Below are 57,671 nucleotides of genomic sequence, written 5' to 3'. Positions count from 1 at the left end.
CGTCGACGACGACGGCACGACCGGCACCCGCGAGTCGATCGACACCGTCCTCGGCACCGAGGTCGAGGGCACCTGGCGCCTGGACACCCCTTTCCTGGACAACCTCGTCGAGCTCGTCGGCAACATCGACGTCGACACGGACGCCGACGTGCCCGACCCGAAGGCGAAGAAGAAGGGTGAAGCGCCCCTGGTGAAGAAGGGCGAGCAGCAGACCCTCAGCGGCGAGATGGCCGTCGCGTACGCCACCTACCGCGCGCCCGGCGAGGACGAGAGCGCACAGCTGGACCGCTTCGGCCAGGTCATGCAGGGCATCCTGCGCAAGTTCTCGTCCGACCCGCAGGGGGCCACGACCACCGTGGAGTCGCTCGCCCAGGTCCTCGACCCCTCGCTCCGGGAGAAGGACCTCGGCACCTTCCTCGCCAAGCTCGCCGACCGCGCGAAGAGCGGCGACTACAAGACGACGCTGCTGCCGGTGCGGCCGGACGGCACCCTGTCCGAGAAGGCCGGCGGCACGGTGGTCAAGGACGTCCTCGGCGGCGTGGCGAAGAGCCCGGAGAAGGGCGCGGCCCTGCGGGTCGGCGTCAAGAACGCCTCCGGTTCGAAGGACGCGGCCCAGGAGGCCCGGGTCTCCCTGGTCAACGGCGGCTACGCCTTCGTCGACGGCGGCGCGGGCTCCGCGGCCCTTCCCACCTCGCGGATCACCTACGCCGACGAGGCCGACGAGGCACGGGCCACCGAGGTCGCCAAGACCCTCGGCCTGCCGACGAGCGTGGTCCGCAAGGGCGCGACGGCACCCAACGCGGACGTCTCCGTGGTCCTCGGCCAGGACTACACGGCGGGGTGAGGAAGGGGCCAGCGGAGGCGGTGACGTAATCGTCTGGGGCGGGGACGGCGGTCCGTGAGACCCTTGGGGTGTCTTGACCATCTGAAGGAAAGCTCACCAGTGACCGCCACGGACCGCTCCATCGAGCTCATCAACGTCGCCGCCCAGGCGGCTGCCGACAAGCTCGCGCACGACATCATCGCGTACGACGTCAGCGACGTGCTGTCGATCACGGACGCGTTCCTGCTCGCCTCCGCACCCAACGACCGCCAGGTCAAGTCCATCGTCGACGAGATCGAGGAGCAGCTGAACAAGCAGCTCGGCACCAAGCCGGTCCGTCGCGAGGGCGACCGCGACGCCCGCTGGATCCTCCTCGACTACGTCGACATCGTGGTCCACGTCCAGCACAGCGAGGAGCGGGTCTTCTACGCCCTCGAGCGCCTGTGGAAGGACTGCCCCGAGATCGACCTGCCCGAGGAGGCCAAGGCGACCCGCGGCAAGGGCGCCGAGCACGCCGAGCAGCTGGCCACCGAGGAGGCTGACCTGGACGGTGAGCTTCGGTGAGAAACCGCGGCTGCCGGATCATCCTGTGGCGCCACGGCCAGACGGCCTGGAATCTGGAGCGCCGCTTCCAGGGCTCCACGGACATCGAGCTGACCGAGACGGGCGTCGGCCAGGCCCGGCGCGCCGCCCGTCTTCTCGCCTCCCTGAAGCCGGACGCGATCGTCGCCTCCGACCTCAAGCGGGCGGCGGCCACGGCGGCCGAGCTGGCCGCCGTCACCGGCCTCCCCGTCACGTACGAGGAGGGTCTCCGGGAGACGTACGCCGGCCAATGGCAGGGCCTGACGCACGACGAGATCATCGCCCGCTTCGGTGAGCAGTACGCCGCGTGGAAGCGCGGCGAAGCGGTGCGCCGCGGCGGCGGTGAGCTGGAGACCGAGGTCGCCGACCGCGCCGCTCCCGTCGTGCTGCGGCACGCCGAGAAGCTGCCCGACGACGGCACGCTGGTGGTGGTCAGCCACGGCGGCACCATCCGCACCACGATCGGCCGCCTCCTCGGCCTGGACGCCCACCACTGGGAGGGGCTCGGTGGTCTCTCCAACTGCTGCTGGTCGGTCCTCGGCCAGGGCGCGCGCGGCTGGCGCCTGCTGGAGCACAACGCCGGCACGCTGCCGGAGCCGGTGCTCGGCGACGACGACTGAGCGCCCCGGAGCCGCTCCCGGGGGCGGCCGGACCCGGATTTCACATTCCGGCTGGTCGCAGGCTAAAGTTCTTCTTGTTCGCCCGCCGAGCGGGAAGAACGCAAGGGGCTATAGCTCAGTTGGTAGAGCGCCTGCATGGCATGCAGGAGGTCAGGAGTTCAATTCTCCTTAGCTCCACAGTCCCGGAAATCCCGTCCCCATCAGGGGGCGGGATTTTCTTTTGCCGGGGTGCGAGGGGGCGCGTGCGGGGGCGTGCGCCGACCGTCGTGTCCGGACCGGAACGAATGCGTCGCTGACCGGGCCGCTCGGGCCGTGGCAGAATCGGACGGCCGGAAGGGGAACGCAGCCCGACGGGAGGGAGAGCGTGATGCCTGCGAGCATCCTCGGAGAGGTCGACCGCTTCTTCGACGCGGCGGCGACACGAGAACCACGCGCTCTCCGTATGCTCCTCAACTGCCCTTCCTGCGGCTCCGTCCATGTCGCCCAAGTACTCGGCGACAACGGCGGAGTCAGTTATGTCTGCACCGCCTGCGGCCACAGCTGGAGCTGATCAATGGGGGCACACAGGCGGAAATGCGACTGGTGCGACAGTGGCACGCCGATCGTCCGCGACATGGAACCGGTCAACAACGAGTACCAGTACTGGTGCGAGGAATGCGCACGGGCGCTGATCATAAAAGGCGACCCCATCGAGACCTACCGCGAGCTCGAAGGGGAGCCGATCTACGGCCGGTTGCTCGACGAGCACTGCACCCTCAAGCGGTTCTACTCGTTCGCCACCGCCTGACACCGGCCAGCAGAAACGCCCAAGCGGTCACTACGTAGAGGGCGGACAGCGTCATCTGGCCATAGTTCTGGTCGAGTTCGAGCCGTCCCGCCCCATGGGGCACCCACCACAGGGCGTACGAGCAGAAGACCAGGGACGCGGCCCCGGCCACCGTCCACCGGACCCGACCGCCCGGGCGGGCCGCCTCGGCCCCCAGGGTCAGCACCATCGGCACACACCACACCCAGTGGTGCGACCACGACACCGGGCTCACCAGAAGCGCCGTCGCCGCGCAGCAGAGCGCGGCCCGCGCCCGCTCCCCGTGCAGCGCGGCGGCCACCGCGGCGGCGAGACCGAGCGCGCAGGTCACCGCCGCCGACACCGCCCACCAGGCCCCGGGCTCCGCGGTGTGCAGAAGCCGGGCGAGAACGCCCCGCAGGGACTGGTTCGCGGTGTCCTCCGCCAGCCCGACCCGGCCCGCCTCGAAGACCATCCGGGTCCAGAACCGCCACGAGTCGTAGGGCAGGACGGCGGCCGCGAGGAGCGTCGCGGCGGTGAACGAGACGGCGGCCACGCACGCGTGCCGCACGGTGGGCCGCCACACCCCGTGCCGCAGGGCCTCGGCGGCGCCGGTCAGCAGCAGGAACACCGCGAAGAGCGCGGGCGTGAGCTTGATCGCCGCGGCGACGCCGATGCCGAGGCCCGCCCAGCGGTGGCCAGGGTGCCGTGACAGGTCCCACAGGACGAGCACGGCGAGCAGCAGGTTGATCTGTCCGTAGCGCAGCGTCGTCCACACCGGCTCGCACCAGACGGCGAGCGCGGACACCCACAAGGCGCTCTCCACGCGCGCGTGCCGCGCTTCGCCGATGAGCCGCAGGGACAGCGCCACGAAGACGGTCAGCAGGAGAAGGTTCCCCAGCGTCGCGAGGGTGCGCATGTCCGGGGTTTCCAGCAGTGTCAGCGGGGTGAACAGGAGGGCGGCGAACGGCGGGTAGGTCGTCGGGAGATGGGCTTCGGTGGTGCGCAGTGCGTAGAGGTCGCCGCCCTCGCGCACGGTCTCGCCCTCGGCGCGGTAGACCATCAGGTCGATCATCGAGACGTCGGCGGCGCGCTGCGCGCACCAGAAGGCCGTGAAGGAGAGCAGGCAGGCCCCGGCGGCCAGGGGTACGCGGCGGCGGGCGGCGGCGAACGCGATCACGGTCACGGAGGCTGACAGTACCGGCCGAATCGGGCTGTATCGCCCCAGACCGGAAACGATTTGGTGGAGCACGGGGGTAACCGTGTAATGTTTGCGGAGTCGCCGGGGGAACCGGGCGGACACAAGCAAGGGGCTATAGCTCAGTTGGTAGAGCGCCTGCATGGCATGCAGGAGGTCAGGAGTTCAATTCTCCTTAGCTCCACAGGATATGAGCGGGCCACCCGGATCGGGTGGCCCGCTTTTCGCTGTCCCGCATTGCTGCTTACTGTCGGCCGCTGCCGAGTGCCCTGCGGCCCCGGCCCGGTGGCAGCGCGGCGGGCAGCGCGGGGCGGACCACGGACGCCGCCTTCGGGTCCTCCTCGATGCGCAGGGCGAGCGCCGGGCAGCGGCGCACGGCACGGGAGGCACGCGCTTCGGAGTAACGCGGTACGGAGGCCTCCGCAACGGAGGGGAAGCCGTCCGGGCCCAGTTGGATCAGCTCAGGGACGATGTCCGCGCACAGCCCGTGGCCCTGGCACAGGGTCCAGTCCACGGCCAGCCTGCGGCCGCTCGGCGCCTGTGCCGCGGGTGCCTCCGCCTGGAGGGGCAGGACCCCCTCGACGGGACGGCCGCAGCCGCCGCCCAGGACGTGCGCCGCGAGATCGTCCGTGAACGCTGAGATCGTGGACTCCAGGAAGGCCGCCGAGCCGTCCGGATGCTTGCAGGCGCCGCGCCGCTTCACGGCCCGCGTCACCTCGCGCAGCGCTTCGAGGGCGGTCGGGCCGCCGCCCTGGAGGACGTCCGCGAGGCCACGGGCCGCCGCGGGGAGGCCGAGGTAGCAGGGGCCGCACTGCCCGGAGCTCTCCGCGGCCAGCCAGTGCGCGACGCGCAGCGACTCCCCGAGCGGGCAGGTGCCCTCGCCGATCGGCAGGACCGCGCCCGCCCCGAGCGCGCCGCCGCAGGCCTCCAGGGCGGCACGGGAGATGACCGCGTCGTGCGCCGTCACGCCGTCGAGCCACTTGCCGTGGTAGCCGCCCGTCAGGACGCCCTGGGGGAGCGCGGGGGCGCCGGCGAGCTGGAGGACGTAGCGCAGGGGCACTCCGGTGGGGACCTCGACGACCATCGGCCGGGCGACGGCTCCGGAGAGGGTCAGCAGGACCGTGCCGGGCTCCTCGCGCAGCCCGGTGCGGCAGTAGCGGTCGGCGCCGATCCGCGCGGCGACGGCGAGCTGGGCGAAGGTCTCCGCGTTCGACAGCAGCGTGGGCGCGCCGCCCACCCCGTGGTCGGACGTACGCGACTTGCGGCCCGGTGGCAGCGGGGGGCCGCCGTCCGCGGAGCGGACCAGGGCGGAGGACTCCCCGGTGACCATGCGCACCGGGTTGCGCTGCACGCGCGCGCGAAGGGCCGATCCGCGCCGGTTGCCGAGGCCCCGCTCGGCGAGGGCGGTGCGCATCGAGGCCTCGGTGGAGTCGCGCGTCACGCCGATGACGAGGCTGCGGGCGCCGAGCGCCTCGGCGGCGAGCAGGGCGCCGTCCAGAATGAGATGCGGGGCGCGGTTGATCAGGACGGTGTCCTTGCGGCAGGCCGGTTCGTCCTCGCTGCCGTTGACGACCACCACGGGGCGTACCCCTCGGCGTATCGCCGCGTCGGCGACGGCCCGCAGCTTCCGGTCGAACGGAAAGCCCGCGCCGCCCCGGCCGCGCAGCGCGATCTGCTCGGCGAGGCGGGCGAGCGGCTCGCCCGCCATGGGTTCGAGGGGGCCGTGCACCTTCAGGTGCATGGCGAGATCGAGGCGTTCGACCAGGTCGAAGCCCGAGGTGAGCAAGGGGAGCCCGACGACGCGGACTTCGGGGACGTCGGGCAGCGACGCGTTCACGGTTGGCCTCCGGTGGCGGCATTCCAGGGCTCGCCCGAGCTGGGGGCCTGGAAGGGCCGGGGCAGCGGTTCGGTGGCGGGGCCGCTGTCGTACGCGGGGTGGTGGGTGGGGTCGTGGGCCGGTTCGTAGGCGGAGGTGTAGGCGGTGTCGTACGTGGGCGGGGGCGCCACGTAGGGGGCCTCGGCGGGCGGTGGCGGGCAGGGCGTGGGCCAGCGGTCCGTGGGCTCGGCGCGGGGCGGCGGGCCTGTCGGGCGCGGGGGCTGGGGCGGCGTGGGGGTCAGTGCGCGGTAGGCCGCCCAGATGCCGGCGGTCGGTCCGGGGGCGGGGGCGGTGTCTGCCGCCGTACCGGGGAGCGGGGCGGAGGCGGTGTCCCGCGCGCGTGGGCGGTCGCGGCGCGAGGTCCCGGGCTCCGGTTCGAGCAGGGCCAGGACGCGGGCGGCGACCTTCCGCTTGACCGGGGGCGGTGCCGCGCGCAGGGCGACGGCCCCGGCGACCCCGAGCAGGCACAGGGCGTAGAGGGCGATCACCCACGGCTTCGGCGGCCGGCCCGCGTACAGGCCGTGGATCAGCGCCGCGCACCAGGCGGGGTAGGCGAGCATGTGCAGCGCGCGCCACCGGGAGGCGATCCGGGCGGGGGAGGCGAAGGCGCTGCGCAGGGCACCGGTGACGCTCGTGGCGACCATGAGGAGGCCCGCGAGCGAGCCGAGGCCGATGAGCCCCGCGCTGCCGCTCACGCCGAGCCCGAAGGGCACGAGGGCGCCGAGGAGCGACACGTGGTCGAGGGCGATCTTGACGGTGCCGTGCAGCAGCAGGAAGCCGACGGAGGCGACCGCCGTGGCGCGGTGCACGGCCTGGGCGAGCAGCCGCTGGCGCGAGCGCAGGAAGAGGCGGTCGGTGGCGACCAGACCCCAGAGGGCGGCGGCGGTGAGGGAGACCAGGCACAGGACACCGGTGGTGAAGTCCAGGGCGGCCCGGAAGCCGTCGCTGCCCGTGACGACGAGCAGGGGTATCAGGAGCAGAGCTCCGGCGCCGAGCAACCGGCTCTGGCGATGGGGGTGCAGAGGGTTCATGGGGCGGCTCCGAAATGGTTCGGTCCCGCCGCATGCTAAGTCGCTCCATACCGGTGGGTACGGGGTTTGAGTTATTGCGTTGTTATCAAAGTGCCATGCGCTCTTGGTGTTGCCCCGATAGTGGGCGGTACGCGGAGTAACCCTTGGCCAAAGGGGCCAGGGGGCGTCGGCGGGAGCCCGGGAGCCGCGCATGGCGCCCCGCGCACACGCTCGTCGCGGGCCACATGGGCGCTGCGGTACCCTGACGCCATGCGTGCCGTACGCCTTCTGCTTAGCGGGCCGCGCTGATCAGTCCCGACCGCCGGTGAATCGCGGTCGGAATCGGCGCGGCGTCCCCTCCTGTGCGAGGGGCATTTTTGTTTGACCGGGACTGCGACCAGAACGGTCAATTCCGCAGGCAGAGACGATCGATGGAGCTTTGAGGATCATGAGCGAGACGAATTCTGCTGCCGCCTCCGAGGTGGCCGCGCCGCACCGCTATACGGCCGCTCTGGCCGCTGACATCGAGGCACGCTGGCAGGACTTCTGGGACGCCGAGGGCACCTACGAGGCGCCGAACCCGAGCGGCGACATGGAGGCGCGGGACGAGGCCGAGGCCGCGCTGGTCGCCAAGCCCAAGAAGTTCATCATGGACATGTTCCCGTACCCCTCCGGAGCGGGCCTGCACGTCGGCCACCCCCTGGGCTACATCGCCACGGACGTCTTCGCGCGCTTCCAGCGCATGACGGGCCACAACGTCCTGCACACCCTGGGCTTTGACGCCTTCGGCCTGCCCGCCGAGCAGTACGCCGTGCAGACGGGCACCCACCCGCGGGTCTCCACCGAGGCCAACATCGAGAACATGAAGGCCCAGCTGCGCGCTCTGGGTCTGGGCCACGACAAGCGGCGTTCGTTCGCGACGATCGACCCCGAGTACTACAAGTGGACCCAGTGGATCTTCGTCCAGATCTTCAACTCCTGGTACGACGCCGATGCCGGGAAGGCCCGCCCGATCGCCGACCTGGTCGCGCAGTTCGCCAGCGGTGACCGTGCCGTACCGGGCTCCACGCGCGCGTGGAGCGAGCTGAACGCCGCCGAGCGCGCGGACGTCCTGAGCCAGTACCGCCTGGCGTACGCCTCGGACGCGCCGGTCAACTGGTGCCCCGGCCTGGGCACCGTCCTGGCCAACGAGGAGGTCACCGCCGACGGCCGCTCCGAGCGCGGCAACTTCCCCGTCTTCAAGGCCAAGCTGCGCCAGTGGAACATGCGCATCACCGCCTACGCCGACCGGCTGCTGGACGACCTGGACGCGCTGGACTGGCCCGAGGCCATCAAGCTGCAGCAGCGCAACTGGATCGGCCGCTCCGAAGGCGCCCGCGTGAACTTCCCCGTGGGCACCGAAGGTGACGCGATCACCGTCTTCACCACCCGCCAGGACACCCTGTTCGGCGCGACCTACATGGTTCTGGCGCCCGAGCACGAGCTGGTCGACAAGGTCGTCCCCGAGGCCTGGCCCGAGGGCACCCACGAGGTGTGGACCGGCGGCCACGCCACGCCCGCCGAGGCCGTCGCCAAGTACCGCGCCTTCGCCGCGTCGAAGTCCGACGTCGAGCGGCAGGCGGACGCCAAGGAGAAGACCGGCGTCTTCACCGGCGTCTACGCCACCAACCCGGTCAGCGGCGAGCAGGTCCCCGTCTTCATCGCCGACTACGTCCTGATGGGCTACGGCACCGGCGCGATCATGGCCGTCCCGGCGCACGACAGCCGCGACTTCGCCTTCGCGCGCGCCTTCCACCTGCCGATGCGCTGCGTCGTCGAGCCGTCGGACGAGCGCGGCACCGACACCGCCACCTGGGGCGACGCCTTCTCCTCGTACGAAGCGAAGCTGATCAACTCCTCGAACGAGGAGGTCTCCCTGGACGGCCTGGACGTCGCCGACGCCAAGGCCCGCATCACCGGCTGGCTGGCCACGCGCGGCATCGGCGAGGGGACCGTCAACTTCCGCCTGCGCGACTGGCTGTTCAGCCGCCAGCGCTACTGGGGCGAGCCCTTCCCGATCGTCTACGACGAGGACGGCATCGCCCACTCGCTGCCCGAGTCGATGCTGCCCCTGGAGCTGCCGGAGGTCGACGACTACTCCCCGCGCACCTTCGACCCGGACGACGCGAACACCTCTCCGGAGACGCCGCTGTCCCGCAACGAGGACTGGGTCAACGTCACCCTGGACCTGGGCGACGGCCCCAAGAAGTACCGCCGCGAGACCAACACGATGCCCAACTGGGCCGGTTCGTGCTGGTACGAGCTGCGCTACCTGGACCCGCGCAACGACCAGCAGCTGGTCGAGCCCGCCGTCGAGCAGTACTGGATGGGCCCGCGCGAGGGCCAGCCGACGGGCGGCGTCGACCTGTACGTGGGCGGCGCCGAGCACGCGGTGCTGCACCTGCTGTACGCGCGCTTCTGGTCGAAGATCCTGTTCGACCTGGGGCACATCTCGTCCGCCGAGCCGTTCCACAAGCTGTACAACCAGGGCATGATCCAGGCCTACGTCTACCGGGACAGCCGCGGCTTCCCGGTGCCGGCGGCCGAGGTCGAGGAGCGCGACGGGAAGTTCTTCTTCGAGGGCGAGCCGGTCAAGCGCGAGCTGGGCAAGATGGGCAAGTCCCTGAAGAACGCCGTCACGCCGGACGAGATCTGCGACGAGTACGGCGCGGACACCCTGCGCCTGTACGAGATGGCGATGGGCCCCCTGGACGTGTCGCGCCCCTGGGACACCCGCGCGGTCGTCGGCCAGTACCGCCTGTTGCAGCGGCTGTGGCGGCTGATCGTCGACGAGTCGACCGGTGAGGTCACCGTCGCGGACGTCGCCGAGGCCGACATCGACGAGGCCACCCTGCGCGCCCTGCACAAGGCGATCGACGGCGTGCGCCAGGACCTGGACGGTATGCGGTTCAACACCGCCATCGCCAAGATCACCGAGCTGAACAACCACCTGACGAAGGCCGCCGGACCGGTGCCGCGCTCGGTCGCCGAGCGGCTGGTGCTGCTGATCGCGCCGCTGGCCCCGCATGTCGCCGAGGAGCTGTGGCGCAAGCTGGGCCACACCGACTCGGTCGTCCACCAGGACTTCCCGGTCGCCGACCCGGCGTTCGTCGTGGACGAGTCCGTGACCTGCGTCGTGCAGATCAAGGGCAAGGTCAAGGCGCGCCTGGAGGTCTCGCCGGCCATCTCCGACGAGGAGCTGGAGAAGGTCGCCCTGGCCGACGAGAAGGTCGTGGCCGCGCTGGACGGCGCGGGCATCCGCAAGGTGATCGTGCGGGCGCCGAAGCTGGTGAACATCGTTCCGGCGTAGCGGCGCGCGGAGGTGTAGCCGGGTATGGGCGAGGTATAGGGGTCTTCCCTTACGGGCAGGTTGGGGGTTCCGATGGAACCTCCGGCCTGCCTTTTCCGTTTACGGTGGAAGGGACGTCGCTGGAGCGGTCCGGTCCTGACTGGGCTGGGCTGCACTGGCCGGAACTGAACTTGCTGGGCTGGACTGGATAGGAGCGTCATGGAAGCCGTGGGCGCAATCGTGGCGCTGCTCGTCGTGCTGTTCCTGGTGCTGGGGGTGTATGCCACGGTGAAGGTCGTCCGGGCGGCCAAGCGAGGCGTGGACCGCACCATCTCGGAGGCCCGCCGCACGGTGGAGGACACCACCTTGCGAGCGAAGAGCTTCGCCCAGGTCGGCACCGCCGGTGAACTGGCCCAGCTGCGGCTCAAGTTGCGCACGTCGATGCGGAGCACGCAGGACGTCCTCCAGGCCGGTGTCGTCGAGGACGCCTCGCTGAAGGAGAGCCTCGGCCTCTTTGACCGGCTCAGCGCCCATGGGCATGAGCTGGACGATGAGCTGCGGCGTCTGGAGCGGGACCCGGACAAGGCGTCCGTGGCCGAGCGCCTCCCCGAGCTGAAGGAGCGCACGGAGCACATCACCCAGGCGGCGGACTCGCTGCGGTGGGGGGCGCGCGACCGGGCCAGCCGGTTCGCTGGCGACGACCTGGAATCGCTCCGCACGCAGATCGACATGGAGGCGGGAGCCCTGCGGCACTGGACGACGGAACCGCGGCCGGAGCAGGCCCCCGCCGCCTGGCCCGAGCCCGCCGCGGAGCCCGCGAAGGACACCGGCCAGAGCTGGCCGGAGCCGTCCGCGCAGGCCTCCCAGGAGCCCACGCGGCCCGCGATCACGCCGCCCTCGGCGGCCCCCACATATCCGTGGGAGAAGAAGGCCAAGCCCGAGAGCACGACCTGAGCCGCCCCCGTGACGCGGGGAACGTCGCAGGGACGGGGCGAGCGGGGTCAGCGGGGCGAGCCGGGTGATCTGGGTGAACAGGGGCCGGGCTGCCGTCCGGCGGCCCAGACGGGTAATCTCCAGCCCATGTCCCGCCATGTCGCGATCGTCACGGATTCAACGGCCTACCTGCCGCAGCGGACGATGGAGCGGCACGGCATCACCGCGGTGCCCCTGACCGTGGTCCTGGGGGACCAGGCGCTGGAGGAAGGCACCGAGATCTCGGCGCGCTCCCTCGCCCTGGCCCTGCAGAAGCGGAAGTCGGTGACCACGTCCCGGCCCAGCCCAGAGGTCTTCGCCGAGACGTACCGGAAGGTCGCGGAGGCGGGCGCCACGGCGATCGTCTCGCTGCACCTGTCCGCCGAGTTCTCCGGTACGTACGACGCCGCCGTCCTCGCGGCGAAGGACGCGCCGGTGCCGGTGCGGGTGGTGGACACCGGCATGGTCGCGATGGCCCTCGGTTTCTGCGCCCTGGCGGCGGCGGAGGCCTCAGAGGCGGGTGACTCGGCGGAGGAGGTCGTGGCGGCCGCAGAGAAGCGTGCCGCAGGGACGTCCGCGTACTTCTACGTCGACACCCTCGACTATCTGCGCAGGGGCGGCCGCATCGGCGCCGCGCAGGCGCTGTTGGGCTCCGCGCTCGCCGTGAAGCCGCTCCTGAAGCTGGACGGCGGCCGCATCGACATGCTGGAGAAGGTACGGACGGCGTCGAAGGCCATCGCCCGCCTGGAGGAGATCGTCGCCGAGCGGGCGGGCGCGGGCCAGGTGGACATCGCGGTGCATCATCTCGCGGCGCCGGAGCGGGCGGCCGCCCTCGCGGACCGGCTCCGGGACCGGTTGCCCGGCCTTGAGGAGCTGCATGTCAGCGAGGTGGGCGCGGTGATCGGGGCGCATACGGGGCCCGGGCTGCTGGGGGTCGTGGTCTCGCCGCGGTGAGGGGCGGGTTGCCGGAGTCCCGGGGCGGTGGGGCCGGATGTGACTGCCGGGGAATTGCCACGTGCGGGTGACGGAGTTTTCCACAACCGCCGGGTAATCCACGGGAATTGACCAAGATCAACACGATGTCGCGAAGGTGCCTACCGTCGTCGACATGACCTCACTGCGTTCACCATCTCGGACAGTTTCCCCGACGAGTGGCCCCGGTCGCGGCCCCGCTTCGGACGGGCGTGCGCAGCACCGTCACGCTCGGAGACGGGTCCGGCGCGGCCATGCCTCGGCGGAGGCGGTGCGGTTGCGTGCGCGGGCGCGGGCGCGTGCGGAGAATCTCTTCGCCGAGCCGCAGCTGCCGTCGGCTCTGTCGCCGCCGCCGCATCTCATGGGTGCGCCTCAGCATTCGGCTTCTTCTTCGGTGCGGTTGGACGTGGCGGGGCCTGACGCGGGGCTGCTGCCGGGCGGGGGTGGCGCGCGCAGGGCTGCGTCTTTGCCTGGTAGGGCGTGGCGGGAGGGGGCGGATGAGGCCGGGCGGGGAGCCGGGGCGGGGCGAGAGCATGGAATGGAGAGAGGCCGGGCGGAGGACGCAGGGGCAGGGCTGAGGCCCCTGGCGGAGGATGCCGGGGCGGAGGTGAGGCCCTTGGCGGAGGCCGCTGAGGCGGAGTCTGTCGTGGAGGGGAAGGCGCAGGGCGGGCGTGCGCGGCGGGAGCGGATGGGGCTCGCCGTGAGGGAGCGGCTGCCGGTGTGGTTCCAGGCGCGGTGCGGGCTGGAGCGGCGTGGGGTGATCGTGCTCGTCGTGGTCCTCGTTGTCGCCGCCGTCTTCGCGGCGCAGCACTTCTGGACGGGGCGGGCGCGCCCGGTGCAGGCCCCGGACATCGTGCGCGAGGCGGGCGCCGCAGGGGAACACGGTGCGGAGCCGGCGCCTTCGGCGGGTCCTCCGGCAGAGGCGGGGGCGGGGCGCTCCGCGGCAGCCGGCCGGGGCGGGGCGGACGCGGCGGCCGGTCCGGGCGGCAGGATCGTCGTGGACGTCAGCGGGAAGGTCCGCCGGCCCGGTGTCCACAGGCTGCCCGCGGGCTCCCGGGTGGCCGACGCGCTGCGGGCCGCGGGAGGGGCCCGGCCAGGCACCGACATGGGCGGTCTCAATCGCGCGCGGTTCCTGGTGGACGGTGAGCAGGTGGTGGTCGGCGAGCCGGCGCCGCCCCCTGGACCCGGCAGTGCCGGTGCCGTGCCGGGTGCCGGTCCGGCGGGGGCCGCGGGGACGGCTGCCGCGGGCCCGGTCGGGCTGAACACGGCGACCGCCGCGCAGCTCGACGAACTGCCGGGCGTCGGCCCGGTGCTGGCGCAACACATCATCGACTACCGCACCGAGCACGGCGGTTTCCGCTCCGTCGAAGAGCTCCGCGAGGTCAATGGCATCGGGGACCGGCGTTTCGCCGATCTCCAGGATCTCGTACGGCCATGACGTCCGGGTCTCGGACCGAGGCGGCGACGCGTGCGGCGGTCCATGTCGCGTCGGGTCACCGCCTCGGCGCCTCGCACCCCCGACAGGAGGGGCCGGTCGACCTCCGTCTCGTACCGCCCGCGTTGGCGGCGTGGGCGGCGGCCGCGCTGCTGCTGGACGCCCCGCTCAGGTGGGCGGTCGCTGCGGTGGCGGTCTGCGTGGCGGCGGCCGGTGTGCTGCTGGTGATGTGGACGGCTCAGGGGCGGCGGACCGGAACGTCGAGGCGGCGACGTTCGTGGGGGCGACTGGCGGTGGCCGCCTCGCTGCTCTGTGCCGCTGCCTCGGGGGGCTCCGCGGCGTTGCACGGGGCGGATCTGCACCGGGGCCCCGTCCCCGCCCTGGCGCGTGAATACGCCCAGGTGGACGCGGAGTTGGAGGTCACGTCCGATCCCCGGCGCTCCCGGCCCCGCGTCGCGGGCGCGCACACGATGCCGCCCGGCGTCCTGCTGAACGCCGACGTCGTCCGGGTCACGAAGGGGGACGGCGCGGTGACCGTGACGCGGGCCCCGGTCCTGGTCATCGTGCGGGGTGAGACCGCCGACTCCGCGAGGCCCCCGCGCCTCCCGGGCGGCCGAGGTGCCCCAGGGGGCCAAGGCGCCCCGGAACTGGCGCCGTTGGAGCCGGGAGCCGGGGCAGCCGGAGCCGCCCGCTTCCGCCCCAAAGACCCCTGGCTCGTGCTGCTGCCCTCCACGCGGCTGCGGGTGGCCGCGCGGTTGGCGCCGCCGTTGGCGCAGGGGGGCAAGGTCGCGGCGGTGCTCCGGGTCTCGGGGGAGCGGCCGCCGCACGTGGTCGGGCCGCCGTCCGGGGCGCAACGGATCGCCGGGCGGTTGCGGGGCGGGTTGCGGGAGGCCAGCGATGGGCTGTCGGCCGATGCCCGCGCGCTGCTGCCGGGCCTGGTGGTCGGGGACACCTCGCGGGTGCCGGTCGAGCTGGAGCAGGCGTTCCGGGCGACCGACCTGACGCATTTGCTTGCCGTAAGCGGAGCGAACCTCACCATCGTGCTCGTCCTGCTCATCGGGCCGCCGGGCACCGCCCAGCGGGTGGAACGGCGTGGGCTGGCCCCCAGGTTGGGCATCCCGCTGCGCACCACCGCGCTGCTGGGCGGGCTGCTGACCCTCGGCTTCGTCATCGTCTGCCGGCCGGATCCGAGCGTGCTGCGGGCCGCGGCCTGCGGGCTGATCGCGCTCCTCGCCATCGCCACCGGGCGGCGCAGGTCGCTGATTCCGGCGCTCGCCGCGGCCGTGCTGCTGCTCGTCCTGTACGACCCGTGGCTGAGCCGTAGTTACGGCTTCCTGCTCTCCGTCCTCGCCACCGGGGCCCTGCTCACCCTCGCGCCGCGCTGGAGTGCGGCGCTGCGGAGGCGCGGGATGCCACCGCGGCTCGCCGACGCACTGGCCGCGGCTGCTGCCGCACAGGCGGTGTGCGCACCCGTCGTCGCCGTCCTGGCCGCCCGGGTGAGTCTGGTCGCGGTGCCGTGCAACCTCCTGGCGGAGTTCGCCGTGGCGCCCGCCACGGTGCTCGGTTTCGCGGCGCTGGCCTGCGCGCCGGTGGCGATGCCGGTGGCCGAGGCGCTGGCCTGGGGTGCGAGCTGGCCCACGGAGTGGATCGCGGAGATCGCCCGAGCCGGGGCGGCCATGCCTGGCAGTGGGGTCGACTGGCCGGGCGGATGGCGCGGCGGGTTGCTGCTCGCGCTCGTCACGGTGGCGCTCGTCCTGGCGGGCCGCAGGCTCGCGCGGCATCCATGGCTCGCCGCGGCCTGCGTGCTGCTCCTCCTCCTGGTGATCGTCCAACCACCGCCCCTCACCAGGGTGATCGCGGGGTGGCCGCCGCCGGGGTGGCGCATGGTCATGTGTGACGTGGGGCAGGGCGATGCCACGGTGCTGGCGGCGGGCGGCGGCGCGGGTGTGGTCGTCGACGCGGGGCCCGACCCGGTGGCGGTCGACCGTTGTCTTCGTTCGCTCGGGATCACGCGTGTGCCCCTGGTGCTCCTGACCCATTTCCACGCCGACCACGTCGCGGGGCTGCCGGGGGTGCTGCGGGGGAGACAGGTGGGAGGCATCCAGACGACGGGGTTCCAGGAGCCGCCGGAGCAGGCGGAGTTCGTACGGGAGCAGGCGGCGGCCGAGCGGGTTCCGGTGACTCGGGCCGTGGCGGGGGAGCGGCGGCGTGCGGCGGGCCTGGACTGGCAGGTGCTCTGGCCTCCGGCCGCGCCGGCGCCGTCACCCGAGGGGCCGAACGACGCGAGCGTCACGCTGCTCGTGCGGGCCGGAGGGCTGACCCTGCTGCTCCTGGGAGACCTCGAACCACCGGCCCAGCGCGCCCTGCTGCGCACCCCGGCCGCCGCCTCGATCGCCTCCGTGGACGTGCTCAAGGTGGCCCATCACGGCTCGGCCCATCAAGATCCGGAACTGCTGCGCAGGACGGCGCCGAGGCTGGCGTTGATCTCTTGCGGCGCGGAGAACACGTACGGCCACCCCGCGCCCGTCACCGTCGCCGCGCTGCGCGCCGAAGGGGCGCGGGTACTGCGTACGGATGTGGACGGCTCGATCGCGGTGGTGGGCGCGGGGCCGAGATCGTCCCCACGGCTGGAAGCCACCACTCGGCCTCCCTAGGCCCGGCTGCCCAAGGAGGGGGAGGGCGGTGGGCGATCAATTCGGGTGAGTCGCGACACTTGCAGCGCATCGTCAGTATTCCCGCGATGTGTTGCCATGTTGCATCGAATGCCGCAACGGTGATCGAATACCCATTCACTGTGTTTTACAGGTGTTGTCAAGTAATGCGGGGGTGTGTCGCGCGTGTTCGGCCGTTGGCTGGGAAACCGTACGAATCGGGTGGGACGGACGGGACCCTTGTCGGCGTTCAGGGTGCCGCCGGACGCGGGAGTGCTCAGCTGCCGGGTGCTCGACCCCGTCAACGAGCCCGTGCGGCACGCGGAGTTCGCCGTCACCGATGCCATGGGGCGCAAGGTGGTCGGGGGCGGGACGGATCCCTACGGGGCGTTCGTCACGACCGTTCCGGCCGGGGACTACCGCCTCGTGGTCTCGGCGGAAGGGTTCACGCCGTACCGGGGGAGCGCCACGGTCGGCCAGGACACGCACGCCTCGCTCGGCGATGTCACGCTCCAGGTCGCGCAGCCGCCGGCGCTTCCCGAGGCCGGTGACTGGGAGCTCGACCCCCTGCACTCCTCCGTCGGCTTCACCGCGCGGCACATCGGGCTGGCCCGTATCCACGGCCGGTTCAACAGCTTCGCCGGAGCCATCCGGATGGGCGAGCGCATGGAGGACTCCGCGATGCACGTCGTCATCGACGCGGCCTCCATCGACACCGGGGTCCAGATGCGCGACGACCATCTGCGCTCCGGTGACTTCCTCGACGTGGGGCGCTTCCCGACGATGGAGTTCTACAGCGACCGTTTCGTGCACAAGGGCGGCAGCCGCTGGGCCGTCTCGGGCGGCCTGACGCTGCACGGCGTGACGCGGACGGTCACGCTGGACGCCGAGTACCTCGGGGTCGGCCAGGGGCTGGAGGGCGAGACGCGCGCGGCCTGCCGCGCCACCACCGAACTGCACCGCGACGACTTCACGATCACCTGGCAGACGATGCTGGCGCGCGGCATAGCGGCCGTCGGACACAGCATCACGATCGACCTCGACATCCAGGCCGTCCCCAAGACCTGACCGCCGACGCGCGCGGTGCCCGGAGCGGCGCCGCGCCCCGCCGGGCCTACGGAGCCTCCAGCCAGCCCTCGTAAGTGGCGGCCAGTTCGTCGAGTGCTGTTTGGTCCAGGCGGGACTCGGGGTCTTCGATCACGACCAGCCACTGGGCGTCCTCGGCGTCGTCCTCGCCGGCCAGCGCGTCCCGGACGAGCTGGGGTTCCTCGGCGACGCCGAAACGGTCGGGGAGTTCTGCGGCGACTTCCTCCGCGGCATCGCGGTCGGGCAGCACCAGGACATGTCGTACGTCGGTCACCCGCCCATTCTCCGGTATCGCGGTATCGGAGAGGGAGCCCGCCCGGGACCAGCCGCGCGGGAGGTGTTGTCAGTGGCGCGTGGGATGCTTGACCGCGATGGCCAGGAAGACAGATACCGCCGATTCGTCAGATCCGCTCGCCCCCCTCACGCTCGCCGTGGGGCAGGAGGATCTGCTCCTCGACCGCGCCGTGCAGCAGGTGGTCGCGGCCGCCCGCGCCGCCGACGCGGACACGGATGTGCGTGACCTCACCTCCGACCAGTTGCAGCCCGGCACGCTCGCCGAGCTCACCAGTCCCTCGCTCTTCGCCGAGCGCAAGGTCGTGATCGTGCGGAACGCGCAGGATCTGTCGGCGGACACGATCAAGGACGTGAAGGCGTACCTCGGGGCGCCCGCCGAGGAGATCACCCTCGTCCTGCTGCACGCGGGCGGCGCCAAGGGCAAGGCCCTGCTGGACGCGGCCCGCAAGGCCGGGGCGCGCGAGGTCGCCTGCCCCAAGATGACGAAGCCCGCCGACCGGCTCTCGTTCGTACGGAGCGAGTTCCGTACGCTCGGCCGCTCGGCGACGTCCGAGGCGTGCCAGGCCCTGGTCGACTCGATCGGCAGCGATCTGCGTGAGCTCGCCTCCGCGGTGTCCCAGCTCGCGGCGGACGTCGAGGGCAAGATCGATGAGGTCGTCGTCGGGCGGTATTACACGGGTCGGGCGGAGGCCTCCAGCTTCAATGTCGCCGACCGGGCCGTGGAGGGGCGGGCCGCGGAGGCGCTCGAAGCGCTGCGGTGGTCTCTGTCGACCGGGGTCGCTCCCGTCATGATCACCAGTGCGCTTGCGCAGGGGGTTCGTGCCATCGGGAAGCTTTCGTCCGCGCGGGGGGGACGGCCTGCCGATCTTGCGCGGGAGCTGGGTATGCCGCCGTGGAAGATTGATCGGGTGCGGCAGCAGATGCGGGGGTGGACGCCGGATGGGGTTGCCGCGGCGTTGACCGCTGTTGCGGTGGCCGATGCGGGGGTCAAGGGTGGGGGGGATGATCCGGAGTATGCGTTGGAGAAGGCCGTGGTTGCTGTTGCGCGTGCGGCTCGGTCTGGGCGTCGCTGATCGGCTCCGCGTGGGTGGGGTGGCCTGACTCCCCTGCGGGTGGCTTGTGGCTGGGCGCGCAGTTCCCCGCGCCCCTGACAGGCGCTTCCGCGCCCCCAAGGGCGCCCCCGTACCGCCCCCCACACACAGCAGTGCCCCCGGAGTGGGTCCGGGGGCACTGGCGCAGCGTGGCGTACTGCGTGGTCTGTCCGCGATTCGAGGTAGAGGGCTCGAATTACCCTCGCGGGAGGATTGATCAGCTCCCCGGCACGCTAGCCGGGGTAAAGGCTTCAGCCCTTGAGGGACGCGGCCTTCGTCGCAAGCGCCGACTTCTTGTTGGCGGCCTGGTTCTTGTGGATGACGCCCTTGGAGACGGCCTTGTCCAGCTGACGCGTGGCCTCACGCGTGAGCTCGGCGGCCTTCTGGGTGTCACCGGCGGCAACGGCCTCGCGGGCCTTGCGGATCGCGGTCTTCAGGGAAGACTTGACCGCCTTGTTGCGCTGACGCGCCTTCTCGTTGGTCTTGATCCGCTTGATCTGGGACTTGATGTTCGCCACGAAAGAGCCTTTTCAGGTTCAGGTACTGCAGAGGTACTGCAGATGAGTGTTATGACACGCGCCTCGACGCTTGAGAGGGCTACGAGACACAGCTGCCCACGGTACCAGCCGCCGTCCGACCAGCCCAAACCGAGCGCAGTGCGCCACCCATGGGACGATGGAAGCTACGTATAGATCCGACCCGAGGCTACAGGCGCCTCAAGAGACAGGACCCTGCGTGCCCGCGACCCCTAACAATGTGCCCGAGCCGAGCCGTACCGACCCGGCTCTGATCCGCAATTTCTGCATCATCGCGCACATCGACCACGGCAAGTCCACGCTCGCCGACCGCATGCTCCAGCTCACCGGGGTGGTGGAGCAGCGGCAGATGCGTGCTCAGTACCTCGACCGCATGGACATCGAGCGCGAGCGCGGCATCACGATCAAGTCCCAGGCGGTGCGTCTGCCCTGGGCCCCGAACGAGGGCCCGGACCAGGGCAGTACCCACATCCTCAACATGATCGACACCCCGGGCCACGTCGACTTCACGTACGAGGTCTCGCGTTCGCTCGCGGCCTGCGAGGGCACGATCCTCCTGGTCGACGCGGCCCAGGGCATCGAGGCGCAGACTCTCGCCAATCTCTACCTGGCGATGGAGAACGACCTCAAGATCATCCCCGTACTGAACAAGATCGATCTGCCGGCCGCCCAGCCGGAGAAGTTCTCCGAGGAACTCGCCAACCTCATCGGCTGCGACCCCGCGGACGTCCTGAAGGTCTCCGCGAAGACCGGCATGGGCGTCGAGGCGCTGCTCGACAAGGTCGTCGCCGAGATCCCGCCGCCGGTCGGCGTCGCGGACGCCCCCGCCCGCGCGATGATCTTCGACTCGGTCTACGACTCCTACCGCGGCGTCGTGACGTACGTACGAGTCGTCGACGGCCAGCTCAACAAGCGTGAGCGGATCCGGATGATGTCCACCGGCGCCACGCACGAGCTGCTCGAGATCGGTGTGTCGTCCCCCGAGATGACCCCGGCCGACGGCATCGGCGTCGGTGAGGTGGGCTACATCATCACCGGCGTGAAGGACGTCCGTCAGTCCAAGGTCGGCGACACGATCACCTCCCTGCACAAGGGCGCCACCGAGGCGCTCGGCGGGTACAAGGACCCCAAGCCGATGGTGTTCTCGGGTCTGTATCCGCTGGACGGCTCGGAGTACCCGGACCTGCGCGAGGCCCTCGACAAGCTCCAGCTCAACGACGCCGCGCTGGTGTACGAGCCGGAGACCTCGGCCGCGCTGGGCTTCGGCTTCCGCGTCGGGTTCCTGGGGCTGCTGCACCTCGATGTGATCCGTGAGCGGCTCGAGCGCGAGTTCGGGCTCGACCTCATCGCCACCGCCCCCAACGTGGTCTACCGCGTGATCATGGAGGACGGTGCCGAGCACACGGTCACCAACCCGAGTGAATTCCCCGAGGGCAAGATCGACCAGGTCTTCGAGCCGGTCGTGCGCGCCACGATCCTCGCGCCCAGCGAGTTCATCGGTTCGATCATGGAGCTGTGCCAGAACCGGCGCGGCGTCATGCTCGGCATGGACTACCTCTCCGAGGACCGCGTGGAGATCCGCTACACCCTGCCGCTCGCCGAGATCGTCTTCGACTTCTTCGACCAGCTGAAGTCCAAGACGCGTGGTTACGCCTCGCTGGACTACGAGCCCACGGGCGAGCAGTCCGCGCAGCTCGTCAAGGTCGACATCCTGCTGCACGGCGACAAGGTCGACGCCTTCTCCGCCGTGACGCACAAGGACCAGGCGTACGCGTACGGCGTGCGGCTCGTCGCCAAGCTGCGCGAGCTGATCCCGCGGCAGGCCTTCGAGGTGCCCGTGCAGGCCGCGATCGGCTCCCGGGTGATCGCCCGCGAGACCATCCGCGCCATCCGCAAGGACGTCCTCGCCAAGTGCTACGGCGGTGACATCTCCCGTAAGCGGAAGCTGCTCGAGAAGCAGAAGGAAGGCAAGAAGCGGATGAAGATGGTCGGCTCCGTGGAGGTCCCCCAGGAGGCCTTCATCGCGGTGCTGTCCAGCGACGACAGCGGCCCCGGCAAGGCCAAGAAGTAGTCATCCCGGCCGCGCTGGAGCGGCCGCCACGCGGGCCCGGCGCACAGACGCGCCGGGCCCGCGGCGTTGTGGCCGCGAGGGCCGATTCCGTTTGGGCGCGAGGCCCGATTCCGTTTGGGTGCCTGGAGGAAGTGACAGGCAGTTGCCCCTTACGCCCTGGGCGTCGGCGCTCTACTCTGATCACCACTCGTAGGTTACTCGCAAGTTAAACAAGTGGCCGACAGAGATGTAAGAAGCAGCAAGAAGCAGAAGGCAGAAGCAGCCACCAGCAAGTTCGCCGCACCGTCGTGGGCCCGGAGGATGTCGTGAGCGACACAAAGATGAGCGACACACAGACCTTGATCGAGAACCGTCCGCCCTCCGTGGCGCATCTCTTCCTGGAGCGCGTGGCGGCCACGCCGGATGCCGAGGCCTACCGCTACCCCGTCCCGGCGGCCTCCGGTGAGGGACCCGACGAGTGGAAGGCCCTCAGCTGGTCGCAGGCGGCCGACCGGGTCTACGCCATCGCCGCCGGGCTGGTCGAGCTCGGCCTCCAGCCCGAGGACCGGGTCGCCCTCGCCTCCGCCACACGGGTCGAGTGGATCCTCGCCGACCTCGGCATCATGTGCGCGGGCGCTGCCACCACGACCGTCTACCCGCAGACCAACGCCGAGGAGTCGGCGTACATCGTGGCCGACTCCGGCAGCCGGGTGCTGATCGCCGAGGACGCCGCGCAGCTCGCCAAGGCGCGTGCGAAGCGCGCCGAGCTGCCCGAGCTGCGGCACGTCGTGGTCATCGACGCCGAGGGCGCCTCCGCCGCCGAGGGCGACCCCGAGGGCTGGGTGCTCACGCTCGCCGAGCTGGAGGCCCGGGGCGCCGCGTACCTGGAGAAGAGCCCCGCGCTCGTCAAGGACCGGATCGCGGCGATCACCGCAGACCAGCTCGCGACGCTGATCTACACCTCCGGCACCACCGGCAAGCCCAAGGGCGTGCGGCTCCCGCACGACAACTGGTCGTACATGGCGAAGGCCATCGCGGCGACCGGTCTGCTCGGCCCCGACGACGTGCAGTACCTCTGGCTGCCGCTCGCGCACGTGTTCGGCAAGGTGCTGACCTCCGGGCAGATCGAGCTCGGCCACGTCACCGCCGTCGACGGCCGCGTCGACAAGATCATCGAGAATCTGCCGGTCGTGCAGCCGACGTACATGGCTGCCGTGCCGCGCATCTTCGAGAAGGTCTACAACGGCGTCGCGGCCAAGGCCCGGGCCGGTGGCGGCGCCAAGTACAAGATCTTCCTGTGGGCGGCCGAGGTCTCCCGCGAGTACGCGAAGGTCAGCCAGGACAACTTCCGCAGGACCGGCAACGCCTCGGTCCCCTTCGGCCTGCGCGCCAAGCACAAGGCCGCCGACACGCTGGTCTTCTCCAAGCTGCGCGAGGCCTTCGGCGGACGGCTGCGCGCCGCCGTCTCCGGGTCGGCGGCCCTCGCGCCCGACATCGGGTACTTCTTCGCGGGCGCCGGCATCCACATCCTGGAGGGCTACGGCCTGACCGAGTCCTCCGCCGCCTCCTTCGTGAACCCCGGCGAGGCCTACCGCACCGGCACCGTCGGCAAGCCGCTGCCCGGCACCGAGGTGCGCATCGCGGACGACGGCGAGATCCTGCTGCGCGGCCCCGGCATCATGGAGGGCTACCACGGCCTGCCGGAGAAGACGGCCGAGGTCCTGGAGTCCGACGGATGGTTCCACACCGGGGACATCGGCGAGCTGTCAGTCGACGGCTATCTGCGGATCACCGACCGCAAGAAGGACCTGATCAAAACCTCCGGCGGCAAGTACATCGCGCCCGCCGAGGTCGAGGGCCAGTTCAAGGCCGTGTGCCCGTACGTCTCCAACATCCTGGTGCACGGCGCCGACAAGAACTACTGCACCGCGCTGATCTCCCTCGACGAGCCCGCGATCCTCGCCTGGGCCGAGGAGAACGGCCTGGGCGGCAAGTCCTACGCCGAGGTCTGCGCCGCGCCCGCCACGGTCGAGCTGATCGAGGGCTATGTGCAGCAGCTCAACGGAGGCCTCCAGCGCTGGCAGACCATCAAGAAGTTCCGGCTCCTGCCGCGCGACCTGGACGTCGAACACGGCGAGCTGACGCCCAGCCTGAAGCTGAAGCGCCCGGTCGTCGAGCGGGAGTACAAGCACCTGATCGACGAGATGTACGCGGGCTCGCGTGAGGCGTAGCCGGCCAGGACGCGTCTAGCGGCTCCGTCCGTGACGCATCTCCCGCACCAGTTCCTCCATGTGCTTCACATGGTGGCGCAGCTCCAGGACGTCGTTCAGGCTGCTCGCCGCCATGTGGGCCTCGATCGCGGACAGGCGCGCGGCAAGCTCGTCGAACTGGAGCTGCTCGCGGGCGAGTATCCGCTCCAACTGCCGGGTCTTCCTGTGCAGTTCGAGGAAGACACTGACCTTGGCGCGCAGGACCCACGGGTCGAACGGTTTGGTGAGGAAGTCGGCCGCGCCCGTCGCGTACCCCCGGAAGGCGTAGCCGGCGTCGTGGTCGGTGCCCGTCAGGAAGATGATGGGCACGTCCTTGGTCTGGTCGAGGCGTTTGATGTTCGACGCCGTCTCGAAACCGTCCATGCCCGGCATCCGGACGTCGAGGAGGATCACGGCGAACCGCTGCCGCAGGATCGCCTTCATCGCCTCCTCTCCCGAACGGGCGCGTACCAGCGGCTCGTTCAGGGACGTCAGGATCGCTTCGAGTGCCAACAGATTGTCCTCCATGTCGTCGACGAGGAGGATGCTCGCGTGGTGGTCGCTGCGGGGCTCTGCGTTCATGGTCGGGGGCCTCGATCGGTGGCCGGCGTGACGGGGCTGTCGCCTGGCGCGGCCGGGCCGTCGGCGGGTGTGCCCTCGGGGCCTGCGGCGGGGGTGCCCTCGGAGGCTTCGGCGGGTGCGCCCTCCGGATCGAGGAGGGCGCAGATGACGCCGAGGAGCTGATCCACGTCCACGGGCTTGGGCACGTAGTCGGTGGCGCCCTGGGCGATGGCCTTCTCGCGGTCCCCCGGCATGGCCTTCGCGGTGAGGGCGACGATGGGCAGGCCCTGCCAGCGGGGGCTGCGGCGGATGGCGGCCATGGTTTCGTAGCCGTCCATCTCCGGCATCATGATGTCCATCAGGACGAGGTCGACGTCCGGGTTGCGCTCCAGGGTCTCGATGCCCTCGCGGCCGTTCTCCGCGTACAGGACGGGCATGCCGACGCGGCTGAGCACGTGCGTGAGCGCGAAGACGTTGCGGATGTCGTCGTCGACGATCAGCACCCTGCGGCCGGGCAGCAAGCGACCGGCGCGGCCTTCCTTCCACTCCTCGAGCTTGGCGGGCATGGGCCAGCTGTCGTCCGGTTCGAGGGTGGTGTGCGGCCGCTGCACGGCGTGTTCCTGGGGCTCCGGCAGGTCCTGGGTGTGCGACGCGGCGTACGCGACGGCGGCCGCGCCGTGGCCCGGGTGCACCACGGGGACGTAGAGCGAGAAGGTGGAGCCGTGGCCGGGGCGGCTCTCGGCGGTGATGCGGCCGCCGAGCAGGCCCGCGATCTCGCGGCTGATGGAGAGGCCGAGGCCGGTGCCGCCGTACTTGCGGTTGGTGGTGCCGTCGGCCTGCTGGAACGCCTCGAAGATCACCGGCAGTTGCTCGGCCGGGATGCCGATGCCGGTGTCGCTGACCGCGAAGCAGAGCAGGTCGTCGTTGTCGTGGAGCAGCCGGTCGCCCGCGGTGTCCGTGACGCGGCTGACCCGCAGCTGGACGCCGCCCGACGAGGTGAACTTGACGGCGTTCGACAGGAGGTTGCGCAGGATCTGCTGGAGGCGCTGCTCGTCCGAGAACATCTCGCGCGGCACGTCGTCGCCGACCGACACGTCGAAGGCGAGGCCCCGGTCGAGGGTGAGCGGGCGGAACGTCGCGTGGACGTAGTCGAGGACCTTGATCAGCGGAAGCTTCTTGGGGCGTACGTCCATCCGGCCGGCCTCGATCTTCGACAGGTCCAGGATGTCGTTGATGAGCTGGAGGAGGTCCGAGCCCGAGCGGTGGATCGTCGTCGCGAACTGCACCTCCTGGTCGGAGAGATGGCCGTCCGGGTTGTCGGAGAGCAGCCGGGCCAGGATCAGCAGGGAGTTGAGCGGCGTGCGCAGCTCGTGCGACATGTTCGCGAGGAACTCCGACTTGTACTGGGAGCTCGTGGCGAGCAGGGCCGCCTTCTCCTCCAGCTCGGCGTTCGAGCGGCGCAACTCGGCCTGCTGGCGCTGGAGTTCGTCCGAGCGTTCCTGGAGCTGGGTGGCCAGGCGCTGGGACTCGCCGAGCAGCGACTCCGTACGGGAGTTGGCGATGATGGTGTTGATGGCGACGCCGATGGTGTTCACGAACTGGTCGAAGAAGGCCAGGTGGACGTCGGAGAAGCGGGAGAAGGTGGCCAGCTCGATCACGCCGAGCAGCTTGTCCTCGAAGAGGATCGGGATGATCACGACGGTCGCGGGGGCGGCGTCCCCGAGCCCCGAGTGGATCTTGATGTAGTCCGGTGGCACCTCCTCGACGAGGATGCGCTTCTTCTCCAGGGCCGCCTGGCGCACCAGGCCCTGCGCGGGCATCCCGCCCGTGTCGACGACCGAGCCCTGGGCCGCGCCGTACCCCGCGATGAAGGCGAGGCCCTTCGCGGTGATCCGGGTGGGCGCCGGGCCCTCGGCGGTGTCGGGGTCGGCCAGGAAGAAGGCGCCGTACTGCGCGTTCACCAGCGGGGTCAGCTCGCGCAGGATCAGGTCGGCGACCTCCATCAGATCTCGGTGGCCCTGCATCAGGCCCGCGAGGCGGGCGAGGTTGGACTCCAGCCAGTCCTTGGCGCGGGTGGTCTCGCGGAGGTTGGAGACCATGAGGTTGATGTTGTCCTTGAGCTCGGACACCTCGCCGCGCGTCTCGACGGTGATGGCGCGGGTCATGTCGCCCTGGGCCACGGCGGAGGCGACCTCGGCGATGGCGCGGACCTGGGTGGTGAGGTTCAGCGCCAGCTCGTTCACGTTCGTCGTCAGGCGCTTCCACGTGCCGTACACGCCCTCGACCCGGGCCTGGCCGCCGAGCTGGCCCTCGGAGCCGACCTCGCGGGCCACGCGCGTGACCTCCGAGGAGAACGAGGAGAGCGTGTCCACCATGGTGTTGATGGTGGTCTTCAGCTCCAGGATCTCGCCGCGCGCGTCCACGTCGATCTTCTTCGACAGGTCGCCCTGGGCGACGGCGGTCGCGACCTGCGCGATGTTGCGGACCTGCCCGGTGAGGTTGTCCGCCATGTAGTTGACGTTGTCGGTGAGGTCCTTCCAGACCCCCGACACCCCGAGGACCTGCGCGCGGCCGCCCAGGCGGCCGTCCGTGCCGACCTCGCGGGCCACGCGCGTCACCTCGTCGGCGAAGGCGCGCAACTGCGTCACCATCGTGTTGACGGTGTCCTTGAGCTCCAGGATCTCGCCGCGCGCGGTGACCGTGATCATCTTGGAGAGGTCGCCGTTGGCGACGGCGGTGGTGACCTGGGCGATGTTGCGGACCTGCGAGGTGAGGTTCGACGCCATGAAGTTGACGTTGTCGGTGAGGTCCTTCCATACGCCGGACACGCCCCGCACCTGGGCCTGCCCGCCGAGGTTGCCCTCGGTGCCGACCTCGCGGGCGACGCGGGTGACCTCGTCGGCGAAGGCGGAGAGCTGGTCGACCATCGTGTTGATCGTCGACTTCAGCTCCAGGATCTCGCCCTTCGCCTCCACGGTGATCTTCTTGCCGAGATCTCCTTGCGCGACGGCCGTCGAGACGAGCGCGATGTTGCGGACCTGCGACGTCAGGTTGTCCGCCATGAAGTTGACGTTGTCGGTGAGGTCCTTCCATACGCCGGACACGCCCCGCACCTGAGCGCGCCCGCCGAGGTTGCCCTCGGTGCCGACCTCGCGGGCGACGCGGGTGACCTCGTCGGCGAAGGCGGAGAGCTGGTCGACCATCGTGTTCACGGTCGACTTCAGCTCCAGGATCTCGCCCCGGGCGTCCACGGTGATCTTCTGGCTCAGGTCGCCGTTGGCGACGGCGGTGGTGACCTGGGCGATGTTGCGGACCTGCGAGGTGAGGTTCGACGCCATGAAGTTGACGTTGTCGGTGAGGTCCTTCCACACGCCGGACACGCCCCGCGCCTGCGCGCGGCCGCCCAACTGCCCCTCGGTGCCGACCTCGCGGGCCACACGGGTCACCTCGGCGGCGAACGCGGAGAGCTGCTCGACCATGGTGTTCACGGTCAGCTTCAGTTCCAGCAGCTCACCGGTGGCCTCGACGGTGACCGTGCGGGTCAGGTCGCCCTGCGCGACCGCCGTCGTCACCAGCGCGATGTCCCGCACCTGGGCGGTCAGCCGGGACGCCATGGTGTTGACCGCCTCGGTCACATCACGCCAACTGCCGGACAGGCCACGCACCTTGGCCCGGCCGCCGAGCCGCCCCTCCGTGCCGACCTCGCGGGCGACGCGCGTCACCTCGCCCGTGAAGAGCGACAGCTGGTCGACCATCGTGTTGACGGCGCGGCCGAGGCGCCGCAGATCGCCCCGCAGCTCACGGCTGCCGTCGTGCAGGTCGACGCGCTGGGTGAGATCGCCGCCCGCCACGGCGTTGAGCACCCGGGTGGCGTTCGCCGCCGGGGCGACCAGCGAGTCCAGCAGGGAGTTGACCTCCTGGACCCGGTCCGTCCATCTGCCCTGGCCCGGGCTCGCCGTGAACCGCTCGTCCAGGCGGCCGTGCCGGATGATCTCCCGGCGTACGCGGATCAGCTCGGCGTCGAAGTGCAGCGAACGGTCGAGCATTTCGTTGAAGACCGCGTACAGCTCGGCGGTGATGCCCCCGCCGATCGGTGCGACCTTCGTGAAGTCGCCGTCCCGCGCGGCGCGCATGGCGGCGAGCAGCGGGCGCAGTTCCGCGAGGGCGGCCGGCGAGAGGGCCGCGCCGGCGCTCGGGGCGGGCTCCGCCGCCTCGGCCCCGGGGGAGGGCACGGGCGGTGCCTGGGCCGGGATCAGGCCGGAGCCGAGCGCGGGCGTAGCACTGTTCTCACTCATAGCGGCCCACTTCGGTGACTCGGTGCTTATGGGCGCCACCAGTCTGTCACTCTGTCGGTGTCGCCTGAGGCGTATTCGCCCGAACTGCTCAGGAGCCGCACCGTGGGGTCCATTCCGACGCAACGGGAGACCGAATTCCGTGCCTCCGCCACGGACCCGGACCGCCCGGGGCCGCCGGCGGTGGTGCGCACGTCCCTGCCCGGAAACCCGCTGGCGCCCGCCGCCGCGCGAAGATTCGTGCGCGCCGCGCTCGCCGACTGGACGGAGCTCGGCGTGCCGGCGGCTGCCGGGATCACCGACCGCCTCGCCGACGACTCGGTGCTCCTCGTCAGCGAGTTGGTGACCAACGCCGTCGTGCACGCGGGCACGGCGGTCGAACTGCTGTGCCGACTCGACGAGGCCGCGCCCGGCGAGGACACCGGCGCCCTCGTCATCGAGGTCTCCGACCACCACCCCTCCCGCGCCGTCCGCGGCGAGCAGGGCCCGGCGCCCACCGGCACCCCCGAGTACGGCCGCGGTCTCCAGCTCGTCGCGAGCCTCTCCGACTCCTGGGGCATCACCTACCGCACGGGCACCAAGACCATCTGGGTCCGGCTGCCCGTTGAGGGCGCCAAGGCGGACCAGGACACCGAGTCGTACGCGAGCGAACAGGCCCTGAAGCGCGGGCTGCGCGCCGCCGAGATCCTCGCGCCGCTGCCCAAGCGCGTCACGCACGAGACGGAGTGGGTCAACCGCGGGGCGCTCAGCTTCCTGGCCGAGGCGTCCGACCTGCTGGCCGGGCAGTTCGACGAGGACCTGGTGGCCGCCCTCGCCGGACAGCTGCTCGTGCCGCGGCTCGCCGACTGGTGCGCGGTCTGGCTCGACGAGGGCTCGGAGAGCCCGGCGCGCGCCACCCCGGGCGGGCCGGGCGCGCGCCTCGCCCGGGTCTGGCACACCAGCGAGCACCGCATGGAGGAACTGCGCCGCATCCTGGAGAAGGACCCGCCCGAGCTGCCCGACACGGCGGGCACCGGCGCCCTCCCCGTCCGCTGGCCAGGCGAGGCGCCGACGGGCGAGGCGTCCGGCACGGCGCTCGCGTACCGCCTGACCGCGGGCGGCCGGACGCTCGGCACGCTGCTCATCGGGCGGGCGGGCCTGCTCCGCTTCCCCGACGAGGTCACCGGCCTCGTCGAGGACTTCAGCCGCCGCGTCGCCCTCGCCGTCAGCACGGCCCGCCGCTACCAGCGCCAGGCCAACATCAGCCGCATCCTCCAGCGCGGGCTGCTGCCCAGCAAGGTCGCGCGGATCCCCGGCGTGCAGAGCGGCCTGGTGTACGAGCCGCGGGACAAGGGCGGCCCGGGCGGCGACTTCTACGACGTCTTCCAGGCCGGGGACGGGCGCTGGTGCTTCGCGCTCGGCGACGTCCAGGGCAAGGGCCCCGAGGCCGCCGTCGTCATCGGCCTAGCCCGGCCCTGGCTGCGGCTGCTCGCCCGCGAGGGGTACCAGGTCGCCGAGGTCCTGGACCGCCTCAACCAACTGCTCCTCGACGACGCGACCGAGGCGGCCGACGCCGCGGCGGCCGTCGTCGCCGTCGCGGGCGGCCAGGGCGTACCGGCCGACGGGCCCACCTCACGCTTCCTCTCCCTCCTCTACGGCGAGCTGATCCCGCACGAAGGCGGCGTGCGCTGCACCATCGCGTGTGCCGGGCACCCGCTGCCGCTGCTCCTGTCGCCCGACGGGCAGGTGCGGTCGGCGGCGAGCCCGCAGATGCTGCTCGGGGTCGTCGACGACGAGACGTACACCAGCGAGAGCTTCGACCTGCTGCCCGGCGACACCCTCCTGTGCGTCACGGACGGCGTGACCGAGCGGCGCTCGGGGCGGCTCCAGTTCGACGACGGCGACGGCCTGGCGCAGGCCCTCGCCGGCTGCGCGGGGCTCGACGCGACGCTCGTGGCGGAGCGGATCCGGCGGCTCGTCCACGAGTTCTCGGAGCGTCCCCCCGACGACGACCTGGCGCTGCTGGTGCTCCAGGCACGGTGACGGCTCCGCGGGGCGCGGCGGTGCGGGACAATCGAAGGCATGCCTTCCGCACTGCCCGACGGTGAGCCCATGCCCGAGGACGGCGCGCTGCCCGCGTCCGCCCTGGCCGGCGCGGCCTCCCGCCCCCTCGGCTTCTATCTGCACGTCCCGTACTGCGCCACGCGCTGCGGCTACTGCGACTTCAACACCTACACCGCCACCGAGCTGCGCGGCTCCGGCGGTGTGCTCGCCTCCCGCGACAACTACGCCGACACCCTGACCGACGAGGTGCGGCTCGCCCGGAAGGTCCTCGGCGACGACCCGCGGCCCGTGCGGACCGTCTTCGTGGGGGGCGGTACGCCGACGCTGCTGGCGGCGGGGGATCTCGTACGGATGCTGGCGGCCGTACGGGACGAGTTCGGTCTCGCGGACGACGCGGAGATCACGACCGAGGCGAATCCGGAGTCGGTCGACGAGGCGTATCTGGCGGAGCTGCGGGAGGGCGGGTTCAACCGCGTCTCGTTCGGCATGCAGAGCGCGAAGCAGCATGTGCTGAAGGTGCTCGACCGTACGCATACGCCGGGGCGGCCCGAGGCGTGCGTCGCCGAGGCGCGGGCGGCCGGCTTCGACCATGTGAACCTCGACCTGATCTACGGCACCCCGGGCGAGACGGACGACGACTGGCGCGCCACGCTGGACGCGGCGATCGGCGCCGGACCGGACCACGTCAGCGCCTACGCGCTGATCGTCGAGGAGGGCACGCAGCTCGCGCGGCGGATCCGGCGCGGGGAGGTGCCGATGACCGACGACGACGTCCACGCGGACCGGTACCTCATCGCCGACGAGGTCCTTGGGCGGGCGGGCTTCTCGTGGTACGAGGTGTCCAACTGGGCCACGTCCGAGGCGGGGCGCTGCCTGCACAACGAGCTGTACTGGCGCGGCGCCGACTGGTGGGGGGCCGGGCCGGGCGCGCACAGCCATGCGGGCGGTGTGCGGTGGTGGAACGTGAAGCATCCCGGGGCGTACGCGGCGGCTCTGGCGGGCGGCCGATCGCCCGGCGCCGGACGTGAGGTCCTCTCCGAGGAGGACCGGCGGGTGGAGCGGATCCTGCTGGAGCTGCGGCTGGTGGAGGGCTGCCCGCTGACTCTGCTGAAGGAGGCCGGGCTCGCCGCCTCGCGCAAGGCGCGGGACGAGGGGCTGCTGGAGGCGGTGCCGTACGCGGCGGGGCGGGCGGTGCTGACGTTGCGGGGGCGGTTGTTGGCGGACGCGGTGGTTCGTGACCTGGTGGATTAGCGGCGCCGGGTGCTGGGCTGCGGGGCACACAACCGGCGGTGAGCCCGTCCCGCCCGGCTGCGCCGCCCGGCAGCCGTCTCCCACCCACCCGCTCGTTTGATCGGCAGCCGACCAGTCCCCCAATCCACACACCCAGCAGCCGACCCGCCCGCTACGGATGCGTCACGAAGTCGATCAGTTCTTCCACCCTGCCCAGCAGCTCCGGCTGGAGGTCCTTGTAGCTGCGTACCGAGCCGAGGATCCGCTGCCACGCCGCCCCCGTGTTCTCCGGCCACCCCAGCGCCCGGCACACGCCCCTCTTCCAGTCCTGCCCCCGTGGCACCCGCGGCCACGCCTCGATGCCCACCGAGGACGGCTTCACCGCCTCCCACACGTCGATGTAGGGGTGGCCGACGACCAAGGCGTGATCGCTGCCGATCTCCGCGGCGATGCGGGACTCCTTGGAGCCGGGGACCAGGTGGTCCACGAGGACGCCGAGCCGCGCGTCGGGGCCGGGCGAGAATTCGGCGACGATCGCGGGAAGGTCGTCGATGCCCTCCAGGTACTCGACGACGACGCCCTCGATGCGCAGGTCGTCGCCCCAGACCCGCTCGACCAGTTCGGCGTCGTGGCGGCCCTCGACGTAGATGCGTCCCGCGCGGGCGACCCTGGCCCGCGCCCCGGGCACGGCCACCGAACCGGAGGCGGTGCGCGAGGGACGTACCGTCGCACCCGCACCCGCACCCGGCCGGACCAGCGTGACCGGCCTGCCCTCCAGGAGGAACCCCCGCGGCTCCATGGGGAAGACGCGGTGCTTGCCGAAGCGGTCCTCCAGGGTCACCGTCGGGCCCTGCGCGGTCTTCTCGCAGCGGATCACCGCCCCGCAGAAACCGGTGCTCAACTCCTCCACCACGAGGCCGGCGTCCGCCGCCACCTCCGGTACGGGCTTCGACTTCTTCCAGGGGGGCGTGAGATCGGCGGAGTACAGACGGCGCTGCGGGCCCGGAGGGCCCTCGGAGGGGTGGTGGCGGGAGACGGGTGGGCGCATTCCGCCGACGATAGGAAGAGGCGGCAGGGCATCCCTTACGACACGCCGAAACGGGCCGCCAGTGTGGCGCGCTGCGCACGGACAAAAGCCGCATCCACCACCGCACCGTGCCCCGGCACATACCGCGCGCCCTCACCGCCCAGGCCGAGGAGCCGGTCCAGCGCCGCCGGCCACCGCGCGGGCACCGCGTCGGGACCGGCCTGCGGTTCGCCCGACTCCTCGACCAGATCCCCGCAGAAGACGATCTCCGGCTCGCCGTCCGCGCCGGGGACCAGGACCGCCAGGTCGTGGCCCGAGTGGCCGGGGCCGACGTTCGCGAGGAGGACCTGGACGCCGCCGAGGTCCAGCGTCCACTCCCCGCACACCAGGTGGTGCGGGTGGACCAGGAGATCGGTCGCTTCCGCCGCCGCCCGCGGGTCCACGCCGTGGCGCACCGCGTCCGCGCACAGCTCGTCGCGGCCCTTGGCGAAGACCGTGTCGATGCCCACGGCCCCGTACACCTCCACGCCCGCGAAGGCCGCGGCGCCGAGGACATGGTCGAAGTGCGGATGCGTCAGAGCGAGATGCGTCACGCGGCGACCGCCGCCGAGGATCTCCCTGGCCCGGGTGCGCAGCGCCGCGCCCTCGGCCAGGCTCGACCCGGCCTCGACCATCAGGGCCGCCCCGTCACCGACGACGAGCCCCGCCGTGCAGTCCCACACCGGCAGGCGGCACCGCCCCACGCGCGGTGCGAGCCGCTCCCAGCCCGCCGCTTCCCATGCCGGCTCCACGTCCATACGGTGACGCTAACCGGTGCGGCGGCGCCTGGCATGACCAACCAGCCGCCGGGCATGAGCAACGGGGTCCGGGTCCGGCCTTGCCGGGTCCGTACCCGACGCCCGTACACTGACCCTTTGACAGGCTGGCACTCACCCGCGTTGAGTGCCAGGCAGGGGATCACCGCGACGGATGACGTGCTGGAGGTGTGCGCGATGCTCAGTGAACGCAGGCTCGAAGTGCTGCGCGCCATCGTCCACGACTATGTCGGGACGGAGGAGCCGGTCGGCTCCAAGGCGCTCACCGAGCGGCACAGTCTCGGCGTCTCCCCGGCCACGGTGCGCAACGACATGGCGGCGCTGGAGGAGGAAGGGTTCATCGCCCAGCCCCACACCAGCGCGGGGCGCATCCCGACGGACAAGGGCTACCGCCTGTTCGTCGACAAGCTCGCCGGCGTCAAGCCGATGACGGCCCCCGAGCGGCGCGCCATCCAGAACTTCCTCGACGGCGCCGTCGATCTGGACGACGTCGTGGGGCGCACGGTTCGGCTGCTCGCGCAGCTGACCCGGCAGGTCGCCGTCGTGCAGTACCCCTCGCTGACGCGGTCGACCGTGCGGCACGTGGAGCTGCTCTCGCTCGCTCCCGCGCGCCTGATGCTCGTCCTGATCACGGACACCGGCCGGGTCGAGCAGCGCATGATCGACTGTCCGGCGCCCTTCGGGGAGACGTCGCTCGCGGATCTGCGGGCGCGGCTCAACAGCAGGGTCGCGGGCCGCCGCTTCGCGGACGTCCCGCAGCTGGTGCAGGACCTGCCCGAGGCCTTCGAGGCCGAGGACCGCGGCACCGTCTCGACGGTGCTCTCCACCCTCCTCGAAACGCTGGTCGAGGAGACCGAGGAGCGGCTGATGATCGGCGGCACCGCCAATCTCACCCGCTTCGGACATGACTTTCCCCTCACGATCCGCCCCGTTCTCGAGGCCCTTGAGGAGCAGGTCGTGCTCCTCAAGTTGCTTGGCGAGGCGACGGATTCGGGCATGACCGTACGGATCGGTCATGAGAACGCCCATGAGGGCCTCAGCTCCACGTCCGTGGTCTCGGTCGGCTACGGTTCGGGCAGCGAGGCAGTCGCCAAACTAGGCGTGGTCGGACCGACCCGCATGGACTATCCGGGAACGATGGGAGCAGTACGCGCAGTGGCACGTTACGTCGGACAGATCCTGGCGGAGTCGTAAGTGGCCACGGACTACTACGCCGTACTCGGCGTGCGCCGCGACGCTTCCCAGGACGAGATCAAGAAGGCCTTCCGGAGGCTGGCGCGTGAGCTTCACCCGGATGTGAATCCGGACCCGAAGACTCAGGAGCGCTTCAAGGAGATCAACGCCGCCTACGAGGTGTTGTCGGACCCGCAGAAGAAGCAGGTCTACGACCTCGGCGGCGACCCGCTGTCCCAGGCGGGCGGCGGCGGTGGCGCGGGCGGTTTCGGGGCCGGTGGCTTCGGCAACTTCTCCGACATCATGGACGCGTTCTTCGGGACGGCGTCGCAGCGGGGGCCGCGTTCGCGTACGCGTCGCGGCCAGGACGCCATGATCCGGCTGGAGATCGACCTCGACGAGGCCGCGTTCGGGACCACCAAGGACATCCAGGTCGACACGGCGGTCGTCTGTACGACCTGTAGCGGTGAGGGTGCCGCGCCGGGGACGTCCGCTCAGACGTGTGACATGTGCCGCGGTCGCGGTGAGGTGTCGCAGGTCACGCGGTCCTTCCTCGGCCAGGTCATGACCTCGCGGCCCTGTCCGCAGTGTCAGGGCTTCGGCACCGTCGTGCCGACGCCGTGCCCCGAGTGCGCCGGTGACGGCCGCATCCGGTCGCGGCGGACGCTGACGGTGAAGATCCCCGCGGGTGTCGACAACGGGACCAGGATCCAGCTCGCCGGTGAGGGTGAGGTCGGGCCCGGTGGCGGTCCCGCCGGTGACCTGTACGTGGAGATCCACGAGTTGCCGCACGCCGTCTTCCAGCGGCGCGGTGACGATCTGCACTGCACGGTCACCATTCCGATGACCGCGGCGGCGCTCGGTACGAAGGTGCCGCTGGAGACGCTGGACGGGCTGGAGGAGATCGACATCCGGCCGGGTACGCAGTCCGGTCAGTCGGTGCCGCTGCACGGGCGTGGTGTCACGCATCTGCGGGGCGGTGGGCGCGGTGACCTCATCGTGCACGTCGAGGTCCTTACGCCGACCAAGCTCGACGCCGAGCAGGAGCGGGTGCTGCGGGAGCTGGCGCAGATGCGGGGTGAGGAGCGGCCTACGGGGCAGTTCCAGCCCGGGCAGCAGGGGTTGTTCTCCCGGCTGAAGGACGCGTTCAACGGGCGGTAGCGCCTTGGGCGGTGCCGGCTCTGTTGTTCGTTCGTCCGCGGGTCGTGGGGGCTGGTCGCGCAGTTCCCCGCGCCCCTGAAGACAGGCGTCCCGCGCCCCGTCAGGGGCGCGGGGAACTGCGCGAGCGGGCCGAGACGGCCGGTAGTCGCCGACGGGGGACCGTGGGCAGACGGGGGCGCGTGCGCCGGGCGCAGGGCGATTCGGTCGCCCGCGCAGGGCGTGGCACGATGCGTGCATGTCCTCCGCACTGACCGATCTCTGCCGCCATCCGATCGTGCAGGCCCCCATGGCGGGCGGCGCGTCCTGCCCCCGGTTGGCCGCGGCCGTCTGTGAGGGCGGCGCCCTGGGCTTTCTCGCCGCCGGGTACAAGACCGCCGACGGGATGTACCAGGAGATCAAGCAGCTGCGGGGCCTGACCTCGCGGCCCTTCGGCGTCAATCTCTTCATGCCGCAGCCCGACACCGCGGACGCCGCCGCGATCGACGTCTACCGCAGCCAGCTCGCCGGTGAGGCCACCTGGTACGAGACGCAGCTCGGCGACCCGGACAGCGGGCGCGACGACGGGTACGACGCCAAGCTCGCCATCCTGCTCGACGACCCGGTGCCGGTCGTCTCCTTCACCTTCGGGTGCCCCACCCGCGACGTGCTCGACTCCTTCGCCCGCGTCGGCACCCTCACCGTCGTCACCGTCACCACACCGGAGGAGGCGCAGACCGCCCAGTGGGCCGGCGCCGACGCCGTGTGCGTGCAGGGCGTCGAGGCGGGCGGCCACCAGGGCACCCACCGCGACAACCCCGAGGCCGACGGCGCCGGGATCGGGCTGCTCTCCCTCATCACGCAGATCCGCGAGACCGTGCAGATCCCCCTGGTCGCCACCGGCGGCCTGATGCGCGGCGCGCAGATCGCCGCGGTGCTCGCGGCGGGCGCGGACGCCGCGCAGCTCGGCACGGCGTTCCTGGTCACGCCCGAGTCGGGCGCCCACACCCTGCACAAGCAGGCCATGACCAACCCGTTGTTCGTGCGGACCGAGCTGACCCGGGCGTTCTCCGGGCGGCCCGCGCGCGGCCTCGTCAACCGCTTCATGCGCGAGCACGGCCCGTACGCCCCCGCCGCCTACCCCCAGGTGCACCACCTGACCAGCGGCCTGCGCAAGGCCGCCGCGAAGGCCGGTGACGCGCAGGGCATGGCGCTCTGGGCGGGGCAGGGCCACCGGCTCGCCAGGGAGCTGCCCGCCGGACAGCTCGTGGAGGTCCTCGCGGCCGAACTGGCCGACGCCACGGACGCGTTGACGCGCGGGGGCGAGGCGTGACCGCCCCCGTCTTCGTCGTCGAACACTTCGACGCGCCCGCCGACGGGCGGTACGTGCTGGACGGCCCCGAAGGGCGCCACGCCGTCTCGGTGAAGCGGCTGCGCGCCGGTGAGGACGTCGTCCTGACCGACGGCGCCGGACGGTGGGCGCACTGCGTGGTCCTCGACACCGAGGGCAAGGACCGGCTCGTCGTACGGATGGACTCCGTGACCGAGGAGCCCGAGGAGTCGCCCCGCATCACCGTCGTCCAGGCGCTGCCCAAGGGCGACCGAGGGGAACTCGCCGTCGAGACCATGACGGAGACCGGCGTGGACGCGGTCGTGCCGTGGACCGCGGCGCGCTGCATCACGCAGTGGAAGGGCGAGCGCGGCCTGAAGGCGCTCGCCAAGTGGCGGGCGACCGCGCGCGAGGCGGGCAAGCAGTCGCGCCGGGTGCGCTTCCCCGAGGTCGCGGACGCGGCGTCCACCAAGCAGGTCGCCGCCCTCCTCGCGGGCGCCGACTTCGCGGCCGTCCTGCACGAGGAGGGCAGCGAGCCGCTGGCCACCGCCGAACTCCCGGCGAGCGGACGGATCGTGCTCGTCGTCGGGCCCGAAGGGGGCGTCTCCCCGGACGAGTTGGCGGTTTTCGCCGAGGCGGGCGCGAAGCCGTACCGCCTCGGACGCAGTGTGCTGCGCACCTCGACCGCGGGGACCGCGGCGACCGCGCTGCTCCTCGGCCGCACGGGCCGCTGGTCCTGACCGCGGCTGCGGGCCCCGGTCGCCGGATGGCCGCAAGCGGTCTACCGCCCCCGCACGGAGGGTGGCACTCTGCCGTGTATGGGGGCATTGAGGCGACTACGGCAACGGAACGCATGGCAACGGCGTACGCCGATCCTGTACGCCGTCGGGCTCGCCGGCGCCGCCGCGCTCGGCGTCACCGCGTGCGACCCCGCGAACGGCGGTCTGAACACCGCGGCGGTCGCGCTCACCACCGACCGGATGGGCACCAAGGAGCTGGAGCGCCAGAAGCTCGACGTGGCATGGCTCAGCTGCACCGCCCGCTACCAGGACCGGGTGACACCCAAGAGCGGCGAGCCCACGGAGAAGGCCGTCGTGGAGGTGGACTGCCAGGGCGAGTCCGGCGGCAACGACGGCAACAAAGACATCACCATCAAGGGCAAGGTGTCCTCCCTCGTCGACGGCCGCTGCGTACGCGGCGACCTCACCGCCAAGGTCGACGGCAAGCAGTGGTTCAAGGCCGACGTGCTCGGCAACTGCGGTGCCGGCGACGGTGACGGCGGGAGCCCGACCCCGCCCGGCTCCTCCCACCAGCCGCCCTCCCAGCCGCCGCCCTCCCACGACCGGCCCGAGCCCCGCCCCACCGTGACCGTGACGGTGACCGTCACGCCCGCCCCGCCGCCCCCGACCTGCGACTGCGCGCCGGGGAAGTGACGTGGCCCGCCGGGCGGCCGCCCCGGCCGAAGTGATCCGAACCGCTTCCGGGCCGCGTGGCGCCTGCCTAGGCTGGTCGGTGTGACACAGACTGCGTACCTCCGGTATCCGCACATCCAAGGCGAGTTGGCCACGTTCACGGCTGAGGACGACGTCTGGGTCGCCCCCCTCGACGGGGGCCGCGCCTGGCGGGTCAGCGCCGACAACGTGCCCGTCGACCACCCCCGCATCTCCCCGGACGGCACCACCGTCGCCTGGACGTCCACCCGTGACGGTTCGCCCGAGGTGCACATCGCGCCCGTCGACGGCGGCCCCTCCAAGAGGCTGACGCACTGGGGCACTTGGAAGACGGGCGTGCGCGGCTGGACCCCCGACGGGCAGGTCCTCGCGGTCTCCGCCGCGGGCCAGGCCGCACCGAGCCGCAGCTGGGCGCGGGCCGTGCCGCTGGACGGCGGCCCCGCGACCACCCTGCCCTACGGCCTGGTCGGCGACGCCACGCACGGCCCCGACGGGCAGGTCCTGCTGGTCTCCGCCCCCATGGGACGCGAGGCCGCCCGGTGGAAGCGGTATCGGGGCGGCACCGCGGGCAAGCTGTGGATCCGCGAGGCGGCGGACACCGAGTTCGTACGCCTCCACGAAGAGCTCGACGGGAACATCGAGTACCCGCTCTGGGTGGGGGAGCGGATCGCCTTCCTCTCCGACCACGAAGGCGTCGGCGCCCTCTACTCCTCCCTGCCCGACGGCTCCGACCTGCGGCGCCACACCCCTCGTGGGGAAGGCTTCTACGCCCGGCACGCCGCCACCGACGGCACCCGCGTGATCTATATGAGCGCCGGTGAACTGTGGCTCCTGGACGACCTGGCAGGCGCCGAGCCGCGCCGCCCGGACATCCGCCTCGGCGGCCAGCGCGCCGACCTCCAGCCGCACCCCGTGGCCGCCGCCCGCTGGTTCGGCACCGCCGCGCCCGACCACACCGGTCGCGGCAGCGCCGTCTCCGTACGCGGCTCCGTGCACTGGGTCACGCACCGCGAGGGCCCGGCCCGCGCGCTCGCCGCCACGCCGGGCGTGCGCGCCCGGCTGCCCGCACCTTCCGCGTGGCGGGCGAGGAGCACGTCGTATGGGTGACCGACGCCGAGGGCGACGAGGCGCTGGAGTTCGCCCCGCCACCGGCCCGGCGCCCGGCGCGACTCCGCGCAGGCTCGCCGCCGGGCAGCTCGGCCGGGTCCTCGGGCTCGCCATGTCGCCGGACGGCAGCCGCGCCGCCGTCGCCTCGCACGACGGGCGCGTCCTGCTCGTCGAGCGGGAGAGCGGCGAGGTCCGCGAGGTCGACCGCAGTGAGGACGGCGAGGTCACCGGGCTCGTCTTCTCGCCCGACTCCGCCTGGCTCGCCTGGTCGCACCCCGGTCCGAGCCCGCTGCGTCAGCTCAAGCTGGCGGGCACCGCCGACCTGTCGGTGTCCGAGGCGACCCCGCTGCGCTTCCGCGACTACTCGCCCGCGTTCACGCTCGACGGCAAGCACCTCGCCTTCCTCTCCGCGCGCGCCTTCGACCCGGTCTACGACGAGCACGTCTTCGACCTCGCCTTCGTCGGCGGCTCCCGGCCCCACCTCCTCACGCTCGCCGCGGCCACGCCGTCGCCGTTCGGGCCGCAGCGGCACGGCAGGCCCTTCGAAGGACAGGACAGCCCCGGCGCCGAGACACCCGACAGCGAGGGCGCGCCCGTCACCCGCGTCGACTTCGACGGGCTCGCCGACCGCATCGTGGCGTTCCCCGTCGAGGCCGCCCGCTATACGACGCTGCGCGCGGCCAAGGACGGCCTGCTCTGGCTGCGCCACCCCGTGCGGGGCGTCCTCGGCGCCTCCCGGGCCACCCCGTCCGACCCGGAGCCGCACACCGAGCTGGAGCGGTACGACTTCGCCCAGCGCCGCGTGGAGGAATTGGCCTCCGACGCCGACCACTTCGCGGTCACCGGCGACGGCAAGCGGGTCCTGCTGTGGACCGACGGCAAGCTGAAGGTGGTGCCCAGCGACCGGCGCGCCTCGGGCGACGAGGACAGCGACTCGAACATCTCCGTCGACCTCTCCCGCATCCGCCACACCGTCGACCCGGCCGCCGAGTGGCGCCAGATGTACGACGAGACGGGCCGCCTCATGCGGGACAACTTCTGGCGGCCCGACATGGGCGGCGTCGACTGGGACGGGGTCCTGGAGCGCTACCGGCCCGTGCTCGACCGCATCGCCACCCATGACGACCTCATCGACCTGCTCTGGGAGGTGCAGGGCGAGCTGGGCACCTCGCACGCGTACGTCGTCCCCGGCGGCTCGGGCGGCGGCTCCGCGCTGCGGCAGGGGCTCCTCGGCGCGGACCTCTCGCGGGGCGAGGACGGCCTGTGGCGCGTCGACCGCGTCCTGCCCTCGGAGACCTCCGACCCCGCCGCGCGCTCCCCGCTGGCGGCGCCCGGCGTCGCGGTCCGCCCCGGCGACGCGCTGATCGAGGTCAACGGCCGGCCGGTCGACCCCGTCACCGGCCCGGGACCGCTGCTCGTCGGCACCGCGGGCAAGCCCGTCGAGCTGACCGTCTCGCCCTCGGGCGGCGGCGACCCCCGGCACGCCGTGGTGGTCCCCGTCGCCGACGAGGAGCCGCTGCGCTACCACGCGTGGGTCGCGGACCGGCGGGCGTACGTCGCCGAGCGCTCGCAGGGCCGCCTCGGCTATCTCCACGTCCCCGACATGCAGGCGCCCGGCTGGGCGCAGATCCACCGTGACCTGCGCGTCGAGGTCACCCGGGAGGGCCTGGTGGTCGACGTACGCGAGAACCGCGGCGGCCACACCTCCCAGCTCGTCGTGGAGAAGCTGGCGCGCCGCGTCGTCGGCTGGGACCTGCCGCGCGGCTCACGGCCCCTCAGCTACCCCCTGGACGCGCCGCGCGGGCCCGTCGTCGCCGTCGCCAACGAGTTCTCCGGGTCCGACGGCGACATCGTCAACGGGGCGATCCGGGCGCTCGGCATCGGGCCCGTGGTCGGCACGCGCACCTGGGGCGGCGTCGTCGGCATCGACAGCCGCTACCACCTGGTGGACGGCACGTTGGTGACGCAGCCGAAGTACGCGTTCTGGCTGGAGAGCCAGGGGTGGGGGGTGGAGAACCACGGCGTCGAACCCGACGTCGAGGTCGTGACCACCCCGGACGACTACGCGGTGGGCCGTGACCCGCAGTTGGACGAGGCGGTGCGCCTCGCGCTCGCCGCGCTGGCGGAGAACCCCGCGAAGACCGCGCCGGCCCTGCCCGGGACGCCGTAGACCCGGCGCCCCGCCGCCGCGCGGCGCGGAGGGATAGCATTCCGTGCGTACCGATCACTGCTCCTGAGGAGGCCGGACCCATGGCGGGCGAAGCGCGAAGCGACTGTCTGTTCTGCAAGATCGTCGCGGGTGAGGTGCCGGCGACCGTGGTCCGGGAGACGGAGACGACCCTCGCCTTCCGCGACATCAACCCGCAGGCCCCGACGCACGTCCTGGTCATCCCCAAGGTGCACCACCCCGACGCCGCGGCGCTGGCCGCCGCCGAGCCGCAGATCGCCGCCGACGTGCTGCGGGAGGCCCAGGAGGTCGCCACCGAGGAGGCCGCGGAGAGCTACCGCATCGTCTTCAACACCGGTACGGGCGCGGGCCAGACCGTCTTCCACGCGCACGCGCACGTCCTGGGCGGCCGCGGCCTCCAGTGGCCTCCCGGATAGCGGGGCCGGCCCCTCTTGTCCTCACGTGAACTGGTGGTGCTCGGCACCGCCAGCCAGGTCCCGACCCGGCACCGCAACCACAACGGCTACGTGCTGCTCTGGGACGGCCAGGGCATCATGTTCGACCCCGGCGAGGGCACGCAGCGGCAGATGCTGCGCGCCGGGGTCGCCGCGCACGACCTGCACCGGATCTGCGTCACCCACTTCCACGGCGACCACAGCCTCGGCCTCGCCGGGGTGATCCAGCGCCTCAACCTCGACCGGGTCCCGCACCCCGTCACCGCCCACTACCCGGCCTCCGGGCAGCGCTTCTTCGACCGCCTGCGGTACGCGACGGCCTACCGCGAGACCGTCGCGCTCGCCGAGGCCCCGGTCGCCGCCGACGGGCCGCTGGCCACCACCCCCTCGTACACCCTCGAGGCGAGGAAGCTCTCCCACCCCGTCGAGTCGTACGGCTACCGCCTCACCGAGCCCGACGGGCGCCGCATGCTGCCGGAGCTGCTGGCCGAGCGCGGCATCAAGGGGCCCGACGTCGGGCGGCTCCAGAAGGAGGGCGTCCTCGGCGGCGTCACGCTGGAGGAGGTGAGCGAGGCGCGGCGCGGGCAGCGGTTCGCCTTCGTGATGGACACCCGGCTCTGCGACGGCGTGCACGCGCTCGCCGAGGGGTGCGACATGCTGGTCATCGAGTCGACGTTCCTCGACGAGGACGAGCAACTCGCCGCCGACCACGGCCACCTGACGGCAGGTCAGGCCGCCCGGGTCGCCGTCGACGCGGGCGTACGGCATCTCGTGCTGACGCATTTCAGCCAGCGCTACCCCGACCCGGGCGCCTACGAACAGCAGGCCCGCGCCGCCGGATACGACGGCGAACTCACCGTCGCCCGCGACCTGTCGCGCATCCCCCTGCCCAAACGCACCTGACCCCCGCACAGCACAGCTCCTCCACACCGCACAGCCCCCCACACAGCACAGAACTGAGCGAGACCGCACCATGCCGATCCCCAAGGCCGAACTCCACCTCCACATCGAAGGCACCCTCGAACCCGAGCTGGCCTTCGCGCTGGCCGCGCGCAACAACGTCGAGCTGCCCTACGCCGACACCGAAGAGCTGCGCGAGGCCTACCTCTTCGAGGACCTCCAGTCCTTCCTGGACCTGTACTACGGTCTGATGGCCGTGCTGCGCACCGAGGCCGACTTCGAGGAACTCGCCGACGCCTACCTCACCCGCGCCGCAGCCCAGGGCGTGCGGCACGCGGAGATCTTCTTCGACCCGCAGGCCCACATCGCGCGCGGCGTGCCCATCGGCACCGTCATCGAGGGCCTGTCCCGCGCGCTGGACCGCAGCGAGGAGCGGCACGGCGTCTCCACGCGCCTCATCATGTGCTTCCTGCGCGACGAGTCCGCCGAGTCCGCGATGGAGACCCTCCGGGCCGCCGAGCCCTACCTCGACCGGATCATCGGCGTCGGCCTCGACTCCGCCGAGGTCGGCCACCCGCCGGTCAAGTTCAAGGAGGTGTACGAGGCCGCCGCCGCCCTCGGCCTGCGGCTCGTCGCGCACGCCGGTGAGGAGGGCCCGCCCGCGTACATCACCGAGGCCCTGGACGTGCTGCGCGTCGAGCGCGTCGACCACGGGCTGCGCTGCATGGAGGACCCGGAGCTGGTCGAGCGCCTGGCCCGCGAGCGCGTGCCGCTCACGCTCTGCCCGCTCTCCAATGTCCGGCTGCGCGCCATCGACATGCTGGAGGACCACCCGCTGGCGCGGATGCTCGACGCCGGGCTGATGTGCACGGTCAACTCCGACGATCCGGCCTACTTCGGCGGATACGTCGACGACACCTTCCACGCCGTGCGCGAGGCGCTCGGCATCGGCCAGGAGCAGCTGCGCACGCTGGCGCGGAACTCCTTCGAGGCGGCCTTCCTCGACCGGGACGCCGCGGACGAGGAGCTGCGGGCGCGCTACCTCGCCGAGGTCGAGGCCTATTCGTTCGACTGAGCTTATTCGACTGAACTTATTCGTTCGACCGACCGCCGGGCGCCGGGCTACGGTCCCGGTATGGACTCCATCGCGCAGATCTACGGCTGACACGGCTTCCCGTGGCCACCGCCCGCCCTTCGGGGCCGGGGCGGCGGCCCGTCGTGCCTTGTCCCTGACTCCGTAGCTCTGTACTCGAAGGATCCCTCATGTCATCCCGTGGACCCTCCCGTCGGCGTGCCCACATCGCCATGATCGGCGTGCCGATGATCAGCCATGTGCTGCCCGGCCTGGAGATCATCCGTGAGCTGGCCGCGCGCGGCCACCGCGTGACGTACGCCGACGACCCGGCCGTCGCCCACCTGATCGAGCCCACCGGCGCCGAACTCGTCCCGTACGACTCGACACTCCCGCACCGCGACAACATCTGGCCCGACGACCCGATCGAGGCGAGCGCGCTCTTCCTCGACGACGCGATGGCGGTGCTCCCGCAGCTGCGCGCGGTGTACGACGACGACCCCGCGGACCTGTACCTGTACGACATCGGCGCGTACGTCGGCCGGGCGCTCGCCGAGGCTCAGGGGCGGCCCGTCGTGCAGCTCTCGCCGACCTTCGTGGCCTGGGGCAGCTACCAGGAGGACGTCGGCGCGCATCTCGCGCGGCTTCCCGGCGCCGATGTGCTGGAGGCCCGCTTCACGGAGTGGCTCGCCGGGTGCGGGGCCACCACGCTCGACGTCGGCGAGTTCTCGGGCGTCCCGCCGCGGGCCCTCGCCACGATCCCGCGGGCGATGCAGCCGCACGCGGACACCGTCGGCCCCCGGGTCGACTTCGTCGGGCCGTGCTTCGGCGACCGTGCGCGGCGAGGCGGCTGGGCGCGCCCCGAGGGCGCCGAGAAGGTGCTCCTGGTCTCGCTCGGCTCGGCGTACACCAAGCAGCCCGAGTTCTACCGCCGGTGCGTGGCCGCCTTCGGGGACCTGCCGGGCTGGCATGTCGTCCTCCAGATCGGCAAGCACGTCGACCCCGCCGAGCTGGGCGCGGACCTGCCCGCGAACATCGAGGTCCGCTCCTGGGTGCCGCAGTTGGCGATCCTGGAGCAGGCCGACGCGTTCGTCACCCATGCCGGCATGGGAAGTTCCGGTGAGGGGCTCTACACCGGTGTGCCGATGATCGCCGTACCGCAGGGGGCCGAGCAGCCGATGAACGCGGACCGGCTGGTGGAACTGGGCGTGGCGCGGCGCCTGGACACGGAGGACGCCACGGGTGACGCGCTGCGGTCGGCGCTGCTCGCTCTGGTCTCGGACCCGGAAGTCGCCGAGCGCTGCGCGCGGTTGAAGGCGGAGGTCCGGGCGGCGGGCGGCACCTCGCGGGCGGCGGATCTGATCGAGGCGGAGCTGTAGCGCGCCTCATCGGGGTCGTCCCGCACCGTTGACGGCGGTCGTTCGCATACCTAGTCTCCGTTCCCATGTATGGACAGAGCTTGGTCATCACCGATGTCCGCCTCACGCCGGTCCTGGTCGCCGACCCACCGCTGCTCAACACCCAGGGCGTCCACCAGCCCTACACGCCGCGCCTCATCGTCGAGGTGGTCACGGCGGGTGGGGTGACCGGGATCGGGGAGACCTACGGCGACGTGAAGTACCTGGAGCTCGTGCGGCCCCTGGCCGAGCGGCTGCCGGGGTGCCGGGTCTCCGACGTGAACCGGCTGTTCACACTCGCGGACGAGGTGGCCGTCGACGCGGCCCGGGTGGACGACGCGGTGGATGTCGGCGGTCTGCGCGGCGTGCAGAGCGCCGACAAGCTGCGGCTGTCCATCGTCTCCGGGTTCGAGGTCGCCTGCCTGGACGCGCTCGGCAAGGCGCTCGGGCTGCCCGTGCACGCACTGCTCGGCGGCAAGGTGCGGGACGCCGTCGAGTACAGCGCCTACCTGTTCTACAAGTGGGCCGAGCATCCCGCGGGCCGCCCGAGCGAGCCGGACGACGGGTGGGGCGCCGCCCTCGACCCGGCCGGGATCGTCGCCCAGGCCCGGCTGTTCACCGAGCGCCACGGCTTCGGGTCCTTCAAGCTCAAGGGCGGCGTCTTCCCGCCGGACGAGGAGGTCGCCGCCCTCCGCGCCCTCGCCGAGGCCTTCCCCGGCAGGCCGCTGCGGCTGGACCCCAACGGGGCCTGGTCCGTGGAGACGTCGCTGAAGGTCGCCGCCGATCTCGGCGACGTACTGGAGTACCTGGAGGACCCCGCGCTCGGCACGCCCGCCATGGCCGAGGTCGCGGCCCGGACGTCCGTGCCGCTCGCCACGAACATGTGCGTGACCACCTTCCAGGAGATCCCGGAGGCCTTCGCGAAGGGCGCCGTGCAGGTCGTCCTCTCCGACCACCACTACTGGGGCGGGCTGCGGCGCACGCGGGAGCTGGCCGCGGTGTGCCGGACGTTCGGGGTCGCCGTCTCCATGCACTCCAACACCCACCTGGGCATCAGCCTCGCCGCGATGACGCAGGTGGCGGCGACCGTGCCCGGCCTCGACCACGCCTGCGACTCGCACTACCCCTGGCAGTCCGAGGACGTGCTGACCTCCCGCCCGCGGTTCACGGACGGCAAGGTCACCGTCACCGACACCCCCGGCCTCGGCGTCGAGCTCGACCGGGACAAGCTCGCCGCCCTGCACGCGCGCTGGCTCGACGAGGACTTCCGCGCCCTGCGGGAGCGGGACGACGCGGCGGCGATGCGGGTGGCCGACCCCGGCTGGACGACGCCCGCGGTGCCGCGCTGGTAGCGCCCGGCACCCCCGCGGCACACCGGTAACCCCGGCCTCCGGGGCGCGCCGTCCGTTACGTTGCCTGCATGGTCGTACCCGTACAGCCCACCGTCGACCCGCTGAAGGCGGCCCGCAGAGCCGGCGACCCGGCCTGCGACGTCTACCTCACCGGCACGGTCTTCCTCGACATCATCTTCACCGGGCTCGACTCCGCGCCCGTGCGCGGGACCGAGTCCTGGGCACGCGGCATGGGGTCGAGCCCCGGCGGCGTCGCGAACATGGCGACCGCGCTCGCCCGTCTCGGCCTGCATACGTCCCTGGCCGCCGCCTTCGGCGACGACCACTACGGGGAGTACTGCTGGGACGCCCTCGAAGGGGGCGAGGGCATCGACCTCGCCTCGTCCCGGATCGTGCCCGGCTGGCACACCCCGGTGACGGTCTCCATGGCGTACGAGGGCGAGCGGACCATGGTCAGCCACGGCCACGAGCCGCCCCCCGACGCCGATGCCCCGGACGGCGGCGCCCCCTTCTGCCCGCCCCGCGCCCGCGCCGCCGTCGCCTCCCTGACGCCCGGCGTCCGCGCCCCCTGGATCGCGCAGGCCGCCCGCAGCGGCACCCGGATCTTCGCCGACGTCGGCTGGGACGACACCGGGCGGTGGGACCTCGCCGGACTCGCCGACCTGGGGCACTGCGAGGCGTTCCTGCCCAACGCCGAAGAGGCGATGCGCTACACCCGCACGTCCTGCCCGCGGGCCGCGGCCAGGGCCCTGACCGATCACGTGCCGCTGGCGGTCGTGACGCTGGGTGCGGAAGGGGCGTATGCGGTGGACGCGCGGACCGGCGAGACCGCCGACGTCCCCGCCATCGAGGTCGAGGCGCTCGACCCCACCGGGGCCGGGGACGTCTTCGTGGCGGGCTTCGTCACCGGGACGCTGGCGGGCTGGCCGCTGGCCGACCGGCTGGCCTTCGCCGGGCTCACCGCGGCGCTCTCCGTGCAGGAGTTCGGCGGGTCCCTGTCCGCGCCCGGCTGGGCGGAGGTGGGGGCCTGGTGGCGGCGCGTACGGGAGTTCGACGAGCAGGACCCGGTGGCGCTGCGGCGGTACAGCTTCCTGGAGGAGCTGCTGCCTGCCGCGAGCCGTCCGTGGCCGCTGCGCAGGGCGGTGCCGACCATCGGCTTCCGCTCGGCGTAGCCGCCCCGGCGGAAAAGCCCTACGGCACTGACAGTGCCGCGTCGTACCCTTGGCAGTGCAAGGCTGTCGAGCGGCCACCAAGCCCCGCACGAGGAGGATGAGCAGGCCTTCAGAGCCGGCCCATGACTCAGACACCCACAACTCACACGGCGCAGGACCAGGCGCGAGCCCACTTCACGGTCCCGGCGAAGCATCCGATGGTGACCGTCCTCGGTTCCGGCGACGCCCTGCTGCGCGTGATCGAGAAGGCCTTCCCGGCGGCCGACATCCATGTCCGGGGCAATGAGATCAGCGCCGTGGGCACCGCCCACGAGGTCGCCCTCATCCAGCGCTTGTTCGACCAGATGATGCTGGTGCTCCGCACCGGTCAGCCGATGACGGAGGACGCAGTGGAACGCTCGATCGCCATGCTGAGGGCGGACGAGAACGGCAGCGGCGTGGAGGAGACCCCCGCCGAGGTCCTCACGCAGAACATCCTCTCGTCGCGCGGGCGCACCATCCGCCCCAAGACCCTCAACCAGAAGCGGTACGTCGACGCGATCGACAAGCACACCATCGTCTTCGGAATCGGCCCCGCCGGTACGGGCAAGACCTACCTCGCCATGGCCAAGGCCGTGCAGGCCCTGCAGTCCAAGCAGGTCAACCGCATCATCCTGACCCGGCCCGCGGTCGAGGCGGGCGAGCGCCTCGGCTTCCTGCCCGGCACGCTCTACGAGAAGATCGACCCGTACCTGCGCCCGCTCTACGACGCGCTGCACGACATGCTCGACCCCGACTCGATCCCGCGCCTGATGGCGGCGGGGACGATCGAGGTGGCGCCGCTGGCCTACATGCGCGGCCGCGCCCAGCCGCGCTTCACCAACGTCCTGACACCGGACGGCTGGCGTCCGATCGGGGATCTCCGGGTCGGTGACCTCGTCATGGGCTCGAACGGTGAGCCGACCCCGGTCCTCGGCGTCTACCCCCAGGGGGAAAAGGCCGTCTACCGTGTCACCGCCCAGGACGGCTCCTGGACCCTGTGCTGCGGCGAGCACCTGTGGACGGTCCGCACGGCGGCGGACAAACGCCGGGACAAGCCGTGGCGGGTCCTGGAAACCCAGGAGATGATCGGCAATCTGCGCGCGGGGCACGCCCGCCGGTACGAGCTGCCGATGCTCACCGCGCCCGTCGAGTTTCCCAGGCGCGAGGTCCCCATGGATCCGTACGCGCTCGGCCTGCTCCTCGGCGACGGCTGCCTGACAGGCTCCACCACGCCCTCGTTCGCCACCGGGGACGTCGAGCTCGCACAAGCGCTGGAGGCGGCACTTCCTGGCGTCACCGTCCGGCACAAGGGCGGTCCTGATTACGTCCTGAACCGGGTGAAGTCACCGGGTGACGTGGTCACGCTGGAGAACCCGGTCACCCGCGTCATGCGGGAACTGGACCTGTTCGGGAGCCGATCGCACTCCAAGTTCGTGCCGGACGACTACCTGTTCAACACGGCGGAGGTCCGTCTGGCCGTCCTCCAGGGCCTGCTCGACTCCGATGGCGGCCCGGTCACCCAAGACGACCGCACCTGCCGCATCCAGTATTCGACAGCGTCGATCGTGCTGCGGGACGACGTGATCGCGCTCGTCCAGTCCCTCGGCGGTGTCGCCTACACCCGGCGCCGTCCGGCCGAGGGCCGAGCCAAGGGCACTGCCCTGGCCGCTCATCGCCGCGACGCGCACGTCGTCGACATCCGCCTGCCCGACGGCATCGAGCCCTTCCGTCTCGCTCGCAAACGCGACACGTACCGCGCGGCCGGAGGCGGCGGCCGCCCCATGCGCTTCATCGACTCCATCGAACCCGCGGGCCGCGAAGAGACGGTCTGCATCCAGGTGGCGGCCGAGGATTCGCTGTACGTCACACAGGACTTCCTGCTGACACACAACACGCTCAACGACGCGTTCATCATCCTCGACGAGGCGCAGAACACCAGCGCCGAGCAGATGAAGATGTTCCTCACCCGCCTCGGCTTCGACTCGAAGATCGTCATCACCGGTGACGTCACCCAGGTCGACCTGCCGGGCGGCACCAAGAGCGGCCTGCGCGAGGTCCAGCAGATCCTGGAGGGCGTCGAGGACATCCACTTCTCGCGCCTGACGTCCCACGATGTCGTACGGCACAAGCTGGTCGGCCGTATCGTCGACGCGTACGAGCAGCACGACAGCCGCGACGGGAAGTAGACCAGCACCACCATGTCGATCGACGTCAACAACGAATCCGGAACCGAGGTCGACGAGCAGGCGATCCTCGACATCGCCCGCTACGCCCTCGCGCGGATGCGCATCCACCCGCTCTCCGAGCTCTCGGTGATCGTCGTGGACGCCGACGCCATGGAGCAGCTGCACATCCAGTGGATGGACCTGCCCGGGCCCACGGACGTCATGTCCTTCCCCATGGACGAGCTGCGGCCGCCCATGAAGGACGACGAGGAGCCCCCGCAGGGCCTCCTCGGTGACATCGTGCTCTGCCCCGAGGTCGCCATCCAGCAGGGCAAGGACGCCCCGACGCAGCACTCCATGGACGAGGAGCTCCAGCTCCTGACCGTCCACGGGGTGCTGCACCTGCTGGGGTACGACCACGAGGAGCCCGACGAGAAGGCCGAGATGTTCGGGCTCCAGGCGGCGATCGTCGACGGCTGGCGCGCGGAGAAGGGCCTCACCGGCCCCTCCCCGGCGCCCACCGTCTCCTGACGCCATGAGTTTCCAGCTGATCGCCGGGGCCGTCGCCCTGGTCGTCGTGGCCTGGCTCGCGGCGTGCGCCGAGGCCGGCATCGCCCGGGTCTCCAGCTTCCGCGCCGACGAGGCGGTCCGCTCCGGGCGGCGCGGCAGCGCGAAGCTCGCGCAGGTCGCCGCCGACCCGACCCGCTATCTCAACGTGGCGCTGCTGGTGCGCGTGGCGTGCGAGATGGCCGCGTCGGCCCTGGTGACGTACGCCTGCCTCAAGGAGTTCGACCGCACCTGGGAGGCCCTCGCGATCGCCATCGGCGTGATGGTCCTCGTCAGCTACGTCGCCGTGGGCGTCTCCCCGCGCACCATCGGCCGCCAGCACCCGCTGAACACCGCGACCGCGGCGGCGTACGTGCTGCTGCCGCTGGCCCGGATCATGGGCCCCATCCCGCCCCTGCTGATCCTCATCGGCAACGCCTTGACGCCCGGCAAGGGCTTCCGGCGCGGCCCCTTCGCCTCCGAGGCGGAGCTGCGCGCGATGGTCGACCTCGCCGAGAAGGAGTCCCTGATCGAGGACGAGGAGCGCCGCATGGTGCACTCCGTCTTCGAGCTCGGCGACACCCTGGTGCGCGAGGTCATGGTGCCCCGCACCGACCTGGTCGCCATCGAACGGTTCAAGACGATCCGCCAGGCCCTCACCCTCGCGCTGCGCTCCGGCTTCTCGCGCATACCCGTGACGGGGGAGAGCGAGGACGACATCGTCGGCATGGTGTACCTCAAGGACCTGGCCCGCAAGACGCACATCAACCGCGACAGCGAGTCCGAGCTGGTCTCGACGGCGATGCGGCCCGCGACCTTCGTGCCCGACACGAAGAACGCGGGCGACCTGCTGCGCGAGATGCAGCAGGAGCGCAACCACGTGGCCGTGGTCATCGACGAGTACGGCGGCACGGCCGGCATCGTGACCATCGAGGACATCCTGGAGGAGATCGTCGGGGAGATCACCGACGAGTACGACCGTGAGCTGCCGCCGGTGGAGGAGCTGGTGGACGGCTGCTACCGCGTGACGGCGCGGCTGGACATCGGCGACCTCGGGGAGCTCTTCGGGTTCGACGAGTTCGACGACGAGGACGTGGAGACGGTCGGCGGCCTGCTCGCCAAGCAGCTGGGCAGGGTCCCGATCGCGGGCGCCTCGGCGGTCGTGCCGCTGCCGGACGGGCGGGAGCTGAAGCTCACCGCGGAGTCGGCCGCGGGCCGCCGGAACAAGATCGTGACGGTACTGGTGGAGCCGGTCGCCCCTGCCGGTGCGACGGCGGAGGGAGAGCCCGAGTGACCCCCGATGAGCTGCGGACGTTCTGCCTCTCCTTCAACGACGCGGTGGAGGACTTCCCGTTCGACCCGGAGACCTCGGTCTTCAAGGTGGCCGGGAAGATGTTCGCGCTCACGGCCCTCGGCGGACGCCCGCTCACCGTCAACCTCAAGTGCGACCCGGACCTGGCGGTCCAGCTGCGGGCCGCGCACCCGGAGATCGCCCCGGGCTGGCACATGAACAAGCGCCACTGGAACACGGTGACGGTCGACGGCGATCTCCCCGACCGGCAGCTCAGGGAACTGATCGAGGACTCATACGATCTGGTGGTCGCGGGCCTGCCCCGAGCCCGACGACTGCGCCTCGACCGCCCCTGAGTGGCCCCGCGCGCTGTTCTCCTTCCCTCGTGGCGCAGGAGTAACTCGCCCTGGGGCGCGGGGCCTTGGCGAGAACCGGGCCGTTCATAATCGTGTGACGTCCCGTTATTCTGGAAGAGGTGCTGCGTGTCGCCTTCCGCACCCGGGGTGGAGGGGAAGCGTGGGCAGCTCACGGACCTGGCGCAAGAGCAGCGCGAGCGATGGCGCGGACGACACCTGTGTGGAGACCGCGTGGACCGGTGAGGCGGTTCTCGTGCGCGACTCCAAGCAGCGCCGCGGCGCCGTGCTCACCTTCCGCCCCGAGGCCTGGACGGCCTTCCTCGTCCTGGCCTCGGGACCGGCTCCGGCCGCCGTGCCCCACCGTTCGCCGGACGGCGTGACGGCCCGCCGCTGAGCGGCCGGGCCGTTTTCGGGCCCGGCGGGCGGTGGTGCGCGCCTGGCGCGGGGTGGCTCCCGGTGGTGGTGGGGTGCTCCTTATGCTCGTGGCATGACGCAGAGCACCGACCTCGGTCCCGAGGACCGCAAGATCGTCACCCTGGCCCGTTCCGCCCGGGTCCGCAACGGCGTGCCCGAGGGCGCGGCCGTGCGGGACGAGACGGGCCGTACGTACGTGGCGGGGACCGTGGCCCTTGAGTCGCTTCAGCTGTCCGCGCTGCGGACCGCCGTGGCGATGGCGGTCGCCTCGGGGGCCGAGTCGCTGGAGGCCGCGGCCGTGGTCTCCGGCGCCGACGCGCTCACCACGGAGGACCTCGCCGCCGTGCGTGACCTCGGCGGGGCCGGTACGCCGGTCTTCCTGGCGGGGCCCGACGGTGAGGTCCGGGCGAGGGTCGAGGCGGGCTGACGCGGGCGGACGCCTCCGCGCGGGAGGGCGGTCGCGGATCCCGGATTCCGGACGCCGCGAGCCCCGTGGGGGCTCGCGGTGCGGCGGGGCTCCGGGGATCAGGGACAATGGGCGCCATGAGCGTTCGTACCCCGTCATCAGCCGAGCCGTTCGAGGCCGCCCACCGCGCCGGCTTCGCCTGCTTCGTCGGCCGCCCCAACGCGGGCAAGTCCACCCTCACGAACGCTCTGGTCGGCCAGAAGGTCGCGATCACCGCGAACCAGCCGCAGACCACGCGGCACACCGTGCGGGGCATCGTGCACCGCCCGGACGCCCAGCTGATCCTGGTGGACACCCCCGGGCTCCACAAGCCGCGCACGCTCCTCGGCGAGCGGCTCAACGACGTCGTACGGACCACGTGGGCCGAGGTCGACGTCATCGGCTTCTGCCTGCCCGCGAACGAGAAGCTCGGCCCCGGCGACCGCTTCATCGCCAAGGAGCTCGCCTCCATCAAGAAGACGCCGAAGATCGCGGTCGTCACGAAGACCGACCTCGTCGACAGCAAGACGCTCGCCGAGCAGCTCATCGCCATCGACCAGCTCGGCAAGGAGCTCGGCTTCGAGTGGGCCGAGATCGTGCCCGTGTCGGCCGTCGGCGACCAGCAGGTGAGCCTCCTCGCCGACCTGATCGTGCCGCTGCTGCCCGAGGGCCCCGCGCTCTACCCCGAGGGCGACCTCACGGACGAGCCCGAGCAGGTCATGGTCGCCGAGCTGATCCGCGAGGCCGCGCTCGAAGGCGTGCGGGACGAGCTGCCGCACTCCATCGCGGTCGTGGTGGAGGAGATGCTGCCGCGCGAGGACCGGCCCGCGGACAAGCCGCTGCTCGACATCCACGCGTTCGTCTACATCGAGCGGCCCAGCCAGAAGGGCATCATCATCGGCCCCAAGGGCAAGCGGCTCAAGGACGTCGGCATCAGGTCCCGCAAGCAGATCGAGGCGCTGCTCGGTACGCCGGTCTTCCTCGACCTGCACGTGAAGGTGGCCAAGGACTGGCAGCGGGACCCCCGCCAGCTGCGGAAGCTCGGCTTCTAGCCCGCACCGGAGCCGAGCACGAGGCGCAGCGGTGGACCCCCGTCCCGCCGCTGCGCCGCCCAGAAGCATAACGCTGTTATTTTTCATAACGGCGTTATGCTTTTTTCCGTGTCCACCGGAAAACGCGACGCGGCCGACGTCCGCCGTCTCCTCCTCGACGAGGCCGCGCGCGTCCTCGCGGAGCAGGGGCCCGCCGCTCTCAGCGCACGGCGCCTGGTCAAGGAGGTCGGGGCCTCGACGATGGCGGTGTACACGCACTTCGGTTCCATGCCCGGACTCGTGCGCGAGGTCATGCGGGAGGGCTTCGAGCGGTTCCGGGCGCGGGCGCAGGGCCTGGAGCGGGGCACGGACCCCGTGGCCGAACTCGCCGGGCTCTGCCGGATCTACCAGGAGTTCGCGCGCGCCGAGTCCGACGTCTACGCGGTCATGTTCGGCGGCTCCGCACTCGCCGGGTTCGAACTCTCCGACGACGACCGGCGGATGGGTACGTTCATGATGCGCTTCCCGCGCGACGCGATCCTCCGCTGCGTCGAGACGGGCCGCTTCCGGGCGGACGCCGACCCCGACCTGCTCGTGCGCCAGCTCTTCGGCTCCATGCACGGCATCGCCCAGCTGACACGCGCGGGTTACATCATGGGAGACCACACACCGGGCGACGTGCTCGCGGGAACCCTGCGGGACTTCGCCGTCGCCGCCGGTGACGCGCCGGACGCCGCCGCGGCCTCGGTGGCCGCCGGGCTCAGTCCACGCCCCTGATCCGCGTCACCAGGACCGCCCCCGCCAGGCCGATCACCGCCGCCGTCAGATACAGCACGCGGTAGCCGCCGAGGTAGGTCACGACGGGCGCCGCGATGGCCGGGGCGGCCACCTGCGGCAGGGAGTTGGCGATGTTGATGACGCCGAGGTCCTTGCCGCGGTCCATGGCCGCGGGCAGGACGTCCGTCATCAGGGCGAAGTCGACCGACGTGAAGACGCCGAAGCCGACGCCGAGCAGCGCCGCCGCCACGATCGCCCCCGGCCAGGTCTGCCACAGGGCGAGCAGCCCGGTCGCCGCCGCCATCAGCGTGCCCGCCCAGATCACGAAGGGCTTGCGCCGCCCCACCCGGTCCGACCAGGCGCCGCCGAGCACGACGGTGGCGAGCATCGTCCCGCCGTTCACGGCCGTCAGGATCAGCACGCCGCCCTCCGGATCCCCGTGGTGCAGCCGGTCCCGGAGGAAGTACAGGAGGTAGAGCAGCACCACGGAGTTGCTGACGTTGATCAGGAAGCGGGTCAGCCAGGCCCAGGCCAGGTCCGGGTGGCGCCGGGGACTGAGCCAGAAGCTCCGCACGAAGCCCCGCCGGTCCCAGGGGGGACGCTCGGCGGTCGGCAGCCGCAGGTCGCGGTGGCGTACGACGTAGGGCAGGACGCCCGCCACGGTGAACACCGCGCACGCCGCGTACCCCGCGACCGTGCCGCCCGCCACCGTCGCGAGGCCCGTCCCGGTCACCACGCCAAGGAGCTGCGCCGCCCCGAGCCAGCCGCCGACCGCGCCCCGCTGGCGGCGCGGCACCCGGTCCGGCACGGCGGCGGTGACGGCCGCGAACGCCGCGTTCAGGGTCAGCTGGACCAGGCACCAGCCGGCCGCCAGCCACCACACGGAGCCCGCCGCCGACAGCAGCAGGAGCGCGGCGGCGCCGCCCGCCGTGCCCGCCACGATCCACGGGGTGCGCCGGCCCCAGCGGGACGTCGTGCGGTCCGACAGGGCGCCGAAGACCGGGTTCGCCGCCAGGGAGACGACCGCGCCGACGCCCGTCACCCAGGCCAGCACCGTCTCCTTCGACGTGCCCGCCGGGGCGAGATCCTCGGCCTGCACGGCGAGCAGGATCTGGAGCGGGCCGTACCAGCCCACCCAGATCGCGCCGTTGGCCAGTGACAAGGCGCCCGTCCAGCCCCGGCCGACCCGCTCGGTGGGCTCCCGCAGCGCGGTGGCGGTCATGCGTGCCGCGCCCGCAGGGCCTCGCGCAGCCAGTGGTAGGACGCCTTCGGGGTGCGCTCCAGCGTGTCGTGATCCACGTGGACGAGGCCGAAGCGCTGCCGGAAGCCCTCGGCCCACTCGAAGTTGTCCATGAGCGACCAGACGAAGTAGCCCCGCACGTCCACGCCCGCCTCCAGCGCCCGGTGCAGGGCCCGCAGATGCCCGTCCAGGTAGGCGATCCGCTCCTGGTCGTCGAGGCCTTCGTAGGAGCAGCCGTTCTCGGTGATCACGAGGGGCGGCAGGCGCTCGCCGTAGCGGTCGCGGAAGGCGGTGAGGAGTTCGGTGAGGGCCTCGGGGACGACCGGCCAGCCGAAGTCCGTGACCGGGTAGCCCTCGATCTCCCGTGGTGTGAAGGGGAGTTCGGGCGGGAGCGTGAGCCCGGAGAACTCGGTGGTGTGCGGGAGCGGGGCGCCCACCTTCGTCGGCTGGTAGAAGTTGATCCCGTACCAGTCGAGGGGCTCGGCGATGACCTCCAGGTCCGCGTCCGGGTCGGGCGACGGCATCAGCTCGCCGCACCCGTCGGGGTAGCGGCCGAGCAGCAGCGGGTCGGCGAAGAGGCGGTTGAGGAGTACGTCGTAGAAGTCGGCGGCCGCCGTGTCCTCATCGGCGCCGGACGCGGGCCAGGTCGGGCCGTGCGAGTTGGCGATGCCGATGTCCCGCGCGCCCGCCGCCCGCAGCGCCCGGACCGCGAGGCCGTGCGCGAGGAGCTGGTGGTGGGCGACCGGCAGCGCGTCGAAGAGGAGCCGCTCGCCGGGCGCGTGCTGGCCGAGGGCGTGCCCGAGCAGGGTGTGCTCGGCGGGTTCGTTGAGGGTGATCCACTTCTCGACGCGGTCACCGATGCGGGCCGCGACCACGGCCGCGTACTCGGCGAAGAGCCCGGCGGTGGCGCGGCTGCGCCAGCCGCCCGCCTCCTGCACGGCCAGCGGGGTGTCCCAGTGGAAGAGGGTCGGGACCGGCCGCACGCCCGCCGCGCACAGCTCGTCGACGAGGCGGTCGTAGAAGTCCAGGCCCGCCGCGTTCACCGGGCCCGTGCCGGTGGGCAGCACGCGCGGCCAGGAGACCGAGAAGCGGTAGGCGTCCACGCCGAGGTCGCGCAGCAGCGCCACGTCCTCGCGGTAGCGGTGGT

General features: G+C 72.0%; 46 protein-coding genes, 2 tRNA genes and 1 pseudogene (2 of these 49 only partly in view). 38 read left to right on the top strand and 11 right to left on the bottom strand.

Features of this window, described 5'->3' with window-relative positions:
• From KKZ08_RS13095 to KKZ08_RS13070, 6 genes are all read left to right on the top strand, one after another.
• Window positions 1–844: the 3' portion of an LCP family protein gene (locus KKZ08_RS13095; RefSeq protein WP_276573893.1), read on the top strand. The gene continues 830 nt to the left of window position 1, outside the view; 844 of the gene's 1,674 nt are visible here — the last part of the coding sequence; its start codon lies beyond the left edge, outside the window; its stop codon occupies window positions 842–844.
• A gap of 99 nt (window positions 845–943) precedes the next feature.
• Window positions 944–1,387 carry a ribosome silencing factor gene (rsfS, locus tag KKZ08_RS13090; protein ID WP_223774614.1) on the top strand — a complete coding sequence of 148 codons (444 nt, stop codon included), beginning with the start codon at window positions 944–946 and terminating at the stop codon, window positions 1,385–1,387.
• Window positions 1,384–2,025, top strand: coding sequence for a histidine phosphatase family protein (locus tag KKZ08_RS13085; protein WP_223774613.1), 642 nt, complete (start codon window positions 1,384–1,386; stop codon window positions 2,023–2,025). The genes rsfS and KKZ08_RS13085 overlap by 4 nt, the downstream gene beginning before the upstream one ends.
• A gap of 104 nt (window positions 2,026–2,129) precedes the next feature.
• Window positions 2,130–2,202 (top strand) — tRNA-Ala (locus KKZ08_RS13080).
• A 190-nt stretch (window positions 2,203–2,392) separates the two neighbouring features.
• On the top strand, window positions 2,393–2,575 hold the full coding sequence (locus KKZ08_RS13075; RefSeq protein ID WP_223774612.1) for a hypothetical protein: 183 nt from the start codon (window positions 2,393–2,395) through the stop codon (window positions 2,573–2,575).
• 3 nt (window positions 2,576–2,578) lie between these two features.
• Window positions 2,579–2,812 carry a hypothetical protein gene (locus KKZ08_RS13070; protein ID WP_223774611.1) on the top strand — a complete coding sequence of 78 codons (234 nt, stop codon included), beginning with the start codon at window positions 2,579–2,581 and terminating at the stop codon, window positions 2,810–2,812.
• Here KKZ08_RS13070 and KKZ08_RS13065 read toward each other — a convergent pair.
• On the bottom strand, window positions 2,781–3,995 hold the full coding sequence (locus KKZ08_RS13065) for a glycosyltransferase 87 family protein (protein ID WP_223774610.1): 1,215 nt from the start codon (window positions 3,993–3,995) through the stop codon (window positions 2,781–2,783). The two genes, KKZ08_RS13070 and KKZ08_RS13065, sit on opposite strands and share 32 nt — an antisense overlap.
• Before the next feature lie 123 nt (window positions 3,996–4,118).
• Here KKZ08_RS13065 and KKZ08_RS13060 point away from each other — a divergent pair.
• Window positions 4,119–4,191: transfer RNA gene (locus KKZ08_RS13060), tRNA-Ala, on the top strand.
• A 60-nt stretch (window positions 4,192–4,251) separates the two neighbouring features.
• Here KKZ08_RS13060 and KKZ08_RS13055 read toward each other — a convergent pair.
• A complete protein-coding gene (locus KKZ08_RS13055) occupies window positions 4,252–5,844 on the bottom strand; it encodes an NADH-quinone oxidoreductase subunit NuoF family protein (protein WP_223774609.1) in 1,593 nt (530 codons plus the stop codon).
• Entirely contained in the window at window positions 5,841–6,914 is a 1,074-nt protein-coding gene (locus tag KKZ08_RS13050; protein WP_223774608.1) for a cytochrome b/b6 domain-containing protein, read from the bottom strand. The genes KKZ08_RS13055 and KKZ08_RS13050 overlap by 4 nt, the downstream gene beginning before the upstream one ends.
• 427 nt (window positions 6,915–7,341) lie before the next feature.
• Between KKZ08_RS13050 and leuS the strand changes: the two genes are divergently transcribed.
• The 6 genes from leuS to KKZ08_RS13020 all read left to right on the top strand — a co-directional run bounded on the left by leuS (window position 7,342) and on the right by KKZ08_RS13020 (window position 17,319).
• The gene (gene leuS, locus KKZ08_RS13045) at window positions 7,342–10,242 is read left to right on the top strand and encodes a leucine--tRNA ligase (RefSeq protein WP_276573892.1); all 2,901 of its coding nucleotides are present in this window, start codon (window positions 7,342–7,344) and stop codon (window positions 10,240–10,242) included.
• A gap of 198 nt (window positions 10,243–10,440) precedes the next feature.
• The gene (locus KKZ08_RS13040; RefSeq protein WP_223774607.1) at window positions 10,441–11,175 is read left to right on the top strand and encodes a hypothetical protein; all 735 of its coding nucleotides are present in this window, start codon (window positions 10,441–10,443) and stop codon (window positions 11,173–11,175) included.
• A 126-nt stretch (window positions 11,176–11,301) separates the two neighbouring features.
• Window positions 11,302–12,147, top strand: coding sequence for a DegV family protein (locus tag KKZ08_RS13035; protein ID WP_223774606.1), 846 nt, complete (start codon window positions 11,302–11,304; stop codon window positions 12,145–12,147).
• Between the two features lie 556 nt (window positions 12,148–12,703).
• Window positions 12,704–13,603: a ComEA family DNA-binding protein gene (locus KKZ08_RS13030; RefSeq protein ID WP_346657876.1), complete on the top strand. Its 900-nt coding sequence runs from the start codon at window positions 12,704–12,706 to the stop codon at window positions 13,601–13,603.
• Window positions 13,600–16,254 carry a ComEC/Rec2 family competence protein gene (locus tag KKZ08_RS13025; protein ID WP_223774604.1) on the top strand — a complete coding sequence of 885 codons (2,655 nt, stop codon included), beginning with the start codon at window positions 13,600–13,602 and terminating at the stop codon, window positions 16,252–16,254. The genes KKZ08_RS13030 and KKZ08_RS13025 overlap by 4 nt, the downstream gene beginning before the upstream one ends.
• 183 nt (window positions 16,255–16,437) lie before the next feature.
• Window positions 16,438–17,319 (top strand): YceI family protein, encoded by an 882-nt coding sequence (locus KKZ08_RS13020; protein ID WP_223774603.1) that lies wholly within the window; start codon window positions 16,438–16,440, stop codon window positions 17,317–17,319.
• Between the two features lie 46 nt (window positions 17,320–17,365).
• Here KKZ08_RS13020 and KKZ08_RS13015 read toward each other — a convergent pair whose 3' ends face one another.
• Window positions 17,366–17,611 (bottom strand): hypothetical protein, encoded by a 246-nt coding sequence (locus KKZ08_RS13015; RefSeq protein WP_223774602.1) that lies wholly within the window; start codon window positions 17,609–17,611, stop codon window positions 17,366–17,368.
• A 97-nt stretch (window positions 17,612–17,708) separates the two neighbouring features.
• Between KKZ08_RS13015 and holA the strand changes: the two genes are divergently transcribed.
• Window positions 17,709–18,704: a DNA polymerase III subunit delta gene (holA, locus tag KKZ08_RS13010; RefSeq protein ID WP_223774601.1), complete on the top strand. Its 996-nt coding sequence runs from the start codon at window positions 17,709–17,711 to the stop codon at window positions 18,702–18,704.
• 269 nt (window positions 18,705–18,973) lie between these two features.
• On the opposite strand, the gene rpsT is transcribed toward holA, so the two are convergent.
• Window positions 18,974–19,240 (bottom strand): 30S ribosomal protein S20, encoded by a 267-nt coding sequence (gene rpsT / locus KKZ08_RS13005; protein WP_055564969.1) that lies wholly within the window; start codon window positions 19,238–19,240, stop codon window positions 18,974–18,976.
• Between the two features lie 217 nt (window positions 19,241–19,457).
• On the opposite strand from rpsT, the gene lepA reads away from it, so the two are divergent.
• Together lepA and KKZ08_RS12995 are read left to right on the top strand one after the other, a co-directional pair.
• The gene (gene lepA / locus KKZ08_RS13000) at window positions 19,458–21,329 is read left to right on the top strand and encodes a translation elongation factor 4 (RefSeq protein ID WP_223774600.1); all 1,872 of its coding nucleotides are present in this window, start codon (window positions 19,458–19,460) and stop codon (window positions 21,327–21,329) included.
• Between the two features lie 320 nt (window positions 21,330–21,649).
• Window positions 21,650–23,539, top strand: a complete 1,890-nt coding sequence (locus KKZ08_RS12995) for a long-chain fatty acid--CoA ligase (protein WP_223774599.1) — start codon at window positions 21,650–21,652, stop codon at window positions 23,537–23,539.
• A gap of 15 nt (window positions 23,540–23,554) precedes the next feature.
• Here KKZ08_RS12995 and KKZ08_RS12990 read toward each other — a convergent pair whose 3' ends face one another.
• Window positions 23,555–24,139, bottom strand: a complete 585-nt coding sequence (locus KKZ08_RS12990; RefSeq protein WP_223774598.1) for a response regulator — start codon at window positions 24,137–24,139, stop codon at window positions 23,555–23,557.
• Window positions 24,136–28,251 (bottom strand): HAMP domain-containing protein, encoded by a 4,116-nt coding sequence (locus KKZ08_RS12985; RefSeq protein WP_223779036.1) that lies wholly within the window; start codon window positions 28,249–28,251, stop codon window positions 24,136–24,138. The genes KKZ08_RS12990 and KKZ08_RS12985 overlap by 4 nt, the downstream gene beginning before the upstream one ends.
• A gap of 264 nt (window positions 28,252–28,515) precedes the next feature.
• On the opposite strand from KKZ08_RS12985, the gene KKZ08_RS12980 reads away from it, so the two are divergent.
• Window positions 28,516–30,432, top strand: coding sequence for an ATP-binding SpoIIE family protein phosphatase (locus KKZ08_RS12980; protein ID WP_223774597.1), 1,917 nt, complete (start codon window positions 28,516–28,518; stop codon window positions 30,430–30,432).
• A gap of 39 nt (window positions 30,433–30,471) precedes the next feature.
• Window positions 30,472–31,704, top strand: a complete 1,233-nt coding sequence (hemW, locus tag KKZ08_RS12975; RefSeq protein ID WP_223774596.1) for a radical SAM family heme chaperone HemW — start codon at window positions 30,472–30,474, stop codon at window positions 31,702–31,704.
• A gap of 151 nt (window positions 31,705–31,855) precedes the next feature.
• On the opposite strand, the gene KKZ08_RS12970 is transcribed toward hemW, so the two are convergent.
• Both KKZ08_RS12970 and KKZ08_RS12965 read right to left on the bottom strand, forming a co-directional pair.
• Window positions 31,856–32,731 carry a DUF3097 domain-containing protein gene (locus KKZ08_RS12970; protein ID WP_223774595.1) on the bottom strand — a complete coding sequence of 292 codons (876 nt, stop codon included), beginning with the start codon at window positions 32,729–32,731 and terminating at the stop codon, window positions 31,856–31,858.
• Between the two features lie 35 nt (window positions 32,732–32,766).
• Entirely contained in the window at window positions 32,767–33,501 is a 735-nt protein-coding gene (locus KKZ08_RS12965; protein ID WP_223779035.1) for an MBL fold metallo-hydrolase, read from the bottom strand.
• A gap of 201 nt (window positions 33,502–33,702) precedes the next feature.
• Here KKZ08_RS12965 and hrcA point away from each other — a divergent pair, with 201 nt between their 5' ends.
• From hrcA to KKZ08_RS12865, 20 genes and pseudogenes are all read left to right on the top strand, one after another.
• On the top strand, window positions 33,703–34,719 hold the full coding sequence (hrcA, locus tag KKZ08_RS12960; protein ID WP_223779034.1) for a heat-inducible transcriptional repressor HrcA: 1,017 nt from the start codon (window positions 33,703–33,705) through the stop codon (window positions 34,717–34,719).
• Complete coding sequence (gene dnaJ, locus KKZ08_RS12955) at window positions 34,720–35,859, top strand: molecular chaperone DnaJ (protein WP_223774594.1); 1,140 nt, start codon at window positions 34,720–34,722, stop codon at window positions 35,857–35,859. It begins immediately after the preceding gene.
• Window positions 35,860–36,094: 235 nt separating this feature from the next.
• Entirely contained in the window at window positions 36,095–37,168 is a 1,074-nt protein-coding gene (locus KKZ08_RS12950; RefSeq protein ID WP_223774593.1) for a nitronate monooxygenase, read from the top strand.
• The gene (locus tag KKZ08_RS12945) at window positions 37,165–37,905 is read left to right on the top strand and encodes a 16S rRNA (uracil(1498)-N(3))-methyltransferase (RefSeq protein WP_223774592.1); all 741 of its coding nucleotides are present in this window, start codon (window positions 37,165–37,167) and stop codon (window positions 37,903–37,905) included. The genes KKZ08_RS12950 and KKZ08_RS12945 overlap by 4 nt, the downstream gene beginning before the upstream one ends.
• 78 nt (window positions 37,906–37,983) lie before the next feature.
• Window positions 37,984–38,598: a hypothetical protein gene (locus KKZ08_RS12940; protein WP_223774591.1), complete on the top strand. Its 615-nt coding sequence runs from the start codon at window positions 37,984–37,986 to the stop codon at window positions 38,596–38,598.
• 81 nt (window positions 38,599–38,679) lie between these two features.
• Window positions 38,680–41,893: pseudogene (locus KKZ08_RS12935) on the top strand (S41 family peptidase).
• An 80-nt stretch (window positions 41,894–41,973) separates the two neighbouring features.
• Complete coding sequence (locus KKZ08_RS12930) at window positions 41,974–42,327, top strand: histidine triad nucleotide-binding protein (protein WP_223774590.1); 354 nt, start codon at window positions 41,974–41,976, stop codon at window positions 42,325–42,327.
• Between the two features lie 15 nt (window positions 42,328–42,342).
• Window positions 42,343–43,248, top strand: coding sequence for a ribonuclease Z (locus KKZ08_RS12925; RefSeq protein ID WP_223774589.1), 906 nt, complete (start codon window positions 42,343–42,345; stop codon window positions 43,246–43,248).
• Between the two features lie 70 nt (window positions 43,249–43,318).
• Window positions 43,319–44,320: an adenosine deaminase gene (locus KKZ08_RS12920; protein ID WP_223774588.1), complete on the top strand. Its 1,002-nt coding sequence runs from the start codon at window positions 43,319–43,321 to the stop codon at window positions 44,318–44,320.
• A 188-nt stretch (window positions 44,321–44,508) separates the two neighbouring features.
• On the top strand, window positions 44,509–45,696 hold the full coding sequence (locus KKZ08_RS12915; RefSeq protein ID WP_223774587.1) for a macrolide family glycosyltransferase: 1,188 nt from the start codon (window positions 44,509–44,511) through the stop codon (window positions 45,694–45,696).
• Between the two features lie 65 nt (window positions 45,697–45,761).
• Window positions 45,762–47,066: a glucarate dehydratase family protein gene (locus KKZ08_RS12910; protein ID WP_223774586.1), complete on the top strand. Its 1,305-nt coding sequence runs from the start codon at window positions 45,762–45,764 to the stop codon at window positions 47,064–47,066.
• A 68-nt stretch (window positions 47,067–47,134) separates the two neighbouring features.
• Window positions 47,135–48,238, top strand: a complete 1,104-nt coding sequence (locus KKZ08_RS12905; protein WP_223774585.1) for a PfkB family carbohydrate kinase — start codon at window positions 47,135–47,137, stop codon at window positions 48,236–48,238.
• 122 nt (window positions 48,239–48,360) lie between these two features.
• Window positions 48,361–50,445: a PhoH family protein gene (locus KKZ08_RS12900; protein WP_223774584.1), complete on the top strand. Its 2,085-nt coding sequence runs from the start codon at window positions 48,361–48,363 to the stop codon at window positions 50,443–50,445.
• A 12-nt stretch (window positions 50,446–50,457) separates the two neighbouring features.
• Complete coding sequence (gene ybeY / locus KKZ08_RS12895; RefSeq protein ID WP_223774583.1) at window positions 50,458–50,955, top strand: rRNA maturation RNase YbeY; 498 nt, start codon at window positions 50,458–50,460, stop codon at window positions 50,953–50,955.
• A gap of 4 nt (window positions 50,956–50,959) precedes the next feature.
• Complete coding sequence (locus tag KKZ08_RS12890; RefSeq protein ID WP_223774582.1) at window positions 50,960–52,264, top strand: hemolysin family protein; 1,305 nt, start codon at window positions 50,960–50,962, stop codon at window positions 52,262–52,264.
• Window positions 52,261–52,617, top strand: coding sequence for an MmcQ/YjbR family DNA-binding protein (locus KKZ08_RS12885; protein WP_223774581.1), 357 nt, complete (start codon window positions 52,261–52,263; stop codon window positions 52,615–52,617). The genes KKZ08_RS12890 and KKZ08_RS12885 overlap by 4 nt, the downstream gene beginning before the upstream one ends.
• 160 nt (window positions 52,618–52,777) lie before the next feature.
• Window positions 52,778–53,011: a DUF397 domain-containing protein gene (locus tag KKZ08_RS12880; RefSeq protein ID WP_223774580.1), complete on the top strand. Its 234-nt coding sequence runs from the start codon at window positions 52,778–52,780 to the stop codon at window positions 53,009–53,011.
• Between the two features lie 93 nt (window positions 53,012–53,104).
• Window positions 53,105–53,458 (top strand): cytidine deaminase, encoded by a 354-nt coding sequence (locus KKZ08_RS12875; RefSeq protein WP_223774579.1) that lies wholly within the window; start codon window positions 53,105–53,107, stop codon window positions 53,456–53,458.
• 116 nt (window positions 53,459–53,574) lie between these two features.
• The gene (era, locus tag KKZ08_RS12870; protein ID WP_223774578.1) at window positions 53,575–54,528 is read left to right on the top strand and encodes a GTPase Era; all 954 of its coding nucleotides are present in this window, start codon (window positions 53,575–53,577) and stop codon (window positions 54,526–54,528) included.
• A 108-nt stretch (window positions 54,529–54,636) separates the two neighbouring features.
• Complete coding sequence (locus tag KKZ08_RS12865) at window positions 54,637–55,284, top strand: TetR/AcrR family transcriptional regulator (protein ID WP_223774577.1); 648 nt, start codon at window positions 54,637–54,639, stop codon at window positions 55,282–55,284.
• On the opposite strand, the gene KKZ08_RS12860 is transcribed toward KKZ08_RS12865, so the two are convergent.
• Complete coding sequence (locus tag KKZ08_RS12860; RefSeq protein WP_223774576.1) at window positions 55,268–56,506, bottom strand: MFS transporter; 1,239 nt, start codon at window positions 56,504–56,506, stop codon at window positions 55,268–55,270. The genes KKZ08_RS12865 and KKZ08_RS12860 overlap by 17 nt on opposite strands.
• Window positions 56,503–57,671, bottom strand: the 3' portion of a protein-coding gene (locus tag KKZ08_RS12855) for a GH1 family beta-glucosidase (protein WP_223779033.1). Its footprint extends 169 nt past the window's final position; the window shows 1,169 of its 1,338 coding nt (coding positions 170–1,338); the start codon falls outside the window, past its right edge; the stop codon is at window positions 56,503–56,505. Before KKZ08_RS12855 ends, KKZ08_RS12860 begins: the two co-directional genes overlap by 4 nt.

This window comes from Streptomyces sp. 135 (genome assembly GCF_020026305.1).
Lineage (GTDB): Bacteria > Actinomycetota > Actinomycetes > Streptomycetales > Streptomycetaceae > Streptomyces.
This window is presented reverse-complemented; position numbering and strand designations above follow the sequence as displayed.

Bases quoted from the DNA above. Each gene is read 5' to 3' on its own strand.
- KKZ08_RS12915 (WP_223774587.1), top strand. From the start codon at position 44,509: ATGTCATCCCGTGGACCCTCCCGTCGGCGTGCCCACATCGCCATGATC.
- KKZ08_RS12985 (WP_223779036.1), bottom strand. From the start codon at position 28,251: ATGCGCGCCGCGCGGGACGGCGACTTCACGAAGGTCGCACCGATCGGC.
- ybeY (WP_223774583.1), top strand. From the start codon at position 50,458: ATGTCGATCGACGTCAACAACGAATCCGGAACCGAGGTCGACGAGCAG.
- KKZ08_RS13035 (WP_223774606.1), top strand. From the start codon at position 11,302: ATGTCCCGCCATGTCGCGATCGTCACGGATTCAACGGCCTACCTGCCG.
- KKZ08_RS12905 (WP_223774585.1), top strand. From the start codon at position 47,135: ATGGTCGTACCCGTACAGCCCACCGTCGACCCGCTGAAGGCGGCCCGC.
- KKZ08_RS13050 (WP_223774608.1), bottom strand. From the start codon at position 6,914: ATGAACCCTCTGCACCCCCATCGCCAGAGCCGGTTGCTCGGCGCCGGA.
- era (WP_223774578.1), top strand. From the start codon at position 53,575: ATGAGCGTTCGTACCCCGTCATCAGCCGAGCCGTTCGAGGCCGCCCAC.
- KKZ08_RS12950 (WP_223774593.1), top strand. From the start codon at position 36,095: ATGTCCTCCGCACTGACCGATCTCTGCCGCCATCCGATCGTGCAGGCC.
- KKZ08_RS12920 (WP_223774588.1), top strand. From the start codon at position 43,319: ATGCCGATCCCCAAGGCCGAACTCCACCTCCACATCGAAGGCACCCTC.
- KKZ08_RS12940 (WP_223774591.1), top strand. From the start codon at position 37,984: ATGGGGGCATTGAGGCGACTACGGCAACGGAACGCATGGCAACGGCGT.
- leuS (WP_276573892.1), top strand. From the start codon at position 7,342: ATGAGCGAGACGAATTCTGCTGCCGCCTCCGAGGTGGCCGCGCCGCAC.
- hemW (WP_223774596.1), top strand. From the start codon at position 30,472: ATGCCTTCCGCACTGCCCGACGGTGAGCCCATGCCCGAGGACGGCGCG.
- KKZ08_RS12890 (WP_223774582.1), top strand. From the start codon at position 50,960: ATGAGTTTCCAGCTGATCGCCGGGGCCGTCGCCCTGGTCGTCGTGGCC.
- KKZ08_RS12910 (WP_223774586.1), top strand. From the start codon at position 45,762: ATGTATGGACAGAGCTTGGTCATCACCGATGTCCGCCTCACGCCGGTC.
- KKZ08_RS12875 (WP_223774579.1), top strand. From the start codon at position 53,105: ATGACGCAGAGCACCGACCTCGGTCCCGAGGACCGCAAGATCGTCACC.
- KKZ08_RS12970 (WP_223774595.1), bottom strand. From the start codon at position 32,731: ATGCGCCCACCCGTCTCCCGCCACCACCCCTCCGAGGGCCCTCCGGGC.
- holA (WP_223774601.1), top strand. From the start codon at position 17,709: ATGGCCAGGAAGACAGATACCGCCGATTCGTCAGATCCGCTCGCCCCC.
- KKZ08_RS12860 (WP_223774576.1), bottom strand. From the start codon at position 56,506: ATGACCGCCACCGCGCTGCGGGAGCCCACCGAGCGGGTCGGCCGGGGC.
- KKZ08_RS12900 (WP_223774584.1), top strand. From the start codon at position 48,361: ATGACTCAGACACCCACAACTCACACGGCGCAGGACCAGGCGCGAGCC.
- KKZ08_RS12930 (WP_223774590.1), top strand. From the start codon at position 41,974: ATGGCGGGCGAAGCGCGAAGCGACTGTCTGTTCTGCAAGATCGTCGCG.
- KKZ08_RS13075 (WP_223774612.1), top strand. From the start codon at position 2,393: ATGCCTGCGAGCATCCTCGGAGAGGTCGACCGCTTCTTCGACGCGGCG.
- hrcA (WP_223779034.1), top strand. From the start codon at position 33,703: ATGCTCAGTGAACGCAGGCTCGAAGTGCTGCGCGCCATCGTCCACGAC.
- KKZ08_RS13040 (WP_223774607.1), top strand. From the start codon at position 10,441: ATGGAAGCCGTGGGCGCAATCGTGGCGCTGCTCGTCGTGCTGTTCCTG.
- KKZ08_RS13070 (WP_223774611.1), top strand. From the start codon at position 2,579: ATGGGGGCACACAGGCGGAAATGCGACTGGTGCGACAGTGGCACGCCG.
- KKZ08_RS13030 (WP_346657876.1), top strand. From the start codon at position 12,704: ATGGAGAGAGGCCGGGCGGAGGACGCAGGGGCAGGGCTGAGGCCCCTG.
- KKZ08_RS13025 (WP_223774604.1), top strand. From the start codon at position 13,600: ATGACGTCCGGGTCTCGGACCGAGGCGGCGACGCGTGCGGCGGTCCAT.
- KKZ08_RS12995 (WP_223774599.1), top strand. From the start codon at position 21,650: ATGAGCGACACACAGACCTTGATCGAGAACCGTCCGCCCTCCGTGGCG.
- KKZ08_RS12990 (WP_223774598.1), bottom strand. From the start codon at position 24,139: ATGAACGCAGAGCCCCGCAGCGACCACCACGCGAGCATCCTCCTCGTC.